We start from the raw sequence: 57,671 nt of genomic DNA on the forward strand, positions 1-57,671 counted from the left end.
TAATTTACTTGATCAATAAAGGAAAAGAAAAAGGAGAATTTAAATCTGACACCGATACCGAAGAAAATGCATTGGCCATCATAGCATTAATCGAAGGTTCCCGTATGATGATCAAACTAACCGGAAACCTAAACCACAATCACGCTATAATGAATACGCTGCGCAAGCTTATTCTTGCGCTCTAATTTTTTTTAACCAAAAATATACCGATCGGTATAAAAACAAAATCATGAAAAACGTAAACATCATTTTAGCCCGTCGAACTCCTATCGGAGGATTTATGGGTAGCTTGTCGCAATTTAGCGCTACAGAACTGGGAAAAATAGCAATTTCCGGTCTTTTAGAACAAAGTACAGTACCGCCAACAGCTATTGATGCAGTTTATGTGGGCAATGTACTTTCAGCCAATTTAGGTCAATCGCCCGCCAGACAAGCAGCTTTAACAGCCGGCATTCCCGATACCGCTGATTGTACGACCGTAAATAAAGTCTGCGCTTCCGGTATGAAAGCCATAATGTTAGGCGCACAACAAATTCAGTTGGGAATTGACAATATTGTTGTAGCCGGAGGAATGGAAAGCATGAGTAATGTTCCGCATTACATTCAGCATCGAAAAGGAAACAAAATGGGAAATGATGTATTGACGGATGGCCTTTTAAAAGATGGTTTAACCGATCCGTATCAGCATTACCATATGGGAAACGCAGCCGAAATATGCGCCCGCAAGTATGCTATCAGTCGGGAAGATCAGGATGCCTATGCATTAGCGTCCTATCGCAAAGCAACCGAAGCGACACAATCGGGAAAGTTTACCAACGAAATCATTCCTATTACCCTTACGGATAAAAAAGAGTCCCGGATTCTGGCAGATGACGAAGACATCTATAAAATAATACCGGAAAAAATTGCCCGTCTTGCTCCTTCTTTTGAAGAAAACGGAACCATAACAGCTGCCAATGCCAGTAATCTGAACGATGCAGCCTGTGCTATATTACTGGCTTCCGATGAAGCTGTAGCTACCTATAATTTAAAACCGATAGCCCGAATCATCGGATACGCCGATGCTGCTCAAGCTCCCGAATGGTTTACCACCTCGCCTTCTTTAGCTATTCCGAAAGCACTGGAACAAGCACAACTTCCATTAGATGCCATTGATTTTTTTGAGATCAATGAAGCTTATGCAGCTGTAATCCTTGCAAATCAGCAAATTCTCGGACTTCCTTCTGAAAAGATTAACGTATACGGCGGTGCCGTAGCAATGGGGCATCCTATCGGTGTTTCCGGAGCGCGAATCATCACTACTTTACTATCCGTATTAGAACAGGAAAACGGGCGATATGGTGTTGCTGCAATATGTAACGGCGGTGGCGGTGCGTCTGCAATGGTTATTGAAAAACTTTAATATTATCATATGAAAAACGATGCTTTTGATTTTTTAAAACAACATATCGGTAAAGAGGTAAGCACATCTCCGTCTCCTTTTATGAATTGGTTACGTCCCACTATGTTAGTTGTTGAAGAAGGTAAACTGGTATTTCAATATACCATCCGAAATGAGATGACCAACCCTTACCGTACATTACACGGCGGAATTATTGCTGCCATAATTGACGATGCTATCGGTGCTACTTTAATTTCTTACGGTGAGCCTTATTTTTATCCGACGATAAACAATGCTATAGATTATTTCGCTTCGGCACGGGAAAATGATGTAATTCTGGCAGAAACGTCAATCAATAAAAAAGGAGAGCGGGTTGTAAATGCCCAATGCGAAATCTGGAATCAGGATAAAACACGTTTACTGGCCAAAGGTTATACCAATTTGCTCCGTACCGATATTAAATAAATTACAAAACTTACTTACTAATAAGTAAAATTTATATCTTTGTCTTCATGAAGGATACCCGATCCCATATTATCTCCCTTGCTGATCAACTGATCCGTTCAAAAGGATATAATGCTTTCAGTTATGCCGATATCTCGAAGCAACTGAACATTAAAAATGCGGCCATACATTACTATTTCCCGTCCAAATCGGATTTAGGAATGGCTGTTATTGATGATACTATGGACAAATTCCGGGCGACTATTACGGCATGGCAATCACTTCCTTATGAAACGCAATTGCACCGTTACACTTGTATGCATGAAAAAACCCGCGACAACAAATGGGTCTGCTTAATGGGCGCATTATCCCCTATTCACGACACATTATCCCCGGAGATGCAGGAAAAATTAAAAGAAATGGCAGAAAGCATTCTCCTTTGGCTAACGGATTTACTGGACAAAGGCAAAGCAGACGGCAGTTTTCATTTTACAGAAACACCAAAAGCAAAAGCCTATTGCATTCAGTCGTCTTTATTAGCTTCTTTACTTTTAAACAAGGTATTACAAAACGATGTATGCCAGGTCATTCAACAAAACATTCAGAAAACTTAGATTTTAAACGTACTTATCAGTAAAACCCAAAAATAATGAAGAGAGTTGTAATTACAGGACTTGGGGCGCTAACCCCAATTGGAAATACAGTAACCGAATTCTGGAACAACAGTATAAAAGGAATTAGCGGTGCCACAAAAATTACCCGCTTCGATGCTTCAAAATTTAAATCACAGATCGCCTGTGAGGTAAAAGATTTTACACCATCGAACTATCTTACGCATAACGAAATCAAAAGAAGCGATTTATTTACGCAATATGCTTTATATAGCGCTGCCGAAGCGATGGAAGATTCCGGATTGGATCTGACTACTATTGATCCGTTTGACATCGGTGTAATATGGGGTGTCGGACAAGGCGGAATGGAAACTTTTGAAAACGAGGTACGCGATTATACGTTAGGTGACGGAACACCGCGATTTAGTCCGTTTTTTGTTCCGAAACTAATCATCAATATGGCCTCCGGAATGATTTCAATGAAATATGGATTACGCGGAATCAATTACACTACTGTATCGGCTTGCGCTACCTCCAATACCGCAATCATGGACGCTTATAATTATATTAAACTAGGCAAAGCCAAAGTTTTTATTACCGGTGGTTCTGAAGCTCCGATTACTCCGGCCTCAATGGGTGGTTTTTCCGCTTTAAAAGCGATGTCAACCCGTAACGATAATCCGGAAGAAGCTAGTCGGCCTTTTGATGCACAACGCGATGGTTTTGTAATGGGTGAAGGTGCCGGCGCACTGATTTTGGAAGACTATGATCATGCTATAAAAAGAGGTGCTAAAATTTACGCCGAAATTGTTGGCGCTTCAATGACTGCCGATGCTTACCATATGACTTCTCCGCATCCGGAAGGTATCGGAGCTGCCAAAGCAATGCAACTGGCAATGGAAGAAGCACAAATAACCCCGGATCAGGTTGATTATCTGAACATGCACGCGACTTCTACTCCAATTGGCGATATCAGCGAACTAACTGCGGTTAAAAAAGTATTTGCTAATAGTCCTAATCTTAGTGTAAGTGCCACCAAATCGATGACCGGACACTTATTAGGTGCAGCCGGTGCTATTGAAGCGATCTTATCGATTAAAGCTATTAATCACGGTATTATCCCTCCGACTATTAATTTACACGAAGCGGACAGCAATATTCCGGAAGGCATTCATATTGTAGCCAACAAAGCACTTGAGAAAAAAGTAGATATAGCAATGAGTAATGCTTTTGGTTTTGGCGGGCATAACGGAATTGTAATTTTTAAGAAAATCTAATAATCCGATTGTTTTTTTAAACCCGACAGGTTGTAGAAACCTGTCGGGTTTAAACTGTTTTATTTCCGTTTATAATCGAATGTAGCCGGAAACTTTCGGGTTACGATATTCGGTTCCGAAAGTATCTTTTTTTCATATTTCGGACTGATTTGTTTATCCATAAAGGTTTCATCTTTAAACTTTTTATGCTCAACAATAGCCGATACTTTAACATTTACATCTATCGGTTGTACGTAGTTGTCGTTTTTCAACATTACAAAAAATTTCCCCTGTAGCATTCCCGATTCCGTAAAACGTTTGAATGTTGCAATTCCTTTTCCGAAATCATACGATTTAATCGGTTTTCCCTGTAGGTATAATTTTTTATTTTCTTCGTTTACCAAAGCATATTCAACATCTTCCCCTATGGACGGTAAAGCCAGATTGGTTACCGCGCCCGCGGCAATACCACCTAACGGACTTGTGAAAATCGTTGTAGCGCCCTGAACAGCACCGACAATCATTTTTCGGTTTTGCTGCCAATAGTCGTTACTTTCTTTTCCAACTCCAACCCAATAGGCCCAAGCCACTACTTTTTTGGTTTCATCTGCCGCAATTGCATTTACCGGTAACGTAAAAAATATTCCCGACTGACTCGGATCGAAACTGGTTTTAGCACTTACACGCTGACTTTTATCGAGTACCATTTCTTCATACTTCTTTTCAAAAGTCACGACTTTTCTTGTTTTACGAACAAAAGTGGTATCATATCCTACAATTACTTCTTTTGTAAACGAATTCCAGGTTGTATCCTGTTCCGTTATCCATTTCGTTGTAGTATTAAAATTTCGGGTATCATCTGAAACCGGTATTCGCTGAATCAATACAGCAATTTGTTTCGGTTCTTTTTCATTATTTATAAATCGGAATTTATAGACCCCTTTCTGCTGAACCGCAATAGTTTGCTTTTTTACCTTCTTAGTATCCAACACTTTATACTTAAGAATATCCGGAAATGCGGCAACCGAAACTTCACTTAACTTTTTACCGTTCTCTTCTTCAAATGTTAACACAATCTGGTCTCCATCAGCAAAACCGTACAATAACTCTTCCGTCGATCCGGGTTTTACCTGTAAAGCAATCTCAGCCACTGTTATGGATTTCTGCGCGAAAAGAACGTTTGCCATTAACAGGAACAGCAGGGTAATTTTATTCATGTAAGTATTTGTTATCTTTTATTTTTTAAAATCATAATCTCGTTCCACTTTGGCAATCCGAACTTTGAATACACGATACCAGTCGGCACGTCCTTTTTCACGGGCAAGGGTATGTTCGGCATCCTTTCTCCAGTTGGCTATCGCTTCAAGATCCGACCAATAGGATACGGTAATTCCGATTTCATTCCGAGCCGATTCGACGCCTAAAAAACCCGATTGCTGGCTTGCCAATTCAACCATCCTTTCGGCAGTTTCTCCATATCCGTTATCCACATCAGTACGTTCCGATGTAAAAATAACAGCATAATACGGTGGTTCCGGTGTTCGAGCAATCATATCATTAATGTTTTTTAGCTTCTTCCCAGAAAACATCCATTTCGGCTAACGTCATATCCGCCAATGGCTTTCCAAGTTCAACCGCTTTACTTTCCAGATACTGAAATCGTTTTATAAATTTTTTATTGGTTCGTTCCAAAGCATCTTCCGGATTTACTTTCAGGAAACGCGCATAATTGATCATTGAGAATAATACATCTCCGAATTCCGCTTCCATTTTATCCTGATCGCCTTTTACCACTTCCTCCTGTAATTCCTGTAATTCTTCCTGTACCTTATCCCAAACCTGATGCGGTTCTTCCCAATCAAATCCGACACCTTTTACTTTGTCCTGAATCCGACTTGCTTTTACCAATGCCGGCAAGCTTTTAGGAACGCCTTCCAAAACGGATTTCTTCCCTTCTTTTAATTTTAACTTTTCCCAGTTTTGCTTTACCTGTTCTTCATTTTCTACGACAACATCACCATAAATATGCGGATGTCTTTCAATTAATTTATCACAAATCGAATTGGCTACATCGGCGATATCAAAGGCTTGTTTTTCACTTCCGATTTTGGAATAGAACACAATATGCAACAATACGTCACCCAGTTCTTTTTTGATTTCTTCCAGATCATTATCCAGAATGGCATCTCCTAACTCATAAACTTCCTCGATTGTAAGATGACGAAGACTTTCCAGGGTTTGTTTTTTATCCCAGGGACATTTGGCTCTCAGATCGTCCATAACATCGAGTAAACGGCTAAAAGCATCCAGTTGTTGCTGACGTGTGTTCATAGGTTCAGAATTTGTGTAAAAATAAGAAATCCCACCCGAAGGCAGGATTATTTTTTATCTGGTTTTTCAGCGATTTATTCTTCAGTCGCTGTTTCTTGTGCTTCCGCTTCAGCCGGTGCTTCTTTCGAAACCAAACCTTTAGCTTGTAACATATTGTACCAGTTTAATACTTTTTTAATATCAGAAGCATACACTCTGTCTTCATCAAAATCAGGTAATACTTCTCTGAAATACGTTTCCAGTTTTGCATTATCCTCTTTGTGTGAAAGAGCCGGTCCGTTGTCTTCTTTTTCAGCAATAGCTCTGAAAACTTCAGCTAAACGGATTTCTCCATCATAGGTATAGATTGAAATTTCAGACAATAAGCTTACATTACTACGTAAACCAACTGTGATTTTTTTCCCGTCCAATAATGACTCGGCTACAAATCCTGTTCTGGTTTGTAATTTCAATGCATATAAACCCGGTTTTCCTGAAATTGCTAATATTCTTTCTATGCTCATTTTTCTATTTTTTTAAAGGATGACAAATATCTAATCTTTGAATTGAAAAACAAAAATTATCGCCCTTTTTTGGCAATAAATTTCATTTTATAATCCGGACGCGTTTTGCCTTCCATGATGTTCTGTAATTTTTTTGAGATTAATCTTTTTTTCAACGATGAGATTTTGTCGGTAAACAAAATTCCTTCGATATGGTCATATTCGTGTTGGATTACTCTGGCAATCAGTCCGTCGTAAACATCGGTATGCTTATTAAAATCCTCGTCATAATACTCGATCGTGATTTTTTCCTGACGGAATACATCTTCTCTTACATCCGGAATACTCAGACATCCTTCGTTGAATCCCCATTCTTCTCCTTCTTCTTTCACTATCTTAGCATTAATAAACGTCTTACGGAAGTTTTTTAATAATTCCTGTTCTTCCTGTGTCAGATCTTCACTATCGCTAAACGGCTCACAATCTATGATAAAAATACGAATCGGCATACCTACCTGTGGCGCGGCTAAACCTACTCCATAAGCATTATACATCGTATCATACATATTCGCTATCGTTTGTTTTAAATTGGGATAATCCTGCGACACTTCTTCACAAACCTTGCGCAACACTGGATCGCCATATCCGATAATAGGTAAAATCATTATTCTTATTTTAAAGGATTTATAACGGATTAAAGCGCAAAAACCTTTAATCCGTGCGCAAAAGTAATGAAAAAATACAGATTCCTGTACCGTTTATCCCGATTTGACTTTTTTTAAACATTTTTATGTAAAATCATTCTTAATTTTACTCCTACTTTTTTTACATTTTCTACCTTTGTTTTTAACACGGTTACAATGCTATATCAAATTAGAAAATTCATAGACAGTACCAACTTCACCAATGCTTTTAAAGTAACCCTCGCCGCGGTAATTCCTTTTATCGTGTTTGCCCGGTTGGGCTATTCTAATATCGGCTTTACTATCGCACTCGGAACCATATTGACCTTTCCCAGTGATATTCACGGTAATCTGAAACACAAAATTAACGGTTTACTGGTTGCTGTTTTACTCGGCACCGGTTGTACCTTACTCATCAGTTCCTGTAGCCATAATCCCTGGATATTATATCCGGTGATGGGTTTGACGTTGTTTTTTCTTTCGATGCTATCCGCTTACGGTCAACGTGCGAATCTGGTTTCCTTTTCCGGATTAATTGCCATCGCTTTAGCTTTTAGTCACGACTATAAAGGTTGGGACCTTATATTACACGGTATCTGGATTGCTGTGGGCGGTTTGTTTTATATCCTGATTTCACTTATTTTTTACTTTATTCGTCCGAAGCGTTATGTCGAATTACAAACGGTAGATTGTATTCGTCTGACTTCAAAATATCTAAAGCTACGCGGTGATTTGTGGAATATTGATGCCAACAAATCCAAGATCATTGAAAAGCAGCTTCATCTTCAGGTGGAGATTAACACCATACATGAAAATCTCCGTGAATTTCTGATCCGTAATCAAACCAGTTCTGCCAACTCGAATCATAATCGTAAAATGTTAATTGTTTTTACAACCATGGTCGATATTCTGGAACTGGCTTTATCGACATCATTCGATTATGATAAGTTACAGAAGAAGTTTGCCGAACATCAAAAAGTACTGGCAACCTATCAAAATCTGGCTTATAATCTTGCCGCCAGTCTGAAAAAAATTGCTCAAAGCATTGAAAAAGACATCAAATATACGTCCAGACATTCGTTACTGGAAGATCTGGAAGCATTAGAGAGAGTCATCGCTGCTTACGAACAGAATGTCGGTAAAGCACAGGCTTACGAAGGTGTATTAATGCTCAACAACATGTTGCATTATGCGGAACGTCAGATTGAAAAAATAAAAGTTCTGGAACGCGTTTTTTCCGATTCCATCAACCTTCAGGACTATAAAAACCGGAATAAAGACATTGAAAAATTCCTTACACCTCAAAACTACCGTTGGAATACACTGGTGGAAAATCTGAGTTTTTCGTCTACTTTTTTCCGACATTCATTACGGATGACAATCACCTTATTATTAGGTTATATCATCGGTCAGTTTCTTCCATTTCAGAATCCATACTGGATATTGCTGACTATTGTTGTGATTATGCGTCCCGGTTACGGTCTAACCAAACAACGTTCAATCGAACGGATTTTAGGGACGGTTTTAGGCGGAATTATTGCATTCGGTTTTCTATACATCACCAGTAATCATACGATATTGGGTGTTTTATGCGTTATTTCCATGCTTTTAGGTTTTACTTTTTCGAACACTAATTATAAAATCGGAGCTACTTTTATCACCATTTATGTCATCTTTATTTACGGGATATTAACGCCCAATGTAAATGAAGTAATTCAGTATCGTATTCTTGATACACTGGTAGGAGCCGTACTTTCTTTTACGGCAAGTTATCTTCTATGGCCCTCCTGGGAATTTTTAAACGTACGTACTTTTCTGGAAAAAGCAATTGCTGCGAATCGGGAATACCTCGAAGAAATCAGTCGCTTTTACAATCAAAAAGGAGAAGTGACCACTGCTTACAAACTGGCTCGAAAACACGCTTTTATTGAAATCGGAAATCTAATGGCTTCTTTTCAGCGGATGATTCAGGAACCGAAATCCAAGCAACGTCAGAAATCACAGGTTTTTAAATTAGCCGTGCTTAACCATACCTTATTATCATCACTGGCTTCGATCGGGACCTATGTACAATCCCATAAAACAACGAAGGCTTCCGAAGCTTTTAACATTGTGGTTAACACTGTAATTCACAATCTGAATCAGGCCATTGCCGTTTTAAATAATGAGGAAAGCAACTTGCTCTCTGAAGACGAAAAAGAAAAACTGGAAGTTAGTTTTTCAGAATTAAAAAGCATCCGCGCCAAAGAGCTTCATGAGGATCTTCAAAATGATGAAGATTTCAAACTCAAACTGGAGGAATCGCAATTGGTAATCGAGCAATTAATCTGGTTAACCAACTTATCTGAAAACATTTTAAAAGCCACCATTGCTTTAAAAAATAAAAATGCAGAATAAAAAAAGCGACACTATTCAAGTGTCGCTTTTTTTATATTCTGACCGGTTCAATTAAAAATGCTCCAGCTTTAATACTTCCGCTGTGTGCGCTCTTAGCTTATCTGCCAATTCCGGATTATCATTTAAAGACAAACCATAAGACGGAATCATTTCTTTTAATTTAGACTGCCATTCTGTAGTTGCCAATTGTTCCGGAAAACAACGTCCTAACAAATCCAACATAATAGATACTGTAGTTGACGCTCCCGGAGAAGCCCCAAGCAATACCGCTAACGAACCATCGGCAGCATTTACTACCTCAGTACCAAATTCGAGTACGCCTCTTCCTTCTTTATCTTTTTTAATTACCTGAACACGTTGACCGGCATTTTCCAATACCCAATCTTCTTTTTTCGCATCCGGTAAATATTCTTTTAATGCTTTTAATCGGTCTTCAGACGACTGGAATACCTGATCAATCAAATATTTAGTCAACGGAATGTTTTTAATACCCGCTGAAAGCATCGGTTTTATATTGTTTAATTTGATCGACTGTGCCAAATCAAAATAAGATCCGTTTTTCAGGAATTTTGTTGAAAATCCGGCATAAGGTCCGAACAACAAAGCTTTCTGACCGTCGATTACACGGGTATCGATATGCGGAACCGACATTGGCGGTGCGCCTACAGATGCTTTTCCGTATACTTTAGCCTGGTGTTTTTCAATGATTTCTTCGTTTACACATTTTAACCATTGTCCGCTAACCGGGAAACCTCCGAATCCGTTTCCTTCCGGAATATTTGCTTTTTCTAATAGTAATAACGATCCGCCTCCGGCACCGATAAAAACAAACTTCGCTTTTACCCGTTTCTTTTGGCCGTCAGCTACATCTTTAACTTTCACTTTCCAGGTACCGTCTTCGTATTTTTTAAGATCTTTAACTTCATGATTAAAGTGCATTTTTACGCCATCTAATTTTTGAAGGTGATTAAAAATGCTACGTGTTAATGCGCCGAAGTTAACATCGGTACCGATTTTCATAGAAGTTGCCGCCAGTTTTTTAGCTCCTTTACGGCCTTCCATAATTAATGGCGCCCATTCCCGGATCCGGTTCGGATCTTCTGTATATTCCATCCCTTTAAAAAGGTGGTATTTTTGTAGTTGTTCGAAACGGTTTCTAAGGTATTTTACATTTTTCTCGCCCCAAACAAAACTCATATGGGGTACGCTTCTGATAAAACTCTCCGGCTTATCCAATAAGTTGTTTTCAACCAGATAGGCCCAAAATTGTCTGGAAACTTCAAATGATTCAACGATTTTTACCGCTTTTTTCGTTTCAACGGAACCGTCTTCCAGTTCCGGCGTGTAGTTCAATTCACAAAACGCTGAGTGTCCTGTACCGGCATTATTCCAAGCATCCGAACTTTCGGCAGCAGCAACATCTAAACGTTCAAAGATTTCAATTTTTAAGTTGGGTTGTAGTTCTTTTAGTAGTAGTCCTAATGTTGCGCTCATTATTCCTGCTCCAATTAAGACCACATCGGCCTCAGTTTTTTGTATTGTAGTAGTCATCGCAGTAATTTAAAGTGCAAATTTACTTTGAAAGTTTGAAAAACTATCACTTTTTTCCAACCTTTACAATTCAAATATTATTTTTAGTAAATTACAATTTTTTTCTAAATCATTTTTCGGGATAGATAATCCCTAAGCATTATTGTTGCGGAAATCTCATCAATTAACGCTTTATTTTGTCGTTGTTTCTTTTTCAATCCGCTATCGATCATGGTTTGAAAAGCCATTTTTGATGTAAAACGTTCGTCTACGCGTTCCATTTTCATGTCCGGGAAAGCTGTTTTAAAACGAGTCACAAAAGCTTCAATCACCGGTGTACTTTCCGAAGGCTGACCGTTCATCTGCAAGGGTTCTCCTATCAATACTTTTATGACCTCTTCTTTGGCAAAATAATCTTTCAGAAACGGTATTACTTCTTCAGACGGAATCGCTGTCAGTCCGGAAGCAATAATCTGTAATTCATCCGTAACCGCAATTCCGGTTCTCTTTTGTCCGTAATCGATCGCTATTATTCTAGGCATGGCAATGGTTTAAAGTGTTTTTTGTAATTTTCCTATCCGCAAAAGTAATGGAAATGTTACTTTTTTATTGCTTTCTTCCCAAGATGTTCTCAGCTCCTTTTCAATCAGGTCCAACGGATTCGTTTTTTTCTGTTTTTTATAATGTTGCACAGCCGACCAGGTTCCCAGATAGCCCAATAACTGTTCGTAGTCCCATTGATAATGACTGTCAAACGCTTTGGTTGTGATTTCATCATACGGAAAAGGAATTGTCTTGTAATAAGCATCAATATATTGTCTTTCCTTGTCCCAGTAGTCTCCTAAAATTTCTTTATATAACTTTTTGATAACAGCATCTGTCGCCGGATTGGTTTTTAACAGACTATATCCCAATATCACGAAAATACCGTCGTCTTTCAGTATTCGGTATATTTCTTTATTAAATGTATTAAAATCAAACCAGTGTACCGCCTGTGCTACCGCGATCAGGTCAAACTGTTTATCGCTAAAAGTCGTTTTTTCAGCCGGCTGTACACTGTAGTTAATATTATCTTTTTTTACAGCATTCTTAATTTGCTGTTCACTGATATCCGTAGCATATACCTGATCAAAAAAGGGAGCCAGTTTTTGAGCCAGTTGCCCGTTTCCTGTAGCAATATCGAGAGCCGATCCTTTACGGGGGGCTAACGACATAATATAATCGATGATTTCTTGCGGATAACCGGGTCTGAAAACGGCATAAGCTGACGCTATTTTCGAAAAATTGTCTTTCATCTCTTCTTTTTTTAGTACTACCAGATCGGCAATACTATACAAAGTTAGTTCCAACTACGCTAAATTATACCGAAGATCAGTTTAAATATTTCTTAAAGTTTTTGATTTTAATGGGATACGTATTTCAGTCCGATGATCGAAGCAATCAAGGTAACAATAAAGAACATACGCCAAAAATCGGCCGGTTCTTTAAAGATGATAATACCAACTAATACCGTTCCTACCGCTCCGATTCCGGTCCAAACCGCATAAGCCGTTCCGATAGGCAGGGTTTGCGTTGCTTTGATCAACAACAGCATACTAATGGTTAAACAGATAAAAAATCCGGAATACCACATAACAGATTCATTTCCGGTTGTTTCTTTGGCTTTTCCGAGACAAGAAGCGAATCCTACTTCGAATAGTCCGGCAATAATGATTAAAATCCAGTTCATATTCTTTATTTTAGACCGCAAAATTCTGATTTTTTCTTCGGCTATTTTTTAACAAATGATAAAAAACTATCGGATTTCAGCCCGTATCCGACTTAAGGTTACCTGTGTTACGCCCAAATAAGAGGCTATATGCCCTAATGATACCCGGTTTAATAGTTCAGGATCACCTTTTATCAGTTCTTCATATCGTTCCAGTGCCGATTTAAACTGTCGGGATATCAATCGTTCTTCGGTTTTTACCAGTTCATATTCACTGAGTTTTCTTCCCCAATTGGCAATATCAATATCCTGTTCGTACAACGCTTTTAATTCCGATGCTTTGATATGATACAATTCGGCATTTTCCAGTAATTCAATTGTTTCATAGCCCGGTTTCCCGAAAATATAGCTGTTGAACGATAAAATAACACCGCCTTCCCGACCAAACCAGAACGTAACCTCATTTTCATTGGCGTAACAAAACGCCCGTGCCATTCCTTTTTTGATAAAATAAACATCGTTTTCGATCTTATTACTTTCAATCAGGTGATACCCTTTCGGATAACTTACTTCCGAAAGATGATCCATTATTTTTTGCAAAGCCTTTTCCGGTAACGGATGAATGGATTGTACGATTTGCTCGGCTTTCATCGCCTATTATGATTTGAATTTCCAGTTGAATTCATCGTTATCATTGATGATGGCACCAACCTCAACACGGATTACTTTTCCAAATTCCGATTGCAGAATCAACCAATTACTTTCGTTAAATACATTATCTACCGTATCAAACGTTTCTGTTTCCCAATCTTTGATTCCTTTATTCAAAATCTCAGCTTGTACTTCTGCTGTATTTCGTCCGATCAGTTTTTGACCGAATAATTCCAATTCAGGATGCGAACAGATAAGATAGCCCATTTTCATTTCTTCATCTTCATAGAATGTCACGCGCATATACTTTTCGTTATACAGATAAATAATGTTATTATCATCGTCTTTATATTGGCGGTTCGGTTTACCGTAAACAGCTTCCACATCCTTCTGTTTCATTCCGAAAACCAGTTCGGCTATTCCGTTTTTTAAGTTGATTTCCATATTCGATTTGTTTCTTCAAAGATATTTCTTTTCCGGGTATTCGTTATAAAAAAATCCCTCGGTTGAGGGATTCTTTTGTTATTTTAATATTCGAATTGTCCGTATTCGCTGGTTATTGTCAGCTTTTTGGTAGCTGCTGCTTCTACTCTTCCGACGATTCTCGCATCGATGTCAAATGATTGGGAAATTGCGATGATATCCGCTGCTATTTCAGCCGGCACATACAATTCCATACGATGACCGCAATTGAAAACCTGATACATTTCTTTCCAATCGGTTTTAGATTGTTCCTGGATCAACTTAAATAAAGGCGGTACCGGGAACAGATTATCTTTTATGATATGTAGGTTTTCTACAAAGTGTAATATTTTTGTTTGCGCTCCTCCGCTGCAATGTACCATTCCGTGGATCGTATCAGCGTTGTATTTCTCCAATATCTTTTTGATCACCGGTGCATACGTACGCGTTGGCGACAACACTAGTTTTCCGGCATCAATCGGTGCATTTTCTACGGCATCTGTTAGCTTTACATTTCCGGAATACACTAATTCTTCCGGTACAGAAGCATCAAAACTTTCCGGATACTTTTCAGCCAGATATTTATGGAATACGTCATGGCGAGCCGATGTTAGCCCGTTACTTCCCATTCCTCCGTTATATTCTTTTTCGTATTTCGCCTGACCGAATGACGCTAAACCTACAATTACATCGCCGGCTTTAATATTAGCATTATCAATTACATCAGCGCGTTTCATCCGTGCCGTTACTGTAGAATCAACTATAAGTGTTCGCACCAAATCGCCCACATCGGCTGTTTCGCCTCCGGTAGAACGGATAGTTACCCCAAATGATTTCAGTTCTTCGATCAATTCTTCCGTTCCGTTGATAATTGCTGAAATAACTTCACCCGGAATTAAATTTTTATTTCTTCCGATTGTAGATGACAGCATAATATTATCTACCGCTCCGACACATAATAAATCGTCGATATTCATAATTAGCGCATCTTGTGCAATTCCTTTCCAAACGGACATATCACCGGTTTCTTTCCAGTATAAATAAGCCAAAGAGGATTTAGTTCCGGCACCATCTGCATGCATAATCAGGCAGTATTCGTTATCGTTGGTCAGGTAATCCGGTACTATTTTGCAGAAAGCTTTCGGGAAAAGTCCCTTATCAATGTTTTTAATGGCATTATGCACATCTTCTTTAGCGGCAGAAACGCCTCTTAAACTGTATCGTTTACTCGTATCAGAACTCATGAATTTGTAGTGTGTGTTGTTGTTGCGCAAAGATACTCTAAAATGTGGAATTTGAAAAAATGCGGATTTGAAAATATTTCCGGCTTAATTTTCCACAATTTCGATTTCTACTCTTCTGTTGGCCGCTCTTTCTTCTTCGTTCTTTTCCGGTAACGAATAAATAGGCTGCGTACTGCCGAATCCTTTAAAAGTGGCTCTGCTTTTATCTATTCCGTTTGCTTCAAGAAACAAACGAATTGCTTTTGCTCTTTTGGTTGACAAATCCGCTCTGTCGTTTGGCATACAACAAATATGGCCCTGAATCTGGATTTTCAACTTCGGATTGTTTTTCATTATTTCGAGTAATTCAAACATTTTCGGTCGGGATTCCGGTAAAACGGCAAAGGTATTTTCGTAAAAATTAACATTATCCAGTTTTAGCTTATCTCCCACTTTTGCATGTTGTACCCGCAATCCAAGTGAAGCATCTAACGGTAATTCTATCCTTTTGATTTCTGTAACCGGTTTAATTCCTAAGATTTCATTTTCCCGCGCCAGATCTTTAGCTTCAATATAATGAATCGTTACTTTTCGGTTTTCGGCTTTAACCTTCGATTGTTTGTGACTTTCGCCGAAGCTACGGGTTCTGAAATCTTCTCTGGTTTTTACTTTATCTTTTACAGTAGTAAAAATAAAGGCCACCCGCTTTTGAGCTAACGTATCATTATACTTTGTCGTTCCGTCTTCATCCGTATATCCGTTAATTGCGACTATTTTTGATGTCGTATTTTGCTTTATCCAATCATCCAGCCGGAGCCTTTCTTTTTGGGTCAGATCGTGTTTATTACTTTCAAAATATACGACAAATGATTCCTGTGCCGACAAACTACCTGCCGTCATCAGAAAGATCAATAGGGCTAAAAACGTTTTCATTGTTCTGGTTTACAATAACGAATTAACAATTTTCCGTTGAATTTTAAAAGCAATCTGCCGATTTATTCTGATAAAATGATAAAGGCGTATCCCGACAATTCAAAAGATACGCCTTTACAAAAGAAAGAGGTGGTCGTTTATTTCCAATCCGGCATCATACCGTTGCTAAACAAGGATGTTCTGGAATTGGATGTTCCCATAGTATATTTTGTTATTGTTCTCGGCGAAACTCCGTCGTTAGAAGTGCTGACAAAGATCAGCTCGGCTTCATTCGGCGAAAACCGCACATCCAGATCGTTATAACCGGCCGGACGTTGTACCGGTACTTCAGTTATGGCATTCGTTGTAAAATCGTACATAAAGATTCGGTTATCCAACTGACGATAATCACTGCTTTGGTAACCTGATACATCCCGGGTGAATACCAATTTTGTATTATTGACCGACAAATGCAATCCGCCGGCGGCGCCATTAACTCCGGATAAGACATTTGCAACTACATTGCCGGACATATCAATTACATAGATTTCGACACTATATCCGCTCAGATCGTTTACTTTTAGTGCGATCAGACTGCCGTCATAACTCCAGTCACATTCTGATATAAATTTTCCGTTTGGCGTTTGATACAACTGCTGTAAACCACTACCATCTGCATTAATCCGGTATAGTTTATCAAAATTGGAATAAATCAACTGACTTCCGTTGGCGCGCCAGCAATAGTTATAATAATCCAGATTAAATCCGGCAACCGGCACATTACTCGTTACTTTAAATTCACTCGATCCGTCCGGACGCATGGTATAAATATGTCCTTGTCCGCCTGTTGTTCGGATAAAGGCAATTTTATTAGCCTGTACATTTTTACGCGGTCGGAAACTATTAGTAGCATCTGAAGTAATTTGCAATTGATTACCCGCATCATCGGCCGTAAAAATCACATTATTATCTCCGGATTTCCGTACAAACAGATATCGGGCATTCGGAAACATAAGCGTTCGAAACGAACTGGTCAGACTATTCACATCGGTATTAACTCCGTCATTAGCTGTAACCTGCCAATAGTATTTCGTACTGTAATTCAGATTCGTCAACGTAAAACTCGTTTCGGTAATATTATCATACGTTACCACATTATTACTGGTATCATTACGCAAGGTAACTTTATAGGTTATCGGATCCTCTTCCGGGTCACTACATGTCCATTTCAAAGTCACTTCCAACGATTGATCCATTGCATTATCCGTTGGTGTAGTCAATACAGGTACCGTTGGCGGCAAATTTGTTCCCTCCTGTTTAACCAACTCAAAAACCATTTCCGTAGTTCCACCGGTATTTACATGAACACCTTCGAATTTTGCAATATACCCATCTTTACGGGCTTCAAAAGAATAGTCACCTTCATTGACCTGCGTTACGACATAATAGCCCAATGAATCGGTAAATACCGTGCTGGTATTCGGACTTGAGGACACTCTGGCATTCGCAATCGGTGTAAACGTTTCCGCTTCTACCACACGACCTTTAACCGTACCTTGTCCTTTTTCAATAAAATCTTCTTTACTGCAGGACCAGGCTATGCTAAAAAGCATCAGTATGAGTCCTATTTTGATTATTATTTTCATATCCCTTCGTATTTAATTTTCCGGAAAGCCGTTGGTATAACCTGTAGTTTTTTGATTCGCTTCTACATGTTTTTTTATTGCTTTATTGGGATACTTTTGTTTTGGAAAATAATAGGTAATCCCGGCTCCAAAACGCCAATAATAATCATCTCTCTTTCCCATTACCAGATAATCGACCTTATCTGAAAACGTAATATTATTTTCTGCATAGAGTTTGAGTCCGAAATTGTCTGTGAGTAAATATTCTACACCCAATCCAAACTGTATTTTTGTATGCAAATTTTTATAGGCACTATTGATTCCCATTCCACCGCCTCCGAATATATAAGGCGTAAAACGGTCGTAGGGCAATATCAACAATTCAAGATTTACATCTCCGGTGAGATAACCTACGTCGAGGTAATCTTTATTTCCAAACCACGAAGGGTTCAATGTAGCCGAAAGGTTAAAATTCGGCCAGAAAAAATATTTTAATCCGCCGCGAATCATCGGTTTTAATTCCGCATTCGGATAATCTCCGTTCATCAATGTAGCTCCACCGCCTAATTCGACACCGAATCTGGCCCGACGTTCGCTAAAATGGCGACCGTATAACAACGATGCATCCGCTTCCTGTTTTTCATTATCATAATTATTGATCAGTTCTGTCAATTTAGCAATCGGTGCTTTAGCTTCCCATATATTGTCCCGGATTCCTTCTATAATAAGTCCTTCCACCGCTTTTTCAATAGCTTCGGTAATAGCCATCTGGATCGGTTCATTTTTAGTAAATCCGGTTTCAACTTCCAGCAAGCGTTTAAAATCCACATAACGGAACAAACTAGCGTCGACCGATTGCGATAAAATTGTTTTCGACACATAGACCGTTTTAAGAATTTTACCGTTTGAGGTCGATACCAATCGCAGGTAAATTGTGATCCGATCCTGTTTGTAACGTGTCGATCCGCCGGCGCCGAAATAGCGGGCACCATATCCGCCTGTAATAATATTAGAGTCATAGGAAATCACACCGCCTTCGAGTAATACACCGGCATATAATAACGGAGCCAGCTGCATTTCGGGCGCTTTTTGATCTTTGTTGTATTCTTGTCTGGTGGAGCGAATGATATTGCGTTCATTCATCAGATTCGCCAGATTTTCCCTTTCGATCGGGGTAAACCATTTGGAATCTTCCAATGCTTTTATCAAGATGGAGGTCGCACCCTGAGTAACGGCGGTACTGAATGTACTTCCCGTTTCAGTAGGCTTATATTGCCCTGTTTGGTCCCTGAATTTATAGACACCGATCACAACCGGCTCCTTAGGAGGAGGTAGTGATTTTAGCGCACTGGTAGACGGGGTCGGTTCTCCGATTGCCGCTTTTTGCACACCCGTAGGTTGATTAAAATAAGCGCCACATCCCGATAACGTAAGTGCCAGCAATAACGAAAGTAATTTTGCTCGTTTCATATTAATTCCCTGGAATGATTACTTGAGTTTCTTCACCGGTTGTAATATCAAGTATATTGACCACCACGCCAACGTTTGACGGATAAACTTCGACAGAGAGGCTTCCGAAAACGAAAGTACCCTGTTGTAGTCCGCCACCGGTTCCGGTACCCGTACCGGTTCCTCCTGTTGTGGTGCCGTCACCGTATTGTTGTTGAAATAGTGATCTTGATATATAGTTTAACAACTGGTTATTTAAATTTTCTTTGAATCGTTCCAATTCTGTTTGCGGCTTATACAAATCGCTTGTCGGTTCTTTAAACTTATTCTGCGAATCGGCAGAACTAAGCAACCACTGGTAATTAAATGTATCTCCTCCAAAGGCCGGATTTATTGGTTTATAAACCAAATCCTGTGCCTGCGCATATCCTCCTAAAAGTATACTTACCACTAAAAAAACGATTGTTTTCATGATGCAAAAGCTAGAATTAATACTGTGTTATATATTGTTTTTGTTTTTCGACATCCTGAAAGTATTTGATCAATCTGGCAATGGATTCTTCAGCCATATAAACCAGAAAATCTTCATCGGGTCTCGAAACAAATTCATTTATCAAATCATTATCAATTACTACCCGGATTCGGGTTGTTCTCCCGAAACTGAGTTCTTCTTCTACTTTTACTATTTTACGGGCGTTTAGTTTTTTTTCCTGATATTTTCCGTAGAAATAATCATAGAATTCCTTTCCGAACTTGGTTTTGGTTTCGTCTGATACGATTCCGGTTAGTTCCAATCCGTCCGCCGGTTGATCGGCTTTATCGTCTTCACCTACTACAATCCGGTCTTTTCCGATGATTTTATCGTCTTCATCATATAATAACAACAAAAGAATCGTTTCATCTTCTTTAGACAGGTTGACCTGTGTTCGGGACAGTATCTTTTTCTCATTCGGTGCCAATGTAAACCGGCCATCCTGAGAATTATTCGAAAGGTTTTTACTTCTTTTATTTTTTTTAATAACCGTTAGTTTGTACCGCATGCTTTTATGCACATCCGTTACATTTTCGGCAGTACCGGTAACCGACAGCATATTTTCGAATTCAGTCGTTTCTATTTTCGCTTTCACTTCCTTGTTCATTATCTGGGCATAACCGGATATCGAAACGGAAAGAAGCAATATCTGCATGAAGTGTAGCGGTTTCATGGCCTTTTTATTAACGGTTAAATATGAGTACGGAGCCCGAGTTTCCTCTTTGAATGATCTTCATATCGTCGGATATCGAATTGGTTCCGTAACTGGTGTAATTCAAATTGTTACCATATTGAATCACCTGATTATTAATTATAGAATAAGGGTTTGCTGAAAAATCACTGATCGTATTATTATTTCCTTTTTGCACCAGCGACTGATTGATTTCCCTTGCATTTTTATACAGATCCAGCGTATTCTGATTTCCCAGTTGACTTACATTGATATTGTTCTGCATTGCTTTTACAGTAACATTAGCATAATTCTGATAGCCTACCTGCTGGATTGTTACAATAGAATTTCCTGAAAAGCTTTTTTCTTTTTGAGCTTGTTGCACCATTTCCTGTTGCTTGATCAATCCGAATTCCTTTAAGTCCTGCACTTCCTGAGCCAGAAGCGAACCGGAAATCATGATGAATAACAATCCATATGACAACATCCTTTTCATAATCGGTTATATTTAGAGGAAAAAGGAGAGCTAACTTTTTACATTTACCTCTCCTCTTTTCTATGGGATTAATTTGATTGGTTTACTAAAGAAACGTTAGCAATACCGGCCTGATTTACAAAACTCATATGTCCTAAACCGGATTGGTTAGTCCAGGCAAAGTTCAAGGCACCATCCTGATCAATTAAAGACAGGTTAGCGTCTCCGGCCTGAGTAGTTATTGCTAAGTTATAGAATCCGTCCTGAGTGTGAACCGCCATATTGTCTTCACCTAACTGGAACTGATAAGATTGGTTTCCTGTTCCGGTTTGGAAAGCTGCAGCTATGTTACCTTCACCCACTTGTGTTTGCATAGAATAGTTATCGGCTCCAACCTGTACTGCCAAAGCAGCATTATCTTCACCAAACTGAATCTGATCGGCTACGTTACCGGTACCGGCCTGAATAATTGCTGCAGCATTACCAACACCAACCTGTAATACATTCGCGTCATTTAAACTACCGATTTGTAGTACAGAAGCATCATTTCCGATTCCGATTTGTTGGATATCAGAGCTGTTTGCAATACCAATCTGAGCTACACTAGCATCGTTAAAAGCACCTAATTGGTATACAGATGATTGGTTTAAAATACCCCATTGTGCGACACTGGCATCATTTCCCCATCCCACCTGTTCTACAGATGACATGTTTAAAATTCCAAACTGATCTACGTCAGAATTATTAAAAAATCCTAACTGATCTACATCAGAAATATTCAAAAGTCCGGCCTGATTTACATTGGACATATTTCCGATTCCGGTCTGGCTTACCGTACTTAAATTGAACTGGGCAAATGCCCCTGCGGTTAACAGCATCGCGGAGATGCAAAGAATCATTTTTTTCATAATAAAAATATTTAATTGGTTAAAATTTCTCTTTTTATTATGAGGTACAAAACGATAAAAGGGTTTCCTTTTTACCGATTACAACGGTGTGGAATACTTGTTATGGAAGTGTGGAAAATTGTGGTTATTTTCCTTTTCAAAGATAGCCATTTTATACTTTTCGAAAATATTGTCATTTGATTTTATTCACAAAAACACTTAATTTTCTATAAAATGAACAAAAAAACAGACGAGTAGCACTATTTTTTAACAAAATAAGCCCCAATTAATTGAGGCTTATTAAATATAAATTATTGATTTCTAACCTTATCTGGTGAAAAGTAACTCCCTATATTTGGTTAGAGTCCAGATTTCATTATCGACCAAAAGTTCCAGTTTGTCACTGTGATAACGAATGGTATCGAAATATGGTTTTACTTTTTCACAATATGCTTCCGCCTGTTTTTCGATTTTATCCATTTCATTTGCTTTTTTACGCTCTTCTGTCATTTCTTCAACTTTGGCGTTCATTTCCGCAATATGGCTGGAGATTTCTTTAATCAGGCTGATTTGTTCTTTTCCGATCGCTTCAAAATCTTTTCCGAAAATCTCTTTTAAACCTTTTACGTTTTCAATTAATGTATTTTGATAACGGATAGCTGTCGGGATTACGTGGTTACGGGCAATATCTCCTAAAACACGGCCTTCGATCTGGATTTTTTTCACGTATTCTTCCAATTCGATTTCATAACGGGCTTCCATTTCAACGTGGTTCATTACGTTCATTTCTTCAAACAAAGCCAATGCCTGTTTTGACACTTTTGCTTTTAAGGCTTTCGGAGTTGTTTTATGATTACTCAATCCTCTTTTAGCAGCTTCTTTTTCCCATGCTTCGCTGTATCCGTCACCTTCGAAAAGTATTTTTTTGAATTGTTTGATGTATTCACGTAATACGTTAAAAATAGCATCATCCTTCTTCATCTCTTTTTCTTCAATCAGGTTGTCTACTTCCAATTTAAAATCTTTTAATTGTTTCGCTACAATTGTATTTAAGATTGTCATGGAATTAGCACAGTTTGCAGATGAACCAACAGCACGGAATTCGAATTTATTTCCTGTAAAAGCAAACGGAGATGTTCTGTTTCGGTCTGTATTATCCAAAAACACATCCGGTAGTTTCCCTACTACGTTTAATTTAAGATCTGTTTTTTCTTCAGGCGATAATTTCCCTTTTGATACCCCTTCCAGTTCTTCCAGTACTTTTGTCAGTTGCTGACCGATAAATACGGAAATAATTGCCGGTGGTGCTTCATTCGCTCCTAAACGGTGGTCATTACTTGCCGAGGCAATAGACGCTCTTACCAATTCTTCATTATTATATACGGCTTTAATCGTATTTACAAAGAAAGTCAGGAATTGCAGGTTACTCATCGGTGTTTTACTCGGACTTAACAAATTAACTCCGGTATCTGTTGCCAATGACCAGTTATTATGTTTTCCGGAACCATTAACCCCTTTAAATGGTTTTTCGTGGAATAATACTTTAAAGAAATGACGTTCCGCCACTTTTTGCATTACGTCCATTAATAAAGAGTTATGGTCAACGGCTAAGTTGGTTTCTTCAAAAATAGGTGCCAACTCAAACTGGTTCGGCGCTACTTCGTTATGACGTGTTTTTACCGGGATTCCCAATAACATACATTCATTTTCCAGATCACGCATATAGTTTAGCACACGCGTTGGAATTGATCCGAAATAATGGTCTTCTAATTGTTGTCCTTTGGCTGATGTATGTCCTAATAAAGTTCTTCCGGTAGCCATAATGTCCGGTCTTGATGCTGCTAACGCACTGTCGACTAAAAAGTATTCCTGTTCCCATCCTAAGGTTGGGGTTACTTTTTTTACATTTTTATCAAAATAACGTGCCACGTCGGTTGCTGCTTGATCAATTGCATGCAGAGCACGTAATAAAGGTGTTTTATAATCCAATGCTTCACCGGTATAAGAGATAAAAACAGTTGGAATACACAATGTAGTACCAAAGATAAAAGCCGGTGATGTCGGATCCCATGCGGTATATCCTCTTGCTTCAAACGTGTTACGGATTCCTCCGTTCGGGAAGCTGGATGCATCCGGTTCTTGTTGTACTAACTGACTTCCTCCGAATTTTTCTACCGGATCACTTCCGTCAAATGAGGTTTCGAAAAAAGCATCGTGTTTTTCGGCTGTTGTTCCGGTTAACGGTTGAAACCAGTGGGTATAATGTGTCACTCCTTTTGATAAAGCCCACTCTTTCATTCCCATCGCAATATATTCGGCTAATCTTCTGTCGATTTTTGTTCCGTGCTGGACAGCACTTTTCACGGCCTGATACGCTTCGCCCGTCAAAAACTGACGCATCGCCTTATCATTAAATACGTTACTGCCAAAAATCAAAGATTTTTTGTCCAGTTCTTCTACCGCTACGGGTTTTCTGCTGCTAGCTTCTTTTAAAGCCTGAAAACGAAATGTTGACATAAAAGTTGTGTTTTTTATTTATACCTATTGTTTTATCGTGCAAATTTATATTATTTTTTAATTAAAAAACAAAACACCCCTATTTTTTTAGGGGTTAAAATAAAAATAATGCATTTAAAAACATAAACACCCCTTTTAATTTCAAACTAAATTAAAAAACAAATATCAAAAAGAATGATCCATCTTACTAAAACGTAAAATTTATCCTATATTTTTTACAACAAAACCCGCCATTATAAGTATTTTTACAACAATAAAAACATTTTACAATGAAAAAAATTAACCTTTTGCTCTTTTTACTATTAAGTATAGCAGCTATTCACGCACAAACCGTTACCTTACAAGTATTGACAGGCCACAGCGGAAATTCTATTAACATCCCTATTAATACATCTTCCCACAGCGTAACCGTATATACTACAGTAAATATGCCAGCACCACCCAGCGACTCTTACCCTGGCACTCTTAAAATTTACTACAAAAAAGACACAACATCACCAGCAATAGTTGCTAACGGAGGAGATAGTGGTGGTTTGCTTTTTTTAGGGGGAACTACCGCAGTAAGACAAATACTATTCTCTTTAAACTCTGCTCAATTTTATCCAGAAGGAGGTTTTATATATGCTGAATACCAAACATACAGCGGTTTAAAATACAAAAGCAGTAATTATCCCATTAAAATAATCTCTACTCCTACCGATCCCGGAAATGGAGGAGGTAGTAATACTTGTTCATTATACGAATTTGTCCCTTATAATGGTATACCAATCTTACCACATCACGATCCTCAATATCAAGAATGGTATATAACACCCGAAAACTTTCCTTATTATGTTTTTATCGGACCCGGACAACCTGTTTACAGCTCAGCAAGAATCAATTTAAGAGATATCGGAGCTTCCTACCCATCATCATGTGACTTTGATATCCATGTACGCCCTATATTCAAAAGTATTGGTAATGTAGCTTTAACCATTGACAACACAATATCATCAAGCCAATATATTACTCAAGGAACCTCACCACAAACAATAAACGGAAATTCAGCAACACTGTCATATGTTACAGGAGGAAGAGGCAATCAAGTTACAAATATCATCCCTCTTACTCATTATCAATGGCAACAGAGAATTGTAAAAACCCATGAAATAAATTGGTCCGGTTACAAAAACTATATGGCAACTTACGGATGGAAAGATATTCCGGGAGCAAATGGTCAAAACTATACACCTCCAGTTACAACCGGCGTTGTAGAATACAGACGATTAATAATTGAAAATCCCGAGGATTCTCGTTTCAACTGGAATACTGCAAGCAGCAATGTTATCAGCGTTTATACAATCAGCAATACAAATGTTGGAAATTCAATTTGCTGTGATCAGACAATTACTGATATGAACAACATACCGGCAGCTAATGGTACCGGTCCAATTTATCTTACCGGAGATCTTTTGTATCAATGGCAATCATCACTTGACCAACAGACTTGGACAAACATATATGGAGCCAACAACTATCATTATCAACCAAAATCTTCAGGAAGAGGATCTGGTGGTCGAAGAAACTACCCGGTTTACCTTAGACGAATTATAACTGATCGATCAACTGATATAAGCTATATAAGTAACATCGTAACGTATAATTACCAAATAGGTTCATCAAAAATGAATTCCGACATCACAATCAATAACCTCGAACTTAAAAGCGAAACGGAAATTAAGATCAAAGAATTAGAAATTACCATTTACCCTAATCCTACTTCTTCAATACTCACTATAAACCAAAATAATGATTCGCTCCCTCTCATCGTTAAGCTTTTTGACTTAACAGGCAGACAGGTTATCAATGATAAAATCCTAAATCATGATTCTACACAAATTGATATTTCCGAATTACCTAGAGGCACATACATCATAACTCTAGAAAATGATAATCAGAAAATAAACAAAAGAGTTATTAAAGAATAGACCACAGAAAAGGGCTGCCAAAAATTTTAGCAGCCCTTTTCTTATATAATTATCAAGATTCTTATTTCAATACTTTCACTTTCGAGTCATCAATATTAAATGTTTTGATCACTTCATTATAGTTAGAAAAATCAACCTGCTTAGTTGCATTTTTAGAAAAATAACCCGGCACAATCACAATTCGGAATGTTTGATTTTGTGTCCATTGAGGTCCTAATATATTAAGATCAAAGTCAGCAGAACTTAAAAAAAGATTCACATCTGATCTTGTAAAATCATAATTATACAATAAATCTCCCTGCTCTAACTGAACTGTTTGCGGCATCAATCTCCAAACCGGTGTTGTCGGATTTACAGTATCCCAAAGCAAATACACCAATACAACATCAGATGCATAGATTTGCGGATTCAACGGAATGATGCTTGAGAAATTATTACCGGCATTAAAAGATCGAGTCACTTCAAATACTTCACTGATCGTATCTCCTGACGGTCCTGTAGGCCCTTGTGGTCCTTCCGGTCCTTCGCATCCCTGGAAAACAAAAGCAGCTACAACGGTTAATAGTAAAATTATCTTTTTCATATTTATTTGGTTTTATAGATTATAACAAAGATAAAACAATAATCAGGCCAAAATATAATCCTTTTGTTATCACTTTAGCTTACTCTTTTAAATATAATTAAATCAGCCATTAAATATTGATCAAATAACAATAAAACACTAAAAAACAAGATCTTAACTTTATTAAAATCGAAAAAACTTTAACAGTTAAAATTCTTTTGGCTACCGGATAAAGGACTTACATTTGCCGTCCAAAATTAATCCACTATGAATAAACTTTATCTATCAGCATTTTTAATGTCGGTAGCAACCGCTTTTGCTCAGATCCCTCAGGGATATTACAATACGGCAACCGGAACGGGCTACACACTAAAAACGCAATTGTATAACATTATTAAAGGGCATAACGCTAAAAGCTATAACGCGCTTTACACCTGTTATCAAACATCCGATCGTGATTATTTTTACGAAAACGACGGTACCATTCTGGATATTTACTCTGAAAAACCGGATGGTCCGGATTATTACAATTATTCTGCTACCAATACCGGTGATCGTTGCGGTAACTACAGCAATGAAGGCGATTGTTTTAACCGGGAACACTTAATGCCGCAAAGCGTTTTTAACGAAGCTTCGCCAATGGTTTCCGATGCACATCATATTTTACCGACCGACGGGAAAGTAAACGGTATGCGTAGTAATTTTGCTTTCGGAAAAGTAAGCAATCCGACATGGACTTCAAGAAACGGTTCTAAACTGGGAAATAACGTGACTGCGGGATATTCCGGAAAAGTATTTGAACCGATCGATGAATTTAAAGGGGATGTTGCCCGTTGCTTACTGTACTTTGTAACTCGTTATGAAGACAAAGTAGCCAACTGGAATCATGCGATGTTAAACAACACCAGTAATCAGGCTCTGAGCAACTGGTTTAAAAACCTACTACTGACCTGGCATAATCAGGATCCGGTAAGTCCGCGTGAAATTGCCCGTAATAATGCCATCTATACTTTTCAAGGGAATCGTAATCCATTTATTGATCATCCTGAATATGTTGAAATGATCTGGGGTCAGGCTTTAGCAACCGAAACATTCGAAGCTTTAGCGAATATCAATGTTTATCCAAATCCGTCCAACACTAACCGTATTAATATTCAATCGGAAAAAGAACTGGATGAAATTATGTTGATTACCTTAAACGGACAAGTAATACAACAAATCAACAAACCTGTAGGAAATCAGGGAACTTATACCGTAGAAAACTTACCTCAAGGATTCTATCTTATTAAAATGACCGCCGATAGTCAGTCGACTACCAAAAAAGTGATCATCAATTAAATAAAAGGGGCTGTCTCAAAAGGACATCCCCTTTTTTATTGCCGACAATCTTCTGATTTATTTTTTCTGATTTAGCTATTTTGATGTCTCTTTTAGCCAGTAAAAGCATCTACTTTTCAAAAAAGAGAAAATTATCCCTTTTATGATGTCCTAACAGGGCATTTTTTGAGGTTATGAGCCATAGCAAGTAATGCCGTTTCCACTTCGGCCTTGGCTTTGCTACGCAGATTATACCTGCGGAAGCCTTTGTTGTTTTTTATCTGGGCAAACACGGTTTCTACATCATGACAGCGTTGCTTTCTGAGTTCCTTTCCCCTGTCGGTTACGAGCAGGTTATAAGCTTTTGTTCTTAACTGGGCTACTTCGGGATTAGATAAAGAGATACTTGGTATTCCTGTTCTGGTGTCTTTGTCAAAATGATTATATTTTACATATGCTTCAACACCTTCATTATCAAGTAATGTGTAGTTTTCCTGCGAACCATAACCTGCATCAGCCACAAGTTCTTCAGGTAGTCTATTGTAGTGTTCTTTAAAAATTTTTATATGTTCGGGTAGCGTCCTTGTATCATTGGGATTAGGGTGTAAAGAGTAATTTACAATGAACTGGTTGTGTGTGCTTATCTGTAAGTTATATCCCGGTTTTAACTGTCCGTTCTTCATGTGGTCTTCTTTCATCCGCATAAAAGTAGCATCAGTATCGGTCTTACAAAAGCTGTTTCGCTTACCCATTATATCTTCTTGCTTAGCATACTTCTCAAGGTTTGCAGGCCAGTTCTTACGGGCATAGTTAAGCTTCTGCCGTACTTTAGGGCATATCTTTTTGCCTTTAAGGGCGGTGTCAATCTTCTTAATAGTCTTTTCAACAGCTTCCTTGTCAATAGCCTTAAACTCAACTTCTGTCTTGTCTTTAGATTCAGTAGCGGCAACTTGCTGCGTATACTCCCATAAGTCCTGAAGCTGCTCTTCTATGCGCCTTTTATTCCTTTCGATGGATCTGCCCCATACAAAAGTGTACCGGTTGGCATTGGCTTCTATTTTTGTACCATCGGTAAAAACAGTTTTAAGGCTCACATGTCCCTGGGATTCTAAAAGCAATACAACCTGGGTAAAGATGCTGCGTACCTCATCTTTAAGGCGTTCACTCCTAAAGCGGTTTATAGTATTATGGTCAGGACGGCTCATACCGCTTAACCACATAAAATGGATATTCTGCTTCAAGGCTTCCTCAAGCCTGCGGCTGGAAAAAATATTGCACAAATAACCATAAACCAACACTTTAAGAAGCATGCGGGGATGGTAACTGGAAGTGCCGCCTGGTTTGTAATTCTTAATAAGGCATTCCAAATCAAGACCGTCAATCACATCGGAAACGGTTCTTACTGGATGGTTGAGTTCTATCAGCTCCTCTAAACTCGGAGGAAGTAGAAAATTTTGCTTGGGATTGTAATCTTTAAAGACTACTTTTGATTTATTATACACACCGCAAGTTAACAAACTTGCAAAATATAGGGAGCTCTCGGGCTCCCTTATTTGTATAAAAAAATTGAGGCTGCCTCACTTTTGAGACAGCCCCTTTCATACCTGACAGGTTTTCAAAACCTGTCAGGTATATTAGGTTTGAAAAACCTGTCTGGTTTAATTAGGTTTGGAAAACCTGTCTGATGTTAATTCGTATCTTCTTTTTGCCCCATCATCATCAGATAGGCTTTTAAGAATTCGTCCAGTTCTCCGTCCATTACGCCATCAACATCGCTGGTTTCATATCCGGTTCGAACATCTTTTACCAATTTATACGGATGCATAACGTAGTTTCGGATTTGCGATCCCCATTCAATTTTCATCTTATTGGCTTCGATTTCATCTCGTTTTGCCTGACGTTTCTTTAACTCAATCTCATACAACTGCGATTTCAGCAATTGCATTGCTTTGGTTTTATTATCAAGCTGCGAACGGGTTTCCGAGTTTTCAATGATAATTCCGGTCGGATGGTGACGTAAACGTACCGCTGTTTCCACCTTATTTACATTTTGCCCTCCGGCTCCACTGGATCGCATCGTTTCCCATGAAATATCAGAAGGACTGATTTCAATTTCAATAGTATCATCCGCTAAAGGATATACATAAACCGAAGCAAATGAAGTATGCCGTTTCGCATTACTGTCAAAAGGCGAAATACGAACCAGTCGGTGTACTCCGTTTTCTCCTTTCAGATAACCAAACGAATAATCGCCTTCAAATTCAAGGGTCACTGTTTTAACACCGGCAACCTCTCCTTCCTGGAAGTTCAACTCTTTGATTTTATATCCCTGACTTTCACCCCACATCAAATACATTCGCATCAACATTGCAGCCCAGTCACAACTTTCTGTTCCTCCGGCTCCGGCCGTAATTTGCAGCACGGCGCTCATACTATCTCCTTCGTCAGAAAGCATATTTCTAAACTCCAGATTTTCGATATGAGAATTGGTCAGTTCATATTGCTTATCCAATTCTTCCTCAGTGGCTTCACCTTCTCTGAAAAATTCCTGAAGAATCTGAAGCTCTTCTGCCAATGCCATTCCTTTTTCATAGTCTTCCACCCATTTTTTCTTGGATCGGATGTTTTTAACAATAAGTTCGGCCTCTTTGGCGTTATTCCAAAAATCCGGTGCAAAGGTTTTCTCTTCCTCGTTGGTAATCTCTATCTGTTTTTTATCGATGTCAAAGATACCTCCTTAACGCACCAAGGCGCTCAATAATATCCTTAATCTGTTCGGTATTTACCATAAATATCGTAGTTTTATACCCGCAAAAATAGACATTCCTTTTTAAATATATGGAAATAAATTTAGTTAGCGATACCGTTACGAAACCTACTCCCGAAATGCTTCAGCAAATGTTCCGGGCCAAAGTAGGCGATGACGTGTATAAGCAGGATCCCACGGTGATCGAATTAGAAGAGACCGTAGCGGATTTATTCGGAATGGAAGCCGCTCTTTTTTTTCCATCCGGAACCATGGCCAATCAGACCGCAATAAAATTACATACAAATCCCGGCGAACAAATTATATGCGACAAATGGTCCCACATTTTTCATTATGAAGGTGGTGGTGCTTCTTTTAACAGTGGCGTTTCCTGCTGTTTGGTAGATGGTGACCGAGGCATGATAACCGCTGCTCAGGTAGAAGCCAATATCAATGATCCGGAATTCTATCACAGTCCGTTAACCCGTTTGGTTAGTATCGAAAATACAACCAATAAAGGAGGCGGTGCTTGTTATGATATCGAAGAATTGAAACGGATACGACAGGTTTGCCGTGAACATGAATTAAAATATCATCTGGATGGTGCCCGTTTATGGAATGCTTTGGTAGCCAAACGACAACACCCGAAACAGTACGGTGAATTATTTGATACCATATCAGTTTGTTTATCCAAAGGCTTAGGTGCTCCGGTAGGATCTGTTTTATTGGGAAGCCGTGACGATATACATAGGGCTTTACGAATTCGGAAAATATTAGGTGGCGGTATGCGTCAGGCCGGATATCTTGCTGCTGCGGGACTATATGCACTGCAACATCATGTAGGCCGACTGGAAGAGGATCATCGAAGAGCCAGACAAATCGGATCGGTTTTAAAAGAATTACATTGGGTAAACAAAGTGGAACCCGTTGAAACCAATATCCTTATTTTTTCAGTAAAACCGCAGTATAACGAAAATGCAATTATTGAAAAATTAAAACAAAAAAACATCTTTATCAGTTCAATGGGAAAAGGAAAATTACGTTTGGTAACCCATTTGGATTATCGCGAAGTAATGCATTCTTACGTATTGGAAACCTTACAAAAAATGACAATTTAAACTTTTTGTTATAAAAATTAAAAACCGTTAAAAATATCACATCTTTAACGGTTTTTTTATTCTACTCGATTAAATCACTAACAATCAGTCGAATATTCTCATACTTCACTACTCTTTCCGCACCAGAAAAACAGACTTTTATTTAAATAATCATCAATTTAAACTCGAATAAATACCTAAAAAATACACTTTTACCATCATTTACTACATATTTGTTAATTATCAACAACAATATCGCATCAAAAGAGATGATTTATATATTTGCTTTTATTAACAAATTTATATAGCATGCAAATCAATCATTTACTTTCAGTAGCGGAAGAATTTGGCAGTCCTGTATACGTATACGACGCCGACAAAATTCAATCACAGTACCAACGTTTAACCAATGCTTTTTCCAAGGTGGAAAAGTTGCGTATTAATTATGCAGTCAAGGCATTGTCAAACCTATCTGTTCTTAAGCTACTGAAGAAGATGGGGTCAGGTCTTGACACTGTATCGATACAAGAGGTACAGTTAGGTCTGCTTGCAGGTTATACCCCCGAAAGTATCATCTATACGCCTAACGGGGTTTCGATGGAAGAAATCGAGGAAGTAGCGCAACTAGGCGTTCAAATCAACATTGATAATTTATCCATATTAGAACAATTCGGAGCCAAACATCCGAACACTCCGGTTTGTATCCGAATCAATCCCCATGTCATGGCCGGCGGAAACTCCAATATTTCAGTAGGCCATATCGATAGTAAATTCGGAATTTCAATTCATCAGGTTCCGCATTTGTTGCGAATCATTGAAAATACAAAGATGCATATCAACGGAATCCATATGCACACCGGTTCGGATATTTTGGACATTGAAGTGTTCTTATATGCAGCCGAAATATTATTTGAAACAGCCAAACATTTTAAAGAACTGGAATTTATCGATTTCGGAAGTGGCTTTAAAGTACCCTATAAAAAAGGTGATATTGAAACGAACGTAGAAGAACTGGGTAAAAAATTATCCCGTCGTTTTAATACGTTTTGTAAAGAATACGGCCGCGATTTGACACTGGCTTTTGAACCGGGTAAATTTCTGGTAAGTGAAGCCGGATATTTTTTAGCCAAAGTAAACGTGGTAAAACAAACCACCTCAACCGTATTTGCGGGAATCGACAGTGGTTTTAATCACCTGATCCGCCCGATGTTCTACGGATCGGAACATTATATTGAAAACCTTTCCAATCCAAAAGGAAAAGAACGTTTTTATACAGTAGTAGGCTATATCTGTGAAACGGATACTTTTGGCAGTAATCGCAGAATTGCAGAAATCAAGGAAGGTGATTTACTCTGTTTCCGAAATGCAGGAGCTTATTGTTATTCGATGTCATCCAATTATAACTCACGAGTACGTCCGGCCGAAGTGCTTTGGTATAACAATAAAGCGCATCTGATTCGCGAAAGAGAAACCTTTGAAGATATCATTCGAAACCAAATTATAGTCGATTTTGAATAAAATCAGGATCATTTTAAGAAAAGAGCCATACAATTTGGCTCTTTTTGCTTAAAATAACACTAAGATAAAACGGCTTAACCAATTGTTTTTTAACTTTGAAGCCTAATTACAGCATTATACAACATGGACAGAAGGAGATTTTTCCGAAACGGTTCGATTTTTACTTTGGGTGCAGCCCTTGTGAATCCATTGGACGCCGTTTCGAATACGGTTGAATTTGATACAATTCGAAAAAATAAAAAAGCAAAAAATATTATTTTCCTGGTTAGCGACGGAATGAGTACCGGTACATTAAATATGGCCGACTTATACTTGAATCGTAAAATGGGAAAAGGTTCAAACTGGTTACAGTTATACCGCGACAACAGAGTGAATCGCGCCTTAATGGATACGGCTTCAGCGAGTTCTATCGTAACGGATTCTTCTGCCGGTAGTTCTTCATGGGGTGGCGGATTCCGCGTTAACAACGGTTCTCTTAACGTTGGTCCTAATGGTGAAGTACATATGCCGATCTGGCAAAAATTCAAAAAAGCCGGAAAAATGGCGGGCTGTGTCACTACAGTACCGATTACACATGCAACTCCGGCGGGTTTTTGTGTGAACAGTAAAAGTCGTAACGCTCAGGAAGATATCGCGGAACAATACCTTGATTTGGGTTTTGACATCATGATGGGCGGTGGAAACACTTACTTTAGTCCGGAAATCAGAAAAGATAAAAAAGATGTTTATGCGGCTTATCGGACTAAAGGATATCAGGTAGTTCGCAATCGTAAAGAAATGCTGGCTTCGGATAACAATAAACCGACATTGGGCGTATTCTACGATGACGCACTTCCGTATAGCATTGACCGTAAAAGCAGCAAGGAGTTAACCGAAAATATTCCGACATTGGCTGAAATGGCTCAAAAAGCAATCGATCGTATGAAAAACCACAAAAACGGTTTTGTATTACAGATCGAAGGCGGAAAAGTGGATTGGGCGGCACATGCTAATGACATCGGAGCTTTGATTTACGATCAGGTTGCCTTTGATGAAGCGGTAAAAGTGGCTATCGATTTTGCTGAAAAAGATAAAGAAACTTTAGTGATCATCACGACTGACCATGGAAATGCCAATCCGGGTGTTATTTATGGTAAATATGCGAATGCAAATTTCGATAGTATTCAAAATTATACGCAAACCAACGAGTGGGTTTTAAACGCTATTAGTCCGCAATCGACCGTTAAGCAGGTGCACGAAATTATCGAATATGCAAACGGAAAAACCATATCTGATGACGAAGCTAAAACCGTTTTAAGCTATTATGACGGATTACATAAAGAAGAAGGTTTATACAACTATAAAAAATTACCGTATAAAGCCTTTTCCGAAATGCAACAGAAAACAAACTCCGTAGGTTGGATCAGTATGGATCACTCCGCAGATTATGTGGAGCTGGCCATGTTCGGACCGGGTAGTGATTTACTAAAACCTTTTGTAAAAAATACAGATTTGCATTACCTGATGCTTCAGGCTGCTGAAGTTGAGAATAAATTTTAATCCGGTTCAATCGCTTTTTAAACCTGTCAGGTCTTCGGGATCCGACAGGTTTTTAAAAGTCAAAAAAAAGTCAAAATAAGACGCTGCAATTTAGTCTGGTCAATGTAAATTGAAAATTTGTATATTTATAAGTATGAAAACGAGTAAACAAATTGCAGACTGGATTATTTCAAAAGTTAACACCAATGCCGGTGATACCATCTCTCCTCTGAAATTACAAAAACTCCTCTATTATTGTCAGGCATGGCATTTAGCTATCTTTAAAACACCTTTATTTAAAGAAGAAATTCAGGCATGGGCACACGGACCAGTTGTTCCGAGTCAATATTCCCGCTTTTCATATATACTGAGAAATGATCGGATAGATCCTTCCAGTATTAATTTGGAAAAGATCGTATTTGACAATGTAGAAACAGAAAAACTTTTAAATGAAGTTTTTGAAATCTATAATGAACATTCTGCTACCTATTTAGAAGCCTTAACCCATTCCGAAAAACCATGGATCGATGCCCGAGTCAATCTCAATGAATGGGAACGTTCCAATGCCATAATCACACACCAAACCATGGAACGCTTTTATTCGGATTTAAACAATGGCAAAACAGCATAAAAGTTTCTATATCAATAAAGACGTTGTAAAGACAAATACGGAAACAGTCTATATCAATAAAACGGCAACGCATTTGATTGGAACGAATGAAAATGGTGATGATTTAAAACTAATCATTTCTTTTTTACACCTACAAAATAACTACCAGTGTTTTTCAGACTGGTCCAAACAAGACATGAATGATTTTTGGAATTTCTATAAAAAAGTACATCAATATACCTGGACGCAAGTATATGCTACGGCCAGAAAAATTCAAAAAAACGGAATAGCTTACACTATTATACCGGTAACAAAATATCCAAATCCCGAATTCAAAAATAATTTATCACAGGATATAACGCTGTTTGAATTAAGAGTCGACGCAAAAAAAAGAGTACACGGTTTTAGAAATAAATCTGTTTTTTATCTATGCTGGTTAGACCGGGAACATAAGATTACCCATTAATCTTAAATTATTATTGCGCTAATAGAACCTACTTTTCTTACCGTATCGGCTTATTTAATAACTTTGCTTTATATTTAAGTATTTCCCCTTGAAAAAAATATTGATCATAGACGATGAAGAAAAACTGCGTTCCCTAATGGCGCGTATCATCGGATTGGAAAATTTTGAAGTTTTCCAGGCAGGCGATTGTAAAACCGGATTGAAAAAACTGGAGCAAAACCCGATTGACATTGTACTGTGTGACGTAAAACTCCCTGACGGTAACGGTGTAGAACTAACAAAAACGATTAAGGAAAAATATCCGCATGTTGAAGTAATTCTACTCACTGCTTACGGAAATATTCCGGATGGCGTTCAGGCGATCAAAAACGGTGCTTTCGATTATATTGTAAAAGGCGATGATAACAATAAAATTATCCCGCTATTGCATCGGGCTGTCGAAAAAAGTACCCTGACCAAAAGGGTTGCTCAATTAGAAGCGCGTTTGGATACTAAATTCTCTTTTGAGGGCATCATCGGAAACTCGAAAACGTTATTACAATCGATCGAACTGGCCAAAAAAGTAGCTGTAACAGATACAACGGTATTACTAACCGGGGAAACCGGAACCGGAAAAGAAGTCTTTGCTCAGGCAATCCACCAATCCGGAGCGCGTAAAAACAAAAGTTTTGTTGCGATCAACTGTTCCGCTTTTAGTCATGATTTACTGGAAAGCGAAATGTTTGGTCATATCGCCGGTGCTTATACCGGTGCACATAAAGACAAAAAAGGTTTATTTGAAGAAGCACATAACGGTACTTTATTTTTAGATGAAATCGGCGAAATGCCGCTGGACTTACAGGCTAAATTACTTCGGGTACTCGAAAACGGTGAATTTATTAAAGTCGGCGAAAGCAAAGTGACCAAAGTAAACGTACGGGTTATTGCTGCAACCAACCGTAACCTGCTGACTGAAATTGAAAACGGTCATTTCCGTCAGGATTTGTATTACCGACTTTCGGTTTTCCAGATTCAGTTACCGGCATTAAAAGACCGTCCGACCGACATTGAATCGCTAGCCTTATATTTTCTCCATTTCTTCGGACTGAAAAGCGCAAAAAAAATAAAATCCATCTCCGCCGATTGTTTACACCTTTTAAAATTGCACATCTGGCCCGGAAATATCAGAGAATTAAAAAATATTATCGAAAGAGGTGTAATCCTTGAAACAACCGATACCCTCACACGAGGTAGTCTTCCTTTGGAATTACAACAACTACAGGAAGAAACCGGAAACGGAGATAACACGATTATGTCGGCTTTTTCATTGGCTTCCGCCGAAAAGATACATATCCAAAAAGTCCTGAATTATACTAACGGAAATAAAACCGAAACCGCCCGTTTACTGAATATTGCACTAACAACACTCTATCGTAAACTGGATGAATACCGAATAACGTAATAAACCCTATCGTTTTGAAAGTAGCAACCCTATCATTTTGATAGGGTTTTTCGTTTGGCATAAATTCATTAAAAAAATATCTCCAACAAAATCAAGGCATTAGCACCTTTTCCAAAAAACCGGTTCGTCGTTTGGTTAAAATACTACAAATAATTTAACCTTTATGAAAACATTCAACGAAACCCTGGTTCAAAAAATGGAACGTTTGGCTAATCTTACCATCCGTAGCCTGCAATCAGGAAAAACAGCTTGTACGAAAAGATGTCTGGATCTTGCCGAACAACTGTTACAAAAAGGCAATACCGAAATGAAAAATGCCATTACTAATGTTTACCTCTATTCCGTTTCTCATTATCTGGAACTGAATCGATATCCGATGGCAAAATTACTTCCGGTTAGCCTACACAAAGAATACGTTAAGCAAATTAATACTTCAGGAGTATGATGACTATTATGCTAACCTTAACCGGGTTATTTTGTTTTGCCCTGTTATATATGTCTGTTTATTATTTCGATAAAATCTAACAAAATGATACTACTGTTTTTTATAGCGCTGGCTGTTTTTGCCTATATCTGTTATGTTTTGCTAAAGCCCGAAAAGTTCTAAAACCCTAAAAAGAAAAAAATGAATACAGAAATTATAGGAATCATTGTAATGTTTCTGATCACATTGGTACTGGCACTACCATTGGGAAAATACATTGCTAAAGTCTATTCCGGACAAAAAACATTTCTTGATCCGGTTTTTAACCCGATCGAAAAGTTATTTTTCAAATCAAGCGGTATCGATGCCGCAAAAGACATGAACTGGAAACAACATATGGTCGCTTTACTAGCCATAAACGTGGTCTGGTTTATTCTCGGAATGGCGATACTACTATGTCAGGGATGGTTGCCGTTAAACCCGGATCACAATCCGAATATGACACCCGATCTGGCTTTTAATACCATTATCTCTTTCCTTGTCAATTGTAATCTACAACACTACTCAGGAGAAACCGGAGTAAGTTATCTTAGTCAGCTGTTTTTAATGTTTTTGCAATTCGTTTCTGCCGGAATCGGATTAGCCGCTGCTGCTGTATTATTTAATGCACTGAAAGAACGAACTACTGAAAAACTAGGTAATTTTTACAACTATTTTATCAAATCCTGTACCCGTATCTTATTACCGGTAGCTGTTATTACGGCTGTTATCCTATTGTTTAACGGTACACCGATGACTTTTAACGGTAAAGACACCATGACAACATTACAAGGCGACAGCGTACAGGTTTCTACCGGACCGGCTGCTGCATTTGTAGCCATCAAACACGTTGGAACAAACGGTGGCGGTTTTTTCGGAACCAACTCGGCACACCCTTTTGAAAACCCAAACTACCTGACCAATATGACCGAAATGGTCGCTCAAATGATCATTCCTTTTGCCATGATATTCGCTTTGGGTTTTTATTTGAACCGACGTAAACTATCCTGGATGATCTTTTCCGTGATGACAATCGGTTTTCTGGCACTTGCCGTACCTACTGTAATGACGGAGATAAAAGGAAATCCGGCTATTGCTCAAATGGGCATTGACACCACACAAGGTGCTACCGAAGGAAAAGAAATTCGTTTTGGTGCCGCTGCTTCCGGTTACTGGAGTATTGCAACTACTGTGATCTCGACCGGATCGGTCAATTCGATGCACGATAGCAGTATGCCGCTTTCCGGTATGAATCAATTATTAGCCATGATGGTCAACTGTTTTTACGGTGGTTGTGGTGTCGGTATTCTTAACTTTTACATCTTTATTATTCTGGCCGTCTTTATAAGCGGTTTGATGGTAGGACGAACTCCGGAATTTTTAGGAAAGAAAATCGAAGCCCGCGAAATGAAAATCGCTATGATTGTTGCTTTATTACACCCTTTCCTGATATTAGTAGGAACTGCTTTATCTACCGCTTTCCCGGAACAAGGTGCAAGTACACTTAACAATCCCGGATTCCACGGTTTTAGTGAGATTTTATACGAATATACCTCATCGGCAGCCAATAACGGTAGTGGTTTTGAAGGTTTAGGTGATAACAATCCGTGGTGGAATATCACAACCGGTATTGTATTGTTACTTTCCCGATTCCTGCCTATTATCGGCCCGATAGCAATTGCCGGTATACTTGCCGCTAAAAAGCATATCCCGGAAAGTGCCGGAACATTAAAAACCGACACGGCTACTTTTGGTTTGATGACATTTGCTGTTATCGCCATCATTGCGGCCTTATCCTTCTTCCCTGCTCTTACACTGGGACCTATTGCGGAATATTTTTCAATGAAATAAAACGAATACGATGAAAACCAAAAATCAATCCCTGTTCCAAAAAGAACTTTTAGGGGAAGCATTTAAACAATCTTTTGTAAAACTTAACCCGGCCTCTCTTTTCCGGAATCCGATTATGTTCACCGTGGAAATCGGTACAGCTGTTATGCTTGGCGTTTGTATCTGGATACTGACTGGAGAAACAACACAGGGAAGTTTTGCGTATAATTTTACCGTCTTTTTAATTCTGTTATTCACCTTGTTGTTTGCCAATTTTGCGGAAGCTATTGCAGAAGCACGCGGTAAAGCGCAGGCGGACAGTTTGCGTAAAACCAGAGAAGAAACGCCTGCCAAAAAAATAGAGCAAGTCGGTGAATTATATGTAAACGAAATCACGATAGTACCGTCGTCAAGTCTTAGAAAAGGAGATCTTTTTGTTTGTGAAGCGGGCGACATTATTCCTACCGACGGTGAAATTATTGAAGGTCTGGCAACAATTGATGAAAGTGCCATTACCGGTGAAAGCGCTCCGGTAATTCGCGAAGCCGGCGGTGATAAAAGCTCGGTAACCGGTGGTACGAAAGTACTGTCCGACAAAATCAAAGTGCAGGTAACAGCCGAACCGGGCGAAAGTTTTCTGGACAAGATGATCGCTTTGGTGGAAGGCGCTTCCCGTCAGAAAACACCAAATGAGATTGCCCTTACAATATTACTGGCCGGATTTACACTGGTATTTATTATTGTTTGTGTTACCTTAAAACCTTTTGCCGACTATGCCAATATTCCAATCACCATTGCAGCTTTTATTTCCCTTTTTGTCTGTTTGATTCCAACAACGATCGGAGGTTTACTTTCCGCTATCGGAATTGCCGGTATGGATCGCGCACTTCGGGCCAATGTAATTACGAAGTCCGGTAAAGCTGTAGAAACGGCCGGTGACATTGACGTATTGTTATTGGACAAAACCGGAACTATTACGATCGGTAACCGAAAAGCAACTAACTTTTATCCTGCTAACGGTATTAACGAAGCGGAATTTATAAAAGCTTGTGCGTTGTCTTCATTAGCAGATGAAACACCGGAAGGAAAATCAATCGTGGAACTGGCCGGCAAAGACACTACCAAAAGTCTTTCCATTCAGAATGCAACATTAATCCAGTTTACGGCCGAAACCCGTTGTAGCGGAGTTAATTTACCTGACGGGACTCGTATTCGTAAAGGAGCGTTCGATGCTATTCGCAAAATAAGTGAGAAAGCAGGGCTTCCTTTTCCGAAAGAAATTACCGATGCCGTAACTAAAATTTCGGGGAATGGCGGTACGCCACTTGTTGTTTCTCAAAATGAAAAGGTAATCGGAGTAATCGAATTACAGGATATTATCAAAACCGGAATCAGCGAGCGTTTTGAGCGCCTTCGTAAAATGGGTGTAAAAACGGTAATGGTAACCGGTGACAACCCGTTAACGGCCAAATTTATTGCTGAAAAAGCCGGAGTGGATGACTTTATTGCCGAAGCCAAACCGGAAGATAAAATGAATTATATCAAAGCCGAACAACATAAAGGGAAACTGGTTGCGATGATGGGTGACGGTACCAATGACGCACCGGCTTTAGCTCAGGCTGATGTTGGTGTTGCCATGAACAGCGGAACGCAAGCTGCCAAAGAAGCCGGTAATATGGTAGATTTGGACAATGATCCTACTAAACTGATTGAAATCGTGGAAATCGGGAAACAGTTGCTAATGACACGCGGTACCTTAACCACTTTTAGTATCGCAAACGACGTAGCCAAATATTTTGCGATTATCCCGGCGCTGTTTATCACCGCAATACCGGCCTTACAAGGGTTAAATATTATGAAACTTCACAGTCCGGAAACCGCAATATTATCAGCCGTAATTTTTAATGCTATCATTATTCCGTTCCTGATTCCATTAGCATTAAAAGGGGTTACCTATAAACCGATTGGCGCATCGGCACTATTACGACGCAATTTGCTTATCTACGGATTGGGTGGCGTATTGGTTCCTTTTATCGGGATCAAACTGATTGATATGATTGTTGCACTGTTTCTGTAAATAAAACTAAAATTTAAAATCATGAAAAATTATATCGTATCCGGCATCAAACTAACATTGGTTTGTATCGTATTCTTTGCCGGAATCTATACACTGGTTATTTGGGGGATTGCCCAACTGGCCCCTAATAAAGGAAAAGGTGAAATTGTGGAATACAACGGCAAAAGTTATTACGCTAATATAGGCCAATCCTTTACCGAACCGAAATATTTTAATTCCCGTCCGTCAGCGGTTAATTATAACGCTGCCGGTTCCGGCGGAAGTAATAAAGGTCCGAGTAATCCGGAATACCTGGCTGAAGTACAAAAAAGAATAGACACCTTTTTGATTCTGAATCCGGGTGTATCCAAAAAGGATATCCCTGTTGATCTGGTTACAGCAAGCGGTAGCGGACTCGATCCGGATATTTCGGTACAGGCTGCCAAAGTACAGGTAAACCGAATCGCTAAAATCCGGGCTATCGAACCGGAAAAACTAAATCAATTAATCGCCGAAAATACACAAAAACCATTATTAGGTCTTTTCGGTCCTGAAAAAATCAATGTTTTACAACTCAATATCGCTTTAGATAAATTACAATCCTAATGAACACCAAAATTTTCCATTCGACCTTAATCGCATTAGTTTCTTCCTTTGGTTTACAAGCACAAACCGAAGATAACAATACGGAAAAAAAATCGCCTTTAACTTTTAGCGGCTACCTTGAAACCTATTATGCTTACGATGTAAACGCTCCGGAAAACAACACACGTCCGGGCTTTATCTATTCCCATAACCGCCATAACGAAATCAATCTGAATTTAGGTTATATCAAAGCAAACTATGAAAAAGACCGGGTTCGCGCTAACATCGCCATTATGGCCGGAACTTATAGCAATGCGAATCTCGCTTCGGAAGCCGGCGTTTTAAAAAATATTTACGAAGCCAATGCCGGAATCAGATTGTCCGAAAAACACAACCTTTGGGTGGATGCCGGGATTTTTGCCTCTCATATCGGTTTTGAAAGTGCTGTCAGTAAAGATTGCTGGACCTTAACCCGAAGCATCCTTGCCGATAACTCTCCTTATTATGAAAGCGGTGCGAAAATAGCATATACCTCACCTAGTCAAAAATGGTTTATTAGCGGACTGGTACTAAACGGCTGGCAACGTATCCAGCGAGTAGACGGAAACAAATCACTGGCTTTTGGTCATCAGGTTACCTATAAACCCAATAGTAAGGTGACTTTAAACAGTAGTTCATTTATCGGAAATGACAAACCGGCGATCGAAAAACGGATGCGTTATTTTCATAATTTTTACGGACAGTTTCAGTTAAATCCGAAATGGGGATTAATCACCGGATTTGATATCGGAGCCGAACAAAAGGAAAAACACAGTACGAGTTATAATCTTTGGTATTCACCGGTAATGATTTTAAAATATAATGCTACTGAGAAAGTCAGCTTAGCAGCTCGCGGTGAATATTATGCCGATAAAAACGGCGTAATTATCAGTACCGGTACACCAAACGGTTTTCAGACATTCGGATATTCCGTAAATTTGGATTACAAAATCATGGATAACGTAGTTTGGCGTGTCGAAGCTCGCAACTTAAATAGTAAAGATGCTATTTTTACACGCGATACAGAACCGGTAACCCATAATTTTGTCGCTGTAACCTCATTAGCCGTTTCATTTTAAAACCAATTGTTTTGGAAAATAACAGAGAAGATAATGTCCAACATTTTCTCGACTTGATCCGAAAATCAAGGAAAGGAAAATTTAAAGTGTATATCGGTATGAGCGCCGGTGTAGGCAAAAGCTATCGTATGCTTCAGGAAGCCCATTCCCTGTTAAAAAACGGAATCGACATTAAAATCGGTTTTATCGAAACCCATAACCGTAAGGAAACCCACGAGCTACTCGCGGGTTTACCTGTTATACCGCGCCGTAAATTGTTTTATAAAGGTAAGGAACTCGAAGAAATGGATGTTCAGGCCGTTATTAACCTACGCCCGGAAGTCGTTATTGTCGATGAGTTGGCACACACCAATATTGAAGGCAGTAAAAATGCAAAACGCTGGCAGGATGTTCTTGAAATTCTCGATGCCGGGATTAACGTGATAAGCGCCGTCAATATTCAGCATATCGAGAGCCTGAACGAATCGGTTAAAAACATTACCGGAATCGAAGTGAAAGAACGAATTCCCGATAGTGTATTGGCTCAGGCCGATGAAGTGGTAAATATCGACTTAACTGCCGATGAACTGATCACTCGTTTAAAAGAAGGAAAAATATACGAAGCCGGAAAAATCGAAATGGCACTACGCAATTTCTTTAAAGGTGAACATATCCTGCAATTACGGGAACTGGCTTTAAAGGAAGTGGCCAGTCAGGTAGAACGAAAAGTCGAAACGGAAGTCATCAAAAATAAAAACATCCGTCAGGAAAAATTGATGGCTTGTATCAGTAGTAATGAAAAAACAGCCAAAAGGGTGATTCGTAAAACGGCCCGACTGGCCAATTATTATAACAGTAAATGGTTTGTTTTATATGTACAGCTTCCGGAAGAAAGCGCCGATAAAATCGCGCTCGATAAACAGCGTCACTTGATCAATAATTTCAAACTCGCTACGGAACTCGGCGGCGAAGTTTTAAAAGTGGAACATACCAAAATCGCCAAAGCGATTATCGAACAGGCGGAACTCAAAAAAATAACGACTGTTTGTATCGGGAAACCGCGAATGAATTTCATCAAGATTATTCTTTCGACAAACATTTTTAAAGAATTACTGAATAAACTATCTTCGAGTGATATTGACCTGATAATTTTAAGTTAGCACCTGATGAAAATAAAAACCAAATTAACCCTGGGTGTCGGATTACTATTCTTCCTTATCGTACTGCTCGTAGCATTAGGCGTACGACAATTGCACACGTTGGCTAACGACACGGAAAATATTCTGGTCGACAATTACAATTCGCTCGACTATTCCCGAAATATGTTGAAGGAACTGGATAAAATCGAAATCGAGAAACAATCGCCTGATAAATTCCAACACTATCTGGAACTTCAAAGTCGGAATATTACCGAAATCGGTGAAAAAGAACTAACCGAAAACCTGCTTGAAGATAGTAAAGCTTTTGCTCAACAACCCGACAATAAAGCGGTGATCACTCTGATTCGCAACGATCTGAACGATATTATGAAGTTAAATATGGATTCCATCCAACGGAAAAGTATTGTCGCTTCTCAAACTGCTGATCGTGCCATTTTATGGATCTCGATCACAGGTTCCATGTGTTTTATCATTGCTTTTACCTTATTGGTCAATCTTCCAAGTACAATTGCTGATCCGATAAAAGATCTTACGGAAAGTATTCGGCAAATCGCAGGAAAGAACTATTCCAGACGAGTTCATTTTGAAAGTCATAATGAATTTGGTGATCTGGCGCGTTCTTTTAATACGATGGCGGAAAAATTGCAGGAATACAGCGATAGTAATCTCGCCCGACTCATGATGGAAAAGAAACGAATTGAAACATTGATTAATAATATGCACGATCCGGTAATCGGACTGGATGATACACAGAAGATTTTGTTTGCCAATGAAGAAGCTTTAAAAATATCCGGCTTAAAATCGGCTGACATTATCGGGAAACCGGTACAGGAAATCGCTGTTTATAATGACTTGATTCGATCATTGATTCAACATCTGGCCGGAAATCAAACGGATATAACTCAAAACAAACCGCTTACGATATATGCCGACAATAAAGAGAGTTATTTCGAAAAGCAGATTGTTCCGATCGTCATTACACCAACCGGAGAAACCGAGAAAAAAGAAGTCGGTTCCTTTATCATATTGCGTAACGTTACCTTATATAAGGAACTGGATTATGCCAAAACGAACTTTATCGCTACGGTTTCCCATGAATTTAAAACACCGATTGCTTCAATGAAAATGAGCTTGCAGTTATTGGAAAATGAAAGCATCGGTCCGCTTAACGAAGAGCAACAACATCTTATCGCCAGTATTAAAGATGATACCAAACGACTATTACGAACTACAGGTGAATTATTAAATATTACACAGGTGGAAACCGGTAAGACTCAATTGCAGATTGAAAAAAGCAATACCCGCCAAATTGTTACCGAAGCTTTAGAAGCGACACAAAAACTGGCCGAACAGAAAAACATTCAACTCTTCACCTCTTTTTCCGATTCTATCTCGGATGTTTGGGTCGATCGGGAAAAAACAACATGGGTCGTTTCCAATCTGATTACCAATGCGATTCGTTATTCATATGAAAACACCGCAATACAGATTCAAATTACCGAAGACGAATCGTATGTAAAAGTCATTGTTAAAGACAACGGGCTCGGTATTTCGTCTCAGTATACTCATAAAATATTCGATCGGTATTTCCGGATTCCGGGTTCCGAAAAAGAAGGTACCGGTCTCGGACTTGCGATCAGTAAAGAATTTATAGAAGCGCAGCAAGGTCATATCTCCGTTGAAAGTGAATTGGGTTCCGGCAGTACTTTTATTCTATCACTTAAAAAAGTCACGGAATAACAACCACACAACAATACTTGAAAAGTCGTCCATTTTGATTCAAAATGGACGACTTTTTTTATGCTCTGACCCGATTTACGCTTAAAAAAATTCCGGGCAATTTATTTTCCTTATTCGGATTCAAACAAACAACAAAATCATAACACACTAAAATACAACAACTTAAAATTTCCATCTAACCAAATTAAGGGAGGTCTTATCAGGGGATTCTCCCATGCTGTCATGGGAATAAATCCCCTTTTAAAATACGGGAATCTCCTCTGTTTCAAATCATTGGACTAATGCAATTTTACACCAACAAACAAATCAATAAAAACGGAAGCTACTATTTATCCGTTAAAAGAAAAATCAATTCATAATCTTTAAAACATTACAATCATGAACAACAAATTATTTTTTAGAGTCGTAATGGTGATCATCATAATTATTGGTGGTATCATCATCATCATCGGAAGAAAACCAATTCCGGAACCGATTTGTATCGTATGCGGTAGAAACCTGTTTACCTTTTTAGGAATCGCAGAAATAGTATTGGGAGCGATAGCCCTTAATCTTCACAACAAAATCATCAATCCTAAAATCAGTCAGGGACGTTAATCTGTTCTGAAAAGGAAACAATCAAAAAACGAACACAATCAAGCAATGGCGGGATCCGAAAAGCCCGGAACAGAGTAGGAAATTATCAATCAAAACAATCAAACACTATGGGAACATTCACACCTATGCCGGATGAAACCGAATTCATGAACGTTATCTTAGGAGACGTATTTCGAAAATTAACCAACGGAGGCGATCCGAAAATGCTGGGTCCTAATAATTTTGTAGCCTGGGAACCGGTTGCCTCTGTAATTGACAAAACTGCTTTTGAATATGCCCATAAAGGGTTTACCGGAGCTGCCCCGAAAATTGAGGGAATGACTGACGAAGAATATACCGATCTTCGAAACGAAAAAAAATATTCAGCCTATGCCCATGCTGAGGAGTTTGCCCGCTTAGTGGATCAGATTCCGAGCAATATTCCGGAAAAAGATAAAGACGGAAGCCGAAAATTCACCATTTTCAGCGCTGAAAACGACCATACCGTATCCAATGTATATAGTGATATTATGGAGTTTTGTGTAGTTAAAGATTCTAAAATCGATCCTAAAGTTGAGAAGAAACTGGAAAAGTTAAGAAATGAATTATTTACCATCAAAAAACTGAAAAATCCGGATTTCGATGACAGTGTGCCGGAACATGCGGATGATAATCCGAAGTATGTTTTCAACACTTTCCCTTCGCCTAAATATGTAAAATACCTGGAATATGAAGCGCTTTTTTATGATGCCGATGATCGCTTGGCGGAACTGAAAAGACGTGTTGATCTTCAGGATCCGGATGCAATGGCCGAAATGACGATTTCCGGGAAAAATTATATCAAAAAGCGTGATGATGCTTTAAAAAGATGGGAATCGCTGGGTTATAAAGGTGCCGTTGAAAAAATCATGAACTATATCGATGAGATTGAAAGCAGTAATTTTATCACCGTAAAAAAACGATACGAATCGGAATTACTGGCAGCTAAAAGAACCGGATTGGGCGGTATGAATACGTACTATTATTCTGCTCCGCTACCGGCTACTACTTTGGCCAATTCAACGCAATGGGTAGACTATAAATTTACCAAATCCAGCTACGATTCTTCGTATAAAAACACCAAACACAGTTGGTCGGCTGCGGCTTCCTATCTGGGTGTTTTTGGCGGAACCGCCAGCGGATCACATCAAAAAATCGATTCCAGCTATAATTTCAATGATTTTGAAATGAGCTTTAAACTCGGAAAATGTTTTATTTCCCGACCATGGCTGGGAACTACCTTTATCAAATCGCGTTTCTGGAAATATTCGAAAACCGGACAAGATGTGGTTAACAACCAAATGGTTAGTGACGGAAACGGTCGCGGTTTAATGCCGGCTGTAACTACTGAGTTATATTTTATAACCGACCTGAAAATCGGATTTAAAAAAGGAAGTGATTCCTATAAAAAAGTAGAAAATCACGTAGGTGCCGGTGCCGGTGTTCATTTCGGATTATTCTCTATCGGCGGAAAATACGGTTACGACGATACCCGTGTCAATTCATCCGGAGAACGATCAGAACAGGGAATGGCTTCAAAAGGAATCTTACTGATCGGAAGAAAATGTAACATCCTTGATCTGTCGCCAAATCCACTACCGTCTATCAAAGAAGACGAATGGGTAGAAGTTAATTAATCCTTTTTATTCCAATCAATTCCAAATACCGGTTCCCGGTATTTGGAATTCCTTACTTTAAGCTACTTTACTATGAAATATTATACTGCCTTATTCCAGAAAATTAAGGAATATTATAAAACACAAAGTTCCAATTCCTCCGAAATGGCTTTGATATGTCCTTCTTTAAGGGTATATGAAAACGATGAAATCAAATTATTATTACCGCAAATTCTGTTGGACGATCCGCTAAAAGGAGAAGGACTACTCAAAAAACAGGATCTTTCCTTTCAACTTAATTCTTTACCGACATCGGATACGTTTTGGGATGTGAATCCGGCCAATACATTATTTACAGTCTACGGAAACCTTATCAATTCCGAACAAGGTTTAAATCCGGACAGCATTGCCACGGTAAACGAAACGGCGCAACAGGTTTTATATGATGCCAAAGGAAAAGCAACCAAAGAGAAAAAGGCCTATGACAAATACCTGGGCTTATACGAAACATTGGTTCGGGAATGGGAACAACATGTCGCTGCGTATGACGACGCTGCCTCTGAAGATGAAAAGCATATCTGGTTGGAAAAACTAAACGTAATTCTGCTAAAAAAAGAAAAGCTGGCTGTCGATCATAAATTGTTGGGCTATAAAAAATTAATTGAAGAAGCCATTAAACAACTAAACAGCAAAGACGGACTTGAAATTTTTCTGGCCAATCTGACCAATTCCAGAAATACAATGGAACTGTCGAAAAAAACTGGAATTCAATCATTAGAGTCCTATCATGATATCAACTTTGTTCCGTACGATTTTATGTCGAATGACAGCGGATGGATCAAACTCTCGATCGGAAAACAGGAACTGGATCAATTATATGAAACCGCTAAAAATGAAAAAGATGCCTTTCCGGATGAAGTGATTTCGATTGATTATGACGAACGAAACATTATCGGGATCGAACTGGAATTTTCGATTGTAACGATGCTCCGCAACTGGTTTTCGTTGCCTACACTTACCTCCGAATATTTTAAATGGAACGGTACGCAACCCATATCCGACGGACAAAGTATCAGCAATAATTTCTTATTACCGGCTTTTCCTAAAAAACTTATCCTGATAAAAAATCTGAAAATCAATATTGATCCCAGTATTTCGGAAACAGTTGTAAATAATATTGATCAACTAATTCATTTTGGTCCGATCATTATGAAAAATCAATTGTTTACCAATGCCAATACCAATGTTCGCTTTATCAAAGCCATTAAAAACAAGGAAACGTTAGAGTCCAACAATGTTAAATACTACAGTACAAAAACGGAACAAAACGACTCCAATATGTTGGAACCGACACCCGTTACGACACCACCGATCAAACCGATCGCATCGGCTCCGATTTATAAGGCAATGGACAGTATTAAACAACCCTGGATCAAAACAACAATGGCACCTACAATCAAGATGATGCCGATTATTAATCCGACACCTACACCAACACCCGCTCCGCAGGTACCCAATGCAATTTTGGGAATCAAACGTTTCATCCGTACCAATCCGATTTTGTTTCCGCCGGTCATCACCACACCGACTCCGGTTAAAACACTAGCCACTGTCGTTTTAACTATTACGGATTCGGTTTCGAAACAAAATGTTTATAAATCGGAAATATCCGTTATCGGTACAAACAATACCATTTTTAAAGAGATTGAATCGGATAAAAACGGAGCCATCGAATTCCAGCTTCCGGTGGGCAACTACAAAGTCAAAGTTAAAAAAGACGGTTATAAAGTTTTTGAAAGCGAACTAAAAATTGAAAATCTGATTACCGTAACCCGGGAATATGCACTGGCTCCGGAATCGGTTACCTACGACAGTTTTTTCCTGATCGGTATGATCTGCGAAAAATTACCGCAAATTCCTAAAATAGTTTGATCATGAAAACAATACAACTCCATGTCAAAGCACCTGAAGTAATCACCTTAACCGAAATGCTCCTGAAAATGGGGTATTCGGTTACGGTTTCCAATGTGTTTACGACAGCAGTGGACGAAGCTGTAAAAAGCTTCCAAAGTCAGCATAATTTGGTTGTGGACGGGATCGTTGGTATTAAAACCTGGTCCCGTCTGTTTGAAAAAAACAGCCAGTTAATCCAGCATAACGATAAATTGCTATCCGAACAGGATCTGATTGATTTTGCAAACGAATTTCAACTCGAACTTGCCGCTATAAAAGCCGTAAATGAAGTGGAAAGCAGCGGAAAAGGGTTTCTGATCGACGGACGTCCCAAGATCTTATTTGAGGGGCATATTTTCTGGCAGGAACTGGAACGCCGGAACCTAGAACCGGAACAATATACAAATCCGGAAAATCAGGACATTCTGTATAAGAAATGGACGAAGAAATATTATCTGGGCGGACAAAAAGAATACGACCGGCTGCAAAGAGCAATCCGTCTGGTTCCAGGACTAAACCTGACGGATGCCGCCAATGCTGCTGCCTCATGGGGTGTATTTCAAATCATGGGCTTTAATGCCATTCCGATCGGATATGACAGTATTGACAGCTTTGTCGGAAAAATGTATCTCGACGAACGGGAACATCTTTTTGCTTTCGGTCGTTTCCTTAAAAAAAATAATCTGGTTGTTTTGTTACAAAATAATGATTGGGCCACTTTTGCCTATCGCTATAACGGCGAAGGTTATAAAGTCAACAAATATGACGAAAAGTTAGCCCGGGCTTATCAAAAATACTCCGCCTGATCTTACGAAAAGGCTTTAGCATCCTCTCTTCCCCGTATCGGAAAATAGTGTCCACTATACACAGACAATTTTATTTTTCATGGCGTATAACACCAGGCCGATACGGGTTTTTATTTCCAGTTTCTGAAACAGGTTTTCACGATAACCGTCCACCGTTTTCGGACTCAGACACATTTCATCGGCAATTTCGCGATAGGTCATTTCCGTACAGGCCAAACGGATAAATTCAAGTTCCCGTTCCTTTAAGCTGGTTTTATTTCCGGCTTCCAGTTTATTGATCAAAACACCGGAAACCATTTCCGTATAAAAATAACCGGTTTCATGTACTTTTAATAAAGCCTCCCGAAATACGTTCGGATGCGTATCTTTTAGCAGATAACCACTGGCTCCGCTACTGATCATTTTAATGATTGTATCTTCATCATCATTCACCGACAATGCCAATACGCGCAAGCCGGGGTAATTATCTTTAAGGCGTTTCATTGTTTCTACGCCATCCATAACCGGCATATTGACATCGAGTAATACCAAATCCGGTAGTTCGTCCATAGCGATTAATCCGGTGAGGAAATCTTTTCCGTTGTTGTAATTTCCGGAAACCATAAACTCTTTAAAGCTGTTAATCAGAAACGATAACGACTGGGAAAAGAGCAAATGATCATCAACAATTACAATTTTTATTTTATTCATAGTAGTAAGGGGAATTTTTTAGTCTTTGGGGATTTTTTGCAACGGATATACAATCCGGATCCGGGTTCCTTCATTTTGCCGGGACGAAACCGAAAAAGCGGCACCGATTAGTTTGGCCCGCGTATTCATATTTGCCAATCCGGAACCTTTGGTCACCGTAGCATTATTAAAACCGATACCGGAATCCGTTACTTCGATAATACAATCGGCTGTATTAAAATGGATATCGACATCAATCGTTTTACTATGCGAATATTTCAGGGCATTCGTAATCGCTTCCTGTAATATCCTATAAATGATCACTTCATGTTGCGGATCGATAAGTTGTTCCGTTCCGCTAACATTGAGATTACCGTTAATTATTTTAAGCTTTGTAATACGATTCAGATCTTCCTTAACCGCATCAATAAAACCCGATTGTAGTTCGACATCACCGTTGATCAGTTTTGCAACCATTCGGATTTCGTCGAGCGATTTACTAACGAGCTTACGTACCTCATCCATTTCATTTTTACTATCCGAATCCGTTTTGGCCACCATCAGATTTAACTGCATTACGGCTACTGATAAAATCTGTCCGATATTATCGTGTAATTCGCGACTTATGTTGGACAGTGTTTGTTCCTTAATTTCGATTCGGGATTTAGCCAACTCCGAATTAAAAAACAACTCTGCTTCCATTTTATCCATCAGGAACTTCGACTTTTTCTTCTGAAAATACAGGAAAAGGACCAGTAATGTGCCCAATAACGTAAAAAGCACAATACTAAATGAAATGATCAATAATGGTATCTCTTTTTGCTCCATATAAAACCAAAGATAAAACTGGTGTTCATTAATACGTTTAAAAAGAAAATGACCAAACTATAAGTCGTTTCATGGATTCCGGACAAAAACCACCGTAAAGAGAGCATAAAAGGTAAAAAAGGAACATAAAAAAGTAATATTCCCAATACAAACCAGAAAAAAATGGTGTCTTTTAAGGATAATATCAGAGTTGAATTAAACAATTCCATCAGGTAGAGACAACTTAGTATTAAGATCATGACTACACCTATGGCGAAATTGTTGAAGCAAACTTCTTCCACTACATCCTGGAAAAAAATCAGATTCAGAAATACTGACAGTACAAAGAGTGCAAAACATACATTGGCAATCTGCTTGTTTTTAGTCAGTTGAAAAATGGATTTTAAAAACAGTATATAATAGGGCAGGATAATAAACATATAGATATTGAAAACCATATAGTTAACCTGTCCGGTAATTTGCGTATAAAAAATTCCGATCAGCTCTGTTATTGCTGAAAGCCAAATGGATAGTACAAAAAATTTTGCCTTATTATTAGGAAGCTTGTACCAGTAGATAATGCCAAACATTCCGGATAATAAGGCTAGAAACACAGTATATAATCTTAGATCTGCCAACATTTTTTATCCACCGTAATTGAGTTTTGGAGGATTTCCCATTGATCCGAAATTTAAAGGTTCAATTTCGGTTAAATCCAATGAATTACCTTGTAAAATAACTCCGCGGTCTACCACTTCATTAATAGCGGTTCCGGTTGGTGATAAAAATACTGTCGTATAACCGGCGTTTTTTTCCGCTGTTTCCGGGTAAACCCCCAGATAAATACGGATTCCGTTTACTGAAAGTCCTTTTCCGGCAGCTGTATCTTTCACATAAGCGATATAACGTTCCAGCTCTTCTATAGAAAACCAAAAAGCATTAGCATCTTCCATTGCTGTTTTTTCGGCTAGAATAGCACCTCTTTTTTCATTGTAATTTTTGTTCAACTCTTTCCCTATTTCAAGAGAAATTAATTGAGTAGGTTTAACCATTGTGTTCATTTTTAGATGGATTATTGATTTAAGGACAAAATTATAGTGCAACTACAGCAGTTACAAGGGGAAAATTCCCCTTTTTAACTAACTATATTTCACTATATAGCTTCGAAAACGCTTCTATTTCAAAGAAAATACAAAATTAATCATAAAATAACGATTCGCTCTATTTATATTTTCCTATTTTTTTAACGAAACTATTATTTTATCAATATTGATCCACAATGGTTCTGAAAGTAAGGTTTACCCGTGGTCGTAGTACTTTGGTTGTGGGCGGTAACCGGTGTAACCAATGGGTTTGCGTAGTGCCTTGCATAACCAGTAAACTACCGGCCTCCAACTGTAAAGCAATCATCGCTTTGGTGTTTTTATGCTTAAAGGCAAACTTCCGTTCGGCTCCGAAACTCAATGAAGCAATCACAGTATTAACGCCAAGTGATTTTTCATTATCGCTATGCCAGGCCATACCTTCCTGTCCGTCATGATAAAGATTTAGTAGACAAGAATTAAAAACGGTTCCGGTCAGCTCTTCTGCTTTTTGTTTCAGAGCCAATAATTCCGGAGTCCAGGGTAAAGCTTTTTTAGTCGTATTCGAATACGTATATAAATAAGGATGATCACCATACCAGGCGACTTTTCTTTTGGTTTGGATCAGTTTCCCGAAAACGATCGCTTCGTCATTACGCCATTCAATCGTTTCCATTAACCGGTCATAATAATATTGTGCTTCCCGACTGTTAACTATCCGGCCATGATAATACACCTCTCCATCATAAGGTAATCTGTTTTCGATTTCTCCGGTACTGAATAAGTCCATTATAACTGTTGTTTTGATTTCCAATCCTGATATTCGTTTCGCATACAATGTCCGCAAGGTCTGTACCCCATTACTTCCGCTTCTTGTCGCGATGTAAAAAATACCCGGTTTACTTTTTTCATTCGTTTACCGGATGTACAATGTAGCAATCCGAATATTTTCAGCTTTTTATTCCCTCCAAATGTAATACTTTGCTTTCTGATATGCTGATGTAATTCCGAATCGGAAAGCTGATTATGTAGCCACATCCTCTTTAACTGATTGCATCGTGAAAAATAATTCCCATCGTATAACGATTACCACTCCGTACTTCACTTACACCGTGCTTCATTCCTACGCGGTAATATCCTTTTGTACCTCGTACCGGTCGGAAGTTGGTTGTAAAAATCAGAATATCACCTCGCTTCGGTTGTAATACGATTGCTTTAGACTGTGCCCGCGGGACTTGTTCGGTCAGTACAAATTCACCGCCGGTATAGGCTTCTCCGGTTTCATTCAGAAACAACACCATTTGGATCGGGAAATACACCTCTCCATATAAATCCTGATGTAAAGTATTAAAACCGCCTTTCGTATAATTCAGAATCAGTGCAGTGGGTTTCAGCTGATTGTTGTCTTTGCAAAGCTCCAGTAATTCCTGATGTTTTTCCGGATATCGGGTATCGATATGCAAAGCTTTCATCCATAAATTAGCGATCGGCACCAATTTTTCATACACTTCAGATCGCAGCTGCTGAATAAGATCCGGCAGCGGATAATCAAAGTATTTATATTCTCCTTTTCCAAAGCGATACCGTTCCATTACTACGGTTTTACGATATAAACCGGACTCATTATATTGATCAATCAAAGTATTGCAAATGGTTTCCGGTACTATATCCGATAATACAACATATCCTTTTTCATGCATTGTTCCGGCCACCTGATCCCAATCGATAGTCTTCAAACGTTCTGATACAGTCTCCATTATTGATTCAATAAAATTTCAGACTGACAAGCTTCCCAACCGATAATTGCTTTTTTTCGCGCACTTCCCCAGTGGTATTCCCCGATCATTCCCGTAGCTTGTATTACTCTATGGCAAGGAATCAGAAAAGCGACCGGATTATTCCCGATAGCGGTTCCTACGGCGCGCGATGCTTTTGGTTTTGCAATACTTTTGGCAATATCACCATATGTTGCAAGTTGTCCCATCGGAATTTTCAACAAGGTCTCCCATACTTTTAACTGAAAATCCGTTCCGCGTAAGTGCAATTTAATGTGTCGCGGTTGACTCCAATCGTTTTCAAAAAAAGACAATACTTCCTGCTGATACATGTCGCTCGCCGATTGAATTGCTGCATTCGGAAATTCTTTTTCCAGTTCTTGCAGAGCTATTTCCTGATCATCAGCAAAAACAAGTCGGCATATCCCTTTTTTTGTTGAAGCCAGTAATAATTTTCCGAACGGGCTTTCAGCAAAACTATAATTGATTTCCAATTGTTCGCCACCGTTTTTATAATCACCCGGTGTCATTCCTTCAATATTTACAAACAGATCATGTAATCGTCCGGTTCCGGATAATCCGGTTTCAAATGCAGCCTCAGAAAGGGTTAACTGATTTGATTTCAGCATTTTTTTAGCGTGTTCTACCGTCAGATACTGTAAAAATTTCTTCGGACTCACTCCGGCCCACTCCGTAAATATTTTTTGAAAATGAAACGGGCTTACGTGAACGAAAGCGGCTACGTCTTCCAACGACGGCTGTGTTTTAAAATTAGCGTACAGAAAATCGATCGCCTTAGCGATGCGATCAAACTGAAATTGTTCCTGTGTTTTCATTTTGTGATTCATAAAATTAACACAACAAAGTTAGCTTCAACGAAAATGGTTTCCGACCCGAAACTTGCTGATTTAGCCACATCAGATAGTGATTAAAATTACAAAATAATATACTTTCCCGACGATAAAAACAGCATTTTGAATTATCTTTGTGTGCTTAAACGACAAACTTCACAACTGATATGAAATTAGTTTTTGCATCCAACAACCGCAACAAAATTAAAGAAATCCAACAACTACTACCCGAGTCCATTCAGATTCTAAGTCTAAGTGATATCAATTGTGATGTCGATATTCCGGAAACCGCCGATACTATTGAAGGCAATGCCATTCTAAAAGCCAATTATGTAACGGAACATTATGGTTATAACTGTTTTGCCGACGACAGCGGATTGGAAGTTGACGCTTTAAACGGTGCTCCGGGAGTGATTTCGGCTCGTTATGCCGGCGATCATAAAAACGACAATGACAATATCGATAAGTTGCTTTCTGAAATGTCTGATCAGGACAATAGAAATGCTAATTTCAAAACGGTCATTGCCTTAAATCTGGACGGAACCCAACATCTGTTTACCGGAATTATAAACGGTACGATTATTCAGGAAAGAAGAGGTGAAAATGGTTTTGGTTATGATCCTGTATTTATTGCCGAACAAGATACCCGTACTTTTGCCGAACTGGAAATGGAAGAAAAATCCAGCATCAGTCACCGCGGAAAAGCCGTTAAACAATTGGTTGATTTTTTAAATCGTTAAAGACATAAAAGTGTGTTTTACAGAAACGTCATGGCAATATTATTCTGAAAATTCCTCCTAAAGTTTTCACAATTCTGAATTAAGTTTTTATATATCTGACGTTTAATTTTCGCTTTAAAGCCGCCAACAAGCACACTTAAACAATAAACACCTGAAAATCAATTACAAACAAAAACACAAATATCAAAAACATATTAGCATATCTCGTTAATTTACAGTAACTTTGCCCCCAATTTAAAAATAACGAATGAATAAATTTGAACAATTAGGATTGAATGAATCGCTACTGCTGGCGATTAAAGATCTAGGATTTGAAAATCCGTCGGAGGTACAGGAAAAGGCGATTCCCCTATTATTG

The 57,671-nt window shown here is 38.7% G+C and carries 59 protein-coding genes (2 of these 59 only partly in view); 28 read left to right on the forward strand and 31 right to left on the reverse strand.

The genetic code is table 11. From position 1 onward, the window contains the following. The 5 genes in view from NOX80_RS16655 to fabF are tightly spaced (at most 47 nt apart) and all read left to right on the forward strand, a layout consistent with a single transcriptional unit that may run on beyond the window. Positions 1-185, forward strand: partial view of a TetR/AcrR family transcriptional regulator gene (locus NOX80_RS16655; protein ID WP_256550940.1) — the 3' portion only. It extends 400 nt beyond the left edge of the window; the window shows 185 of its 585 coding nt (coding positions 401-585); its start codon lies off the left edge, out of view; its stop codon occupies positions 183-185. 44 nt (positions 186-229) lie between these two features. Next, positions 230-1,402, forward strand: a complete 1,173-nt coding sequence (locus NOX80_RS16660) for an acetyl-CoA C-acyltransferase (RefSeq protein ID WP_256550941.1) — start codon at positions 230-232, stop codon at positions 1,400-1,402. A 9-nt stretch (positions 1,403-1,411) separates the two neighbouring features. After that, a complete protein-coding gene (locus tag NOX80_RS16665; RefSeq protein WP_256550942.1) occupies positions 1,412-1,846 on the forward strand; it encodes a PaaI family thioesterase in 435 nt (144 codons plus the stop codon). Between the two features lie 47 nt (positions 1,847-1,893). Next, positions 1,894-2,439 carry a TetR/AcrR family transcriptional regulator gene (locus NOX80_RS16670; RefSeq protein ID WP_256550944.1) on the forward strand — a complete coding sequence of 182 codons (546 nt, stop codon included), beginning with the start codon at positions 1,894-1,896 and terminating at the stop codon, positions 2,437-2,439. Positions 2,440-2,474: 35 nt separating this feature from the next. After that, positions 2,475-3,713, forward strand: coding sequence for a beta-ketoacyl-ACP synthase II (gene fabF, locus NOX80_RS16675; protein ID WP_256550945.1), 1,239 nt, complete (start codon positions 2,475-2,477; stop codon positions 3,711-3,713). A gap of 59 nt (positions 3,714-3,772) precedes the next feature. Here the strand turns inward: fabF and NOX80_RS16680 are convergent, their stop codons facing one another. From NOX80_RS16680 to def, 5 genes are all read right to left on the reverse strand, one after another. Then, complete coding sequence (locus NOX80_RS16680; RefSeq protein WP_256550946.1) at positions 3,773-4,909, reverse strand: hypothetical protein; 1,137 nt, start codon at positions 4,907-4,909, stop codon at positions 3,773-3,775. An 18-nt stretch (positions 4,910-4,927) separates the two neighbouring features. Further along, positions 4,928-5,245, reverse strand: a complete 318-nt coding sequence (locus NOX80_RS16685; protein WP_256550947.1) for an antibiotic biosynthesis monooxygenase family protein — start codon at positions 5,243-5,245, stop codon at positions 4,928-4,930. Between the two features lie 4 nt (positions 5,246-5,249). Continuing rightward, complete coding sequence (mazG, locus tag NOX80_RS16690) at positions 5,250-6,023, reverse strand: nucleoside triphosphate pyrophosphohydrolase (protein WP_256550948.1); 774 nt, start codon at positions 6,021-6,023, stop codon at positions 5,250-5,252. Between the two features lie 74 nt (positions 6,024-6,097). Further along, entirely contained in the window at positions 6,098-6,526 is a 429-nt protein-coding gene (locus tag NOX80_RS16695; protein ID WP_256550949.1) for a DUF5606 family protein, read from the reverse strand. A 56-nt stretch (positions 6,527-6,582) separates the two neighbouring features. Beyond that, positions 6,583-7,170: a peptide deformylase gene (gene def, locus NOX80_RS16700; RefSeq protein WP_256550950.1), complete on the reverse strand. Its 588-nt coding sequence runs from the start codon at positions 7,168-7,170 to the stop codon at positions 6,583-6,585. A gap of 195 nt (positions 7,171-7,365) precedes the next feature. Here def and NOX80_RS16705 point away from each other — a divergent pair, with 195 nt between their 5' ends. After that, on the forward strand, positions 7,366-9,585 hold the full coding sequence (locus NOX80_RS16705) for an FUSC family protein (protein ID WP_256550951.1): 2,220 nt from the start codon (positions 7,366-7,368) through the stop codon (positions 9,583-9,585). 51 nt (positions 9,586-9,636) lie between these two features. Here the strand turns inward: NOX80_RS16705 and NOX80_RS16710 are convergent, their stop codons facing one another. The 15 genes from NOX80_RS16710 to NOX80_RS16780 form a co-directional block, all read right to left on the reverse strand. Beyond that, complete coding sequence (locus NOX80_RS16710; RefSeq protein WP_256550952.1) at positions 9,637-11,136, reverse strand: malate:quinone oxidoreductase; 1,500 nt, start codon at positions 11,134-11,136, stop codon at positions 9,637-9,639. Between the two features lie 104 nt (positions 11,137-11,240). Beyond that, positions 11,241-11,657, reverse strand: a complete 417-nt coding sequence (ruvX, locus tag NOX80_RS16715; RefSeq protein WP_256550953.1) for a Holliday junction resolvase RuvX — start codon at positions 11,655-11,657, stop codon at positions 11,241-11,243. A 9-nt stretch (positions 11,658-11,666) separates the two neighbouring features. Beyond that, positions 11,667-12,464, reverse strand: a complete 798-nt coding sequence (locus NOX80_RS16720; protein ID WP_256550954.1) for a class I SAM-dependent methyltransferase — start codon at positions 12,462-12,464, stop codon at positions 11,667-11,669. Between the two features lie 53 nt (positions 12,465-12,517). Continuing rightward, positions 12,518-12,844 carry a DMT family transporter gene (locus NOX80_RS16725; RefSeq protein WP_256550955.1) on the reverse strand — a complete coding sequence of 109 codons (327 nt, stop codon included), beginning with the start codon at positions 12,842-12,844 and terminating at the stop codon, positions 12,518-12,520. Between the two features lie 66 nt (positions 12,845-12,910). Then, on the reverse strand, positions 12,911-13,474 hold the full coding sequence (locus tag NOX80_RS16730) for a Crp/Fnr family transcriptional regulator (RefSeq protein WP_256550956.1): 564 nt from the start codon (positions 13,472-13,474) through the stop codon (positions 12,911-12,913). 6 nt (positions 13,475-13,480) lie between these two features. Further along, entirely contained in the window at positions 13,481-13,918 is a 438-nt protein-coding gene (locus tag NOX80_RS16735; protein ID WP_256550957.1) for a hypothetical protein, read from the reverse strand. A gap of 83 nt (positions 13,919-14,001) precedes the next feature. Then, the gene (locus NOX80_RS16740) at positions 14,002-15,180 is read right to left on the reverse strand and encodes an AIR synthase related protein (protein WP_256550958.1); all 1,179 of its coding nucleotides are present in this window, start codon (positions 15,178-15,180) and stop codon (positions 14,002-14,004) included. Positions 15,181-15,264: 84 nt separating this feature from the next. Next, positions 15,265-16,092, reverse strand: a complete 828-nt coding sequence (locus NOX80_RS16745) for an OmpA family protein (protein ID WP_256550959.1) — start codon at positions 16,090-16,092, stop codon at positions 15,265-15,267. A gap of 137 nt (positions 16,093-16,229) precedes the next feature. Beyond that, positions 16,230-17,717 (reverse strand): carboxypeptidase regulatory-like domain-containing protein, encoded by a 1,488-nt coding sequence (locus NOX80_RS16750; protein ID WP_256550960.1) that lies wholly within the window; start codon positions 17,715-17,717, stop codon positions 16,230-16,232. A 12-nt stretch (positions 17,718-17,729) separates the two neighbouring features. Continuing rightward, on the reverse strand, positions 17,730-19,166 hold the full coding sequence (locus NOX80_RS16755; RefSeq protein WP_256550961.1) for a CsgG/HfaB family protein: 1,437 nt from the start codon (positions 19,164-19,166) through the stop codon (positions 17,730-17,732). A gap of 1 nt (position 19,167) precedes the next feature. Then, on the reverse strand, positions 19,168-19,617 hold the full coding sequence (locus NOX80_RS16760) for a curli production assembly/transport component CsgF (RefSeq protein ID WP_256550962.1): 450 nt from the start codon (positions 19,615-19,617) through the stop codon (positions 19,168-19,170). Positions 19,618-19,633: 16 nt separating this feature from the next. Next, the gene (locus tag NOX80_RS16765; protein ID WP_256550963.1) at positions 19,634-20,350 is read right to left on the reverse strand and encodes a curli production assembly/transport protein CsgE; all 717 of its coding nucleotides are present in this window, start codon (positions 20,348-20,350) and stop codon (positions 19,634-19,636) included. 10 nt (positions 20,351-20,360) lie between these two features. Continuing rightward, positions 20,361-20,843 carry a hypothetical protein gene (locus NOX80_RS16770; RefSeq protein ID WP_256550964.1) on the reverse strand — a complete coding sequence of 161 codons (483 nt, stop codon included), beginning with the start codon at positions 20,841-20,843 and terminating at the stop codon, positions 20,361-20,363. Positions 20,844-20,911: 68 nt separating this feature from the next. After that, positions 20,912-21,730, reverse strand: coding sequence for a hypothetical protein (locus NOX80_RS16775; RefSeq protein WP_256550965.1), 819 nt, complete (start codon positions 21,728-21,730; stop codon positions 20,912-20,914). Between the two features lie 306 nt (positions 21,731-22,036). Next, complete coding sequence (locus tag NOX80_RS16780; RefSeq protein ID WP_256550966.1) at positions 22,037-24,226, reverse strand: glutamine synthetase III family protein; 2,190 nt, start codon at positions 24,224-24,226, stop codon at positions 22,037-22,039. 269 nt (positions 24,227-24,495) lie between these two features. Between NOX80_RS16780 and NOX80_RS16785 the strand changes: the two genes are divergently transcribed. Beyond that, on the forward strand, positions 24,496-26,193 hold the full coding sequence (locus NOX80_RS16785) for a T9SS type A sorting domain-containing protein (protein WP_256550967.1): 1,698 nt from the start codon (positions 24,496-24,498) through the stop codon (positions 26,191-26,193). A gap of 61 nt (positions 26,194-26,254) precedes the next feature. Here the strand turns inward: NOX80_RS16785 and NOX80_RS16790 are convergent, their stop codons facing one another. Continuing rightward, positions 26,255-26,776 (reverse strand): hypothetical protein, encoded by a 522-nt coding sequence (locus tag NOX80_RS16790; RefSeq protein WP_256550968.1) that lies wholly within the window; start codon positions 26,774-26,776, stop codon positions 26,255-26,257. A 246-nt stretch (positions 26,777-27,022) separates the two neighbouring features. Here NOX80_RS16790 and NOX80_RS16795 point away from each other — a divergent pair, with 246 nt between their 5' ends. Beyond that, on the forward strand, positions 27,023-28,093 hold the full coding sequence (locus tag NOX80_RS16795) for an endonuclease (protein WP_256550969.1): 1,071 nt from the start codon (positions 27,023-27,025) through the stop codon (positions 28,091-28,093). A gap of 140 nt (positions 28,094-28,233) precedes the next feature. Here the strand turns inward: NOX80_RS16795 and NOX80_RS16800 are convergent, their stop codons facing one another. Together NOX80_RS16800 and prfB are read right to left on the reverse strand one after the other, a co-directional pair. Further along, entirely contained in the window at positions 28,234-29,574 is a 1,341-nt protein-coding gene (locus NOX80_RS16800) for an IS1182 family transposase (RefSeq protein ID WP_256549765.1), read from the reverse strand. A 185-nt stretch (positions 29,575-29,759) separates the two neighbouring features. Then, positions 29,760-30,861 (reverse strand): peptide chain release factor 2 gene (gene prfB, locus NOX80_RS16805; protein ID WP_256550970.1). Its coding sequence is split into 2 segments (ribosomal slippage): positions 29,760-30,797 and positions 30,799-30,861, totalling 1,101 coding nucleotides; the frame shifts between segments, so codons are not numbered across the junction. A 49-nt stretch (positions 30,862-30,910) separates the two neighbouring features. Between prfB and NOX80_RS16810 the strand changes: the two genes are divergently transcribed. From NOX80_RS16810 to NOX80_RS16890, 18 genes are all read left to right on the forward strand, one after another. Next, positions 30,911-31,936 carry a threonine aldolase family protein gene (locus NOX80_RS16810; RefSeq protein ID WP_256550971.1) on the forward strand — a complete coding sequence of 342 codons (1,026 nt, stop codon included), beginning with the start codon at positions 30,911-30,913 and terminating at the stop codon, positions 31,934-31,936. A 288-nt stretch (positions 31,937-32,224) separates the two neighbouring features. After that, on the forward strand, positions 32,225-33,433 hold the full coding sequence (lysA, locus tag NOX80_RS16815; RefSeq protein ID WP_256550972.1) for a diaminopimelate decarboxylase: 1,209 nt from the start codon (positions 32,225-32,227) through the stop codon (positions 33,431-33,433). Positions 33,434-33,556: 123 nt separating this feature from the next. Beyond that, positions 33,557-34,972 (forward strand): alkaline phosphatase, encoded by a 1,416-nt coding sequence (locus NOX80_RS16820; RefSeq protein ID WP_256550973.1) that lies wholly within the window; start codon positions 33,557-33,559, stop codon positions 34,970-34,972. 133 nt (positions 34,973-35,105) lie between these two features. Then, entirely contained in the window at positions 35,106-35,582 is a 477-nt protein-coding gene (locus NOX80_RS16825) for a Panacea domain-containing protein (RefSeq protein WP_256550974.1), read from the forward strand. Next, positions 35,566-36,027, forward strand: coding sequence for an MAG6450 family protein (locus NOX80_RS16830; RefSeq protein WP_256550975.1), 462 nt, complete (start codon positions 35,566-35,568; stop codon positions 36,025-36,027). The genes NOX80_RS16825 and NOX80_RS16830 overlap by 17 nt, the downstream gene beginning before the upstream one ends. Positions 36,028-36,115: 88 nt before the next feature. Beyond that, entirely contained in the window at positions 36,116-37,468 is a 1,353-nt protein-coding gene (locus tag NOX80_RS16835) for a sigma-54-dependent transcriptional regulator (protein WP_256550976.1), read from the forward strand. A gap of 163 nt (positions 37,469-37,631) precedes the next feature. After that, the gene (locus tag NOX80_RS16840; RefSeq protein WP_256550977.1) at positions 37,632-37,913 is read left to right on the forward strand and encodes a DUF7674 family protein; all 282 of its coding nucleotides are present in this window, start codon (positions 37,632-37,634) and stop codon (positions 37,911-37,913) included. A gap of 84 nt (positions 37,914-37,997) precedes the next feature. Beyond that, positions 37,998-38,075: a potassium-transporting ATPase subunit F gene (locus NOX80_RS18640; protein ID WP_136402925.1), complete on the forward strand. Its 78-nt coding sequence runs from the start codon at positions 37,998-38,000 to the stop codon at positions 38,073-38,075. 18 nt (positions 38,076-38,093) lie between these two features. Next, entirely contained in the window at positions 38,094-39,782 is a 1,689-nt protein-coding gene (gene kdpA / locus NOX80_RS16845; protein ID WP_256550978.1) for a potassium-transporting ATPase subunit KdpA, read from the forward strand. Positions 39,783-39,792: 10 nt separating this feature from the next. Further along, positions 39,793-41,838 (forward strand): potassium-transporting ATPase subunit KdpB, encoded by a 2,046-nt coding sequence (kdpB, locus tag NOX80_RS16850; protein ID WP_256550979.1) that lies wholly within the window; start codon positions 39,793-39,795, stop codon positions 41,836-41,838. Positions 41,839-41,859: 21 nt separating this feature from the next. After that, positions 41,860-42,423, forward strand: coding sequence for a K(+)-transporting ATPase subunit C (locus NOX80_RS16855; RefSeq protein WP_256550980.1), 564 nt, complete (start codon positions 41,860-41,862; stop codon positions 42,421-42,423). Beyond that, positions 42,423-43,520: a porin gene (locus NOX80_RS16860; RefSeq protein WP_256550981.1), complete on the forward strand. Its 1,098-nt coding sequence runs from the start codon at positions 42,423-42,425 to the stop codon at positions 43,518-43,520. Before NOX80_RS16855 ends, NOX80_RS16860 begins: the two co-directional genes overlap by 1 nt. Before the next feature lie 11 nt (positions 43,521-43,531). Further along, positions 43,532-44,659: a sensor protein KdpD gene (locus NOX80_RS16865; RefSeq protein ID WP_256550982.1), complete on the forward strand. Its 1,128-nt coding sequence runs from the start codon at positions 43,532-43,534 to the stop codon at positions 44,657-44,659. 6 nt (positions 44,660-44,665) lie between these two features. Beyond that, complete coding sequence (locus tag NOX80_RS16870) at positions 44,666-46,399, forward strand: HAMP domain-containing sensor histidine kinase (protein ID WP_256550983.1); 1,734 nt, start codon at positions 44,666-44,668, stop codon at positions 46,397-46,399. A gap of 378 nt (positions 46,400-46,777) precedes the next feature. Next, positions 46,778-46,996, forward strand: a complete 219-nt coding sequence (locus NOX80_RS16875) for a hypothetical protein (protein WP_256550984.1) — start codon at positions 46,778-46,780, stop codon at positions 46,994-46,996. Positions 46,997-47,103: 107 nt separating this feature from the next. After that, on the forward strand, positions 47,104-48,651 hold the full coding sequence (locus tag NOX80_RS16880; protein ID WP_256550985.1) for a hypothetical protein: 1,548 nt from the start codon (positions 47,104-47,106) through the stop codon (positions 48,649-48,651). Between the two features lie 72 nt (positions 48,652-48,723). Then, entirely contained in the window at positions 48,724-50,562 is a 1,839-nt protein-coding gene (locus NOX80_RS16885; RefSeq protein ID WP_256550986.1) for a carboxypeptidase-like regulatory domain-containing protein, read from the forward strand. A 2-nt stretch (positions 50,563-50,564) separates the two neighbouring features. Further along, a complete protein-coding gene (locus tag NOX80_RS16890; protein ID WP_256550987.1) occupies positions 50,565-51,389 on the forward strand; it encodes an N-acetylmuramidase domain-containing protein in 825 nt (274 codons plus the stop codon). Between the two features lie 54 nt (positions 51,390-51,443). On the opposite strand, the gene NOX80_RS16895 is transcribed toward NOX80_RS16890, so the two are convergent. The 8 genes from NOX80_RS16895 to NOX80_RS16930 all read right to left on the reverse strand — a co-directional run bounded on the left by NOX80_RS16895 (position 51,444) and on the right by NOX80_RS16930 (position 56,558). Continuing rightward, positions 51,444-52,079 carry a response regulator transcription factor gene (locus tag NOX80_RS16895; protein WP_256550988.1) on the reverse strand — a complete coding sequence of 212 codons (636 nt, stop codon included), beginning with the start codon at positions 52,077-52,079 and terminating at the stop codon, positions 51,444-51,446. An 18-nt stretch (positions 52,080-52,097) separates the two neighbouring features. Next, a complete protein-coding gene (locus NOX80_RS16900; RefSeq protein ID WP_256550989.1) occupies positions 52,098-52,886 on the reverse strand; it encodes a sensor histidine kinase in 789 nt (262 codons plus the stop codon). Then, positions 52,859-53,506 (reverse strand): hypothetical protein, encoded by a 648-nt coding sequence (locus NOX80_RS16905; RefSeq protein WP_256550990.1) that lies wholly within the window; start codon positions 53,504-53,506, stop codon positions 52,859-52,861. Before NOX80_RS16905 ends, NOX80_RS16900 begins: the two co-directional genes overlap by 28 nt. A gap of 3 nt (positions 53,507-53,509) precedes the next feature. Further along, a complete protein-coding gene (locus NOX80_RS16910; RefSeq protein WP_256550991.1) occupies positions 53,510-53,917 on the reverse strand; it encodes a hypothetical protein in 408 nt (135 codons plus the stop codon). A gap of 211 nt (positions 53,918-54,128) precedes the next feature. Continuing rightward, positions 54,129-54,737, reverse strand: a complete 609-nt coding sequence (locus NOX80_RS16915) for an alpha-ketoglutarate-dependent dioxygenase AlkB family protein (RefSeq protein ID WP_256550992.1) — start codon at positions 54,735-54,737, stop codon at positions 54,129-54,131. Beyond that, positions 54,737-54,985: an Ada metal-binding domain-containing protein gene (locus NOX80_RS16920; protein ID WP_256550993.1), complete on the reverse strand. Its 249-nt coding sequence runs from the start codon at positions 54,983-54,985 to the stop codon at positions 54,737-54,739. Before NOX80_RS16920 ends, NOX80_RS16915 begins: the two co-directional genes overlap by 1 nt. Before the next feature lie 5 nt (positions 54,986-54,990). Beyond that, positions 54,991-55,704 (reverse strand): 2OG-Fe(II) oxygenase, encoded by a 714-nt coding sequence (locus NOX80_RS16925; protein WP_256550994.1) that lies wholly within the window; start codon positions 55,702-55,704, stop codon positions 54,991-54,993. Then, positions 55,704-56,558, reverse strand: coding sequence for a bifunctional helix-turn-helix domain-containing protein/methylated-DNA--[protein]-cysteine S-methyltransferase (locus tag NOX80_RS16930; RefSeq protein WP_256550995.1), 855 nt, complete (start codon positions 56,556-56,558; stop codon positions 55,704-55,706). The genes NOX80_RS16925 and NOX80_RS16930 overlap by 1 nt, the downstream gene beginning before the upstream one ends. A 182-nt stretch (positions 56,559-56,740) precedes the next feature. On the opposite strand from NOX80_RS16930, the gene NOX80_RS16935 reads away from it, so the two are divergent. Both NOX80_RS16935 and NOX80_RS16940 read left to right on the forward strand, forming a co-directional pair. Further along, on the forward strand, positions 56,741-57,313 hold the full coding sequence (locus tag NOX80_RS16935) for a non-canonical purine NTP diphosphatase (RefSeq protein WP_256550996.1): 573 nt from the start codon (positions 56,741-56,743) through the stop codon (positions 57,311-57,313). 247 nt (positions 57,314-57,560) lie between these two features. Further along, positions 57,561-57,671: the beginning of a DEAD/DEAH box helicase gene (locus NOX80_RS16940; RefSeq protein WP_256550997.1), read on the forward strand. It continues 1,755 nt past the right edge of the window; 111 of the gene's 1,866 nt are visible here — the first part of the coding sequence; the start codon lies at positions 57,561-57,563; its stop codon lies beyond the right edge, outside the window.

The organism is Flavobacterium cerinum, assembly GCF_024496085.1.
GTDB lineage: Bacteria > Bacteroidota > Bacteroidia > Flavobacteriales > Flavobacteriaceae > Flavobacterium > Flavobacterium cerinum_A.

Coding starts and splice junctions, on each gene's coding strand:
- NOX80_RS16660 (WP_256550941.1), top strand. CDS start 230: ATGAAAAACGTAAACATCATTTTAGCCCGTCGAACTCCTATCGGAGGA.
- NOX80_RS16665 (WP_256550942.1), top strand. CDS start 1,412: ATGAAAAACGATGCTTTTGATTTTTTAAAACAACATATCGGTAAAGAG.
- NOX80_RS16670 (WP_256550944.1), top strand. CDS start 1,894: ATGAAGGATACCCGATCCCATATTATCTCCCTTGCTGATCAACTGATC.
- fabF (WP_256550945.1), top strand. CDS start 2,475: ATGAAGAGAGTTGTAATTACAGGACTTGGGGCGCTAACCCCAATTGGA.
- NOX80_RS16680 (WP_256550946.1), bottom strand. CDS start 4,909: ATGAATAAAATTACCCTGCTGTTCCTGTTAATGGCAAACGTTCTTTTC.
- NOX80_RS16685 (WP_256550947.1), bottom strand. CDS start 5,245: ATGATTGCTCGAACACCGGAACCACCGTATTATGCTGTTATTTTTACA.
- mazG (WP_256550948.1), bottom strand. CDS start 6,023: ATGAACACACGTCAGCAACAACTGGATGCTTTTAGCCGTTTACTCGAT.
- NOX80_RS16695 (WP_256550949.1), bottom strand. CDS start 6,526: ATGAGCATAGAAAGAATATTAGCAATTTCAGGAAAACCGGGTTTATAT.
- def (WP_256550950.1), bottom strand. CDS start 7,170: ATGATTTTACCTATTATCGGATATGGCGATCCAGTGTTGCGCAAGGTT.
- NOX80_RS16705 (WP_256550951.1), top strand. CDS start 7,366: ATGCTATATCAAATTAGAAAATTCATAGACAGTACCAACTTCACCAAT.
- NOX80_RS16710 (WP_256550952.1), bottom strand. CDS start 11,136: ATGACTACTACAATACAAAAAACTGAGGCCGATGTGGTCTTAATTGGA.
- ruvX (WP_256550953.1), bottom strand. CDS start 11,657: ATGCCTAGAATAATAGCGATCGATTACGGACAAAAGAGAACCGGAATT.
- NOX80_RS16725 (WP_256550955.1), bottom strand. CDS start 12,844: ATGAACTGGATTTTAATCATTATTGCCGGACTATTCGAAGTAGGATTC.
- NOX80_RS16730 (WP_256550956.1), bottom strand. CDS start 13,474: ATGAAAGCCGAGCAAATCGTACAATCCATTCATCCGTTACCGGAAAAG.
- NOX80_RS16735 (WP_256550957.1), bottom strand. CDS start 13,918: ATGGAAATCAACTTAAAAAACGGAATAGCCGAACTGGTTTTCGGAATG.
- NOX80_RS16740 (WP_256550958.1), bottom strand. CDS start 15,180: ATGAGTTCTGATACGAGTAAACGATACAGTTTAAGAGGCGTTTCTGCC.
- NOX80_RS16745 (WP_256550959.1), bottom strand. CDS start 16,092: ATGAAAACGTTTTTAGCCCTATTGATCTTTCTGATGACGGCAGGTAGT.
- NOX80_RS16750 (WP_256550960.1), bottom strand. CDS start 17,717: ATGAAAATAATAATCAAAATAGGACTCATACTGATGCTTTTTAGCATA.
- NOX80_RS16755 (WP_256550961.1), bottom strand. CDS start 19,166: ATGAAACGAGCAAAATTACTTTCGTTATTGCTGGCACTTACGTTATCG.
- NOX80_RS16760 (WP_256550962.1), bottom strand. CDS start 19,617: ATGAAAACAATCGTTTTTTTAGTGGTAAGTATACTTTTAGGAGGATAT.
- NOX80_RS16765 (WP_256550963.1), bottom strand. CDS start 20,350: ATGAAACCGCTACACTTCATGCAGATATTGCTTCTTTCCGTTTCGATA.
- NOX80_RS16770 (WP_256550964.1), bottom strand. CDS start 20,843: ATGAAAAGGATGTTGTCATATGGATTGTTATTCATCATGATTTCCGGT.
- NOX80_RS16775 (WP_256550965.1), bottom strand. CDS start 21,730: ATGAAAAAAATGATTCTTTGCATCTCCGCGATGCTGTTAACCGCAGGG.
- NOX80_RS16780 (WP_256550966.1), bottom strand. CDS start 24,226: ATGTCAACATTTCGTTTTCAGGCTTTAAAAGAAGCTAGCAGCAGAAAA.
- NOX80_RS16785 (WP_256550967.1), top strand. CDS start 24,496: ATGAAAAAAATTAACCTTTTGCTCTTTTTACTATTAAGTATAGCAGCT.
- NOX80_RS16790 (WP_256550968.1), bottom strand. CDS start 26,776: ATGAAAAAGATAATTTTACTATTAACCGTTGTAGCTGCTTTTGTTTTC.
- NOX80_RS16795 (WP_256550969.1), top strand. CDS start 27,023: ATGAATAAACTTTATCTATCAGCATTTTTAATGTCGGTAGCAACCGCT.
- NOX80_RS16810 (WP_256550971.1), top strand. CDS start 30,911: ATGGAAATAAATTTAGTTAGCGATACCGTTACGAAACCTACTCCCGAA.
- lysA (WP_256550972.1), top strand. CDS start 32,225: ATGCAAATCAATCATTTACTTTCAGTAGCGGAAGAATTTGGCAGTCCT.
- NOX80_RS16820 (WP_256550973.1), top strand. CDS start 33,557: ATGGACAGAAGGAGATTTTTCCGAAACGGTTCGATTTTTACTTTGGGT.
- NOX80_RS16825 (WP_256550974.1), top strand. CDS start 35,106: ATGAAAACGAGTAAACAAATTGCAGACTGGATTATTTCAAAAGTTAAC.
- NOX80_RS16830 (WP_256550975.1), top strand. CDS start 35,566: ATGGCAAAACAGCATAAAAGTTTCTATATCAATAAAGACGTTGTAAAG.
- NOX80_RS16840 (WP_256550977.1), top strand. CDS start 37,632: ATGAAAACATTCAACGAAACCCTGGTTCAAAAAATGGAACGTTTGGCT.
- NOX80_RS18640 (WP_136402925.1), top strand. CDS start 37,998: ATGATACTACTGTTTTTTATAGCGCTGGCTGTTTTTGCCTATATCTGT.
- kdpA (WP_256550978.1), top strand. CDS start 38,094: ATGAATACAGAAATTATAGGAATCATTGTAATGTTTCTGATCACATTG.
- kdpB (WP_256550979.1), top strand. CDS start 39,793: ATGAAAACCAAAAATCAATCCCTGTTCCAAAAAGAACTTTTAGGGGAA.
- NOX80_RS16855 (WP_256550980.1), top strand. CDS start 41,860: ATGAAAAATTATATCGTATCCGGCATCAAACTAACATTGGTTTGTATC.
- NOX80_RS16860 (WP_256550981.1), top strand. CDS start 42,423: ATGAACACCAAAATTTTCCATTCGACCTTAATCGCATTAGTTTCTTCC.
- NOX80_RS16870 (WP_256550983.1), top strand. CDS start 44,666: ATGAAAATAAAAACCAAATTAACCCTGGGTGTCGGATTACTATTCTTC.
- NOX80_RS16875 (WP_256550984.1), top strand. CDS start 46,778: ATGAACAACAAATTATTTTTTAGAGTCGTAATGGTGATCATCATAATT.
- NOX80_RS16880 (WP_256550985.1), top strand. CDS start 47,104: ATGGGAACATTCACACCTATGCCGGATGAAACCGAATTCATGAACGTT.
- NOX80_RS16885 (WP_256550986.1), top strand. CDS start 48,724: ATGAAATATTATACTGCCTTATTCCAGAAAATTAAGGAATATTATAAA.
- NOX80_RS16890 (WP_256550987.1), top strand. CDS start 50,565: ATGAAAACAATACAACTCCATGTCAAAGCACCTGAAGTAATCACCTTA.
- NOX80_RS16895 (WP_256550988.1), bottom strand. CDS start 52,079: ATGAATAAAATAAAAATTGTAATTGTTGATGATCATTTGCTCTTTTCC.
- NOX80_RS16900 (WP_256550989.1), bottom strand. CDS start 52,886: ATGGAGCAAAAAGAGATACCATTATTGATCATTTCATTTAGTATTGTG.
- NOX80_RS16905 (WP_256550990.1), bottom strand. CDS start 53,506: ATGTTGGCAGATCTAAGATTATATACTGTGTTTCTAGCCTTATTATCC.
- NOX80_RS16910 (WP_256550991.1), bottom strand. CDS start 53,917: ATGGTTAAACCTACTCAATTAATTTCTCTTGAAATAGGGAAAGAGTTG.
- NOX80_RS16915 (WP_256550992.1), bottom strand. CDS start 54,737: ATGGACTTATTCAGTACCGGAGAAATCGAAAACAGATTACCTTATGAT.
- NOX80_RS16920 (WP_256550993.1), bottom strand. CDS start 54,985: ATGTGGCTACATAATCAGCTTTCCGATTCGGAATTACATCAGCATATC.
- NOX80_RS16925 (WP_256550994.1), bottom strand. CDS start 55,704: ATGGAGACTGTATCAGAACGTTTGAAGACTATCGATTGGGATCAGGTG.
- NOX80_RS16930 (WP_256550995.1), bottom strand. CDS start 56,558: ATGAAAACACAGGAACAATTTCAGTTTGATCGCATCGCTAAGGCGATC.
- NOX80_RS16935 (WP_256550996.1), top strand. CDS start 56,741: ATGAAATTAGTTTTTGCATCCAACAACCGCAACAAAATTAAAGAAATC.